The organism is Fuscovulum blasticum DSM 2131 (assembly GCF_003034965.1).
Taxonomy (GTDB): Bacteria; Pseudomonadota; Alphaproteobacteria; order Rhodobacterales; family Rhodobacteraceae; genus Pseudogemmobacter; species Pseudogemmobacter blasticus.
Genome location: NZ_PZKE01000008.1, coordinates 1 through 56,428, shown reverse-complemented (window position 1 = coordinate 56,428; position 56,428 = coordinate 1). Strand labels below are relative to the sequence as shown.

At 66.6% G+C, this 56,428-nt stretch carries 52 protein-coding genes (1 of these 52 cut by a window edge); 32 read left to right on the top strand and 20 right to left on the bottom strand.

What is annotated here, in order from left to right; translation table 11 throughout:
* From C5F44_RS09835 to rpoD, 16 genes are all read left to right on the top strand, one after another.
* On the top strand, positions 1-292 hold the 3' portion of the coding sequence (locus C5F44_RS09835; RefSeq protein ID WP_181318241.1) for a porin family protein. The gene continues 656 nt to the left of window position 1, outside the view; 292 of the gene's 948 nt are visible here — the last part of the coding sequence; its start codon lies off the left edge, out of view; its stop codon occupies positions 290-292.
* Positions 293-389: 97 nt separating this feature from the next.
* Entirely contained in the window at positions 390-1,169 is a 780-nt protein-coding gene (rlmJ, locus tag C5F44_RS09830; RefSeq protein WP_107673360.1) for a 23S rRNA (adenine(2030)-N(6))-methyltransferase RlmJ, read from the top strand.
* A complete protein-coding gene (locus tag C5F44_RS09825; protein WP_107673359.1) occupies positions 1,166-2,044 on the top strand; it encodes a PhzF family phenazine biosynthesis protein in 879 nt (292 codons plus the stop codon). The genes rlmJ and C5F44_RS09825 overlap by 4 nt, the downstream gene beginning before the upstream one ends.
* 52 nt (positions 2,045-2,096) lie before the next feature.
* Complete coding sequence (locus tag C5F44_RS09820; protein WP_107673358.1) at positions 2,097-2,537, top strand: tellurite resistance TerB family protein; 441 nt, start codon at positions 2,097-2,099, stop codon at positions 2,535-2,537.
* Between the two features lie 7 nt (positions 2,538-2,544).
* The gene (locus tag C5F44_RS09815) at positions 2,545-3,315 is read left to right on the top strand and encodes a phosphate/phosphite/phosphonate ABC transporter substrate-binding protein (protein WP_107673357.1); all 771 of its coding nucleotides are present in this window, start codon (positions 2,545-2,547) and stop codon (positions 3,313-3,315) included.
* 137 nt (positions 3,316-3,452) lie between these two features.
* Positions 3,453-4,223: an ABC transporter ATP-binding protein gene (locus C5F44_RS09810; RefSeq protein WP_107673356.1), complete on the top strand. Its 771-nt coding sequence runs from the start codon at positions 3,453-3,455 to the stop codon at positions 4,221-4,223.
* A gap of 13 nt (positions 4,224-4,236) precedes the next feature.
* Positions 4,237-4,950, top strand: coding sequence for a substrate-binding periplasmic protein (locus C5F44_RS09805; RefSeq protein WP_107673355.1), 714 nt, complete (start codon positions 4,237-4,239; stop codon positions 4,948-4,950).
* A 51-nt stretch (positions 4,951-5,001) separates the two neighbouring features.
* Positions 5,002-5,733 (top strand): transporter substrate-binding domain-containing protein, encoded by a 732-nt coding sequence (locus C5F44_RS09800; protein ID WP_107673354.1) that lies wholly within the window; start codon positions 5,002-5,004, stop codon positions 5,731-5,733.
* A 49-nt stretch (positions 5,734-5,782) separates the two neighbouring features.
* Positions 5,783-6,673 (top strand): ABC transporter permease, encoded by an 891-nt coding sequence (locus C5F44_RS09795; RefSeq protein ID WP_107673353.1) that lies wholly within the window; start codon positions 5,783-5,785, stop codon positions 6,671-6,673.
* Positions 6,670-7,497 carry an ABC transporter permease gene (locus tag C5F44_RS09790; protein ID WP_107673352.1) on the top strand — a complete coding sequence of 276 codons (828 nt, stop codon included), beginning with the start codon at positions 6,670-6,672 and terminating at the stop codon, positions 7,495-7,497. Before C5F44_RS09795 ends, C5F44_RS09790 begins: the two co-directional genes overlap by 4 nt.
* A gap of 202 nt (positions 7,498-7,699) precedes the next feature.
* A complete protein-coding gene (locus C5F44_RS09785; RefSeq protein ID WP_107673467.1) occupies positions 7,700-9,034 on the top strand; it encodes a glutamine synthetase family protein in 1,335 nt (444 codons plus the stop codon).
* Positions 9,035-9,165: 131 nt separating this feature from the next.
* Positions 9,166-9,879: a type 1 glutamine amidotransferase gene (locus C5F44_RS09780; RefSeq protein WP_107673466.1), complete on the top strand. Its 714-nt coding sequence runs from the start codon at positions 9,166-9,168 to the stop codon at positions 9,877-9,879.
* A 41-nt stretch (positions 9,880-9,920) separates the two neighbouring features.
* Positions 9,921-11,276, top strand: coding sequence for a glutamine synthetase family protein (locus C5F44_RS09775; protein ID WP_107673351.1), 1,356 nt, complete (start codon positions 9,921-9,923; stop codon positions 11,274-11,276).
* Positions 11,276-12,583 carry an NAD(P)/FAD-dependent oxidoreductase gene (locus C5F44_RS09770; RefSeq protein WP_107673350.1) on the top strand — a complete coding sequence of 436 codons (1,308 nt, stop codon included), beginning with the start codon at positions 11,276-11,278 and terminating at the stop codon, positions 12,581-12,583. Before C5F44_RS09775 ends, C5F44_RS09770 begins: the two co-directional genes overlap by 1 nt.
* A gap of 185 nt (positions 12,584-12,768) precedes the next feature.
* Positions 12,769-14,751 (top strand): DNA primase, encoded by a 1,983-nt coding sequence (gene dnaG / locus C5F44_RS09765; RefSeq protein ID WP_107673349.1) that lies wholly within the window; start codon positions 12,769-12,771, stop codon positions 14,749-14,751.
* A gap of 84 nt (positions 14,752-14,835) precedes the next feature.
* Entirely contained in the window at positions 14,836-16,848 is a 2,013-nt protein-coding gene (rpoD, locus tag C5F44_RS09760; protein ID WP_107673348.1) for an RNA polymerase sigma factor RpoD, read from the top strand.
* Between the two features lie 202 nt (positions 16,849-17,050).
* Here the strand turns inward: rpoD and scpA are convergent, their stop codons facing one another.
* Positions 17,051-19,177 (bottom strand): methylmalonyl-CoA mutase, encoded by a 2,127-nt coding sequence (scpA, locus tag C5F44_RS09755; RefSeq protein ID WP_107673347.1) that lies wholly within the window; start codon positions 19,175-19,177, stop codon positions 17,051-17,053.
* 80 nt (positions 19,178-19,257) lie between these two features.
* Here scpA and C5F44_RS09750 point away from each other — a divergent pair, with 80 nt between their 5' ends.
* A complete protein-coding gene (locus tag C5F44_RS09750) occupies positions 19,258-19,707 on the top strand; it encodes a DUF4174 domain-containing protein (protein WP_228156815.1) in 450 nt (149 codons plus the stop codon).
* Positions 19,708-19,712: 5 nt separating this feature from the next.
* Here C5F44_RS09750 and C5F44_RS09745 read toward each other — a convergent pair whose 3' ends face one another.
* From C5F44_RS09745 to C5F44_RS09715, 8 genes are all read right to left on the bottom strand, one after another.
* Positions 19,713-20,951: a Y-family DNA polymerase gene (locus tag C5F44_RS09745; RefSeq protein WP_107673346.1), complete on the bottom strand. Its 1,239-nt coding sequence runs from the start codon at positions 20,949-20,951 to the stop codon at positions 19,713-19,715.
* Between the two features lie 105 nt (positions 20,952-21,056).
* A complete protein-coding gene (locus C5F44_RS09740) occupies positions 21,057-23,060 on the bottom strand; it encodes an acetyl-CoA carboxylase biotin carboxylase subunit (RefSeq protein ID WP_107673345.1) in 2,004 nt (667 codons plus the stop codon).
* A gap of 125 nt (positions 23,061-23,185) precedes the next feature.
* A complete protein-coding gene (locus C5F44_RS09735; protein WP_123876540.1) occupies positions 23,186-23,425 on the bottom strand; it encodes a hypothetical protein in 240 nt (79 codons plus the stop codon).
* Between the two features lie 328 nt (positions 23,426-23,753).
* Entirely contained in the window at positions 23,754-24,149 is a 396-nt protein-coding gene (locus tag C5F44_RS09730; RefSeq protein ID WP_107673343.1) for a hypothetical protein, read from the bottom strand.
* A 42-nt stretch (positions 24,150-24,191) separates the two neighbouring features.
* Positions 24,192-24,524 (bottom strand): hypothetical protein, encoded by a 333-nt coding sequence (locus tag C5F44_RS09725; RefSeq protein ID WP_146161927.1) that lies wholly within the window; start codon positions 24,522-24,524, stop codon positions 24,192-24,194.
* 438 nt (positions 24,525-24,962) lie between these two features.
* Complete coding sequence (locus C5F44_RS17995) at positions 24,963-25,100, bottom strand: hypothetical protein (RefSeq protein ID WP_164681890.1); 138 nt, start codon at positions 25,098-25,100, stop codon at positions 24,963-24,965.
* A 211-nt stretch (positions 25,101-25,311) separates the two neighbouring features.
* Positions 25,312-25,737 (bottom strand): DUF6497 family protein, encoded by a 426-nt coding sequence (locus tag C5F44_RS09720; protein WP_219908676.1) that lies wholly within the window; start codon positions 25,735-25,737, stop codon positions 25,312-25,314.
* 9 nt (positions 25,738-25,746) lie between these two features.
* Positions 25,747-27,279, bottom strand: coding sequence for an acyl-CoA carboxylase subunit beta (locus tag C5F44_RS09715; protein ID WP_107673341.1), 1,533 nt, complete (start codon positions 27,277-27,279; stop codon positions 25,747-25,749).
* 177 nt (positions 27,280-27,456) lie between these two features.
* On the opposite strand from C5F44_RS09715, the gene C5F44_RS09710 reads away from it, so the two are divergent.
* From C5F44_RS09710 to C5F44_RS09700, 3 genes are read left to right on the top strand one after another with little or no spacing between them, the layout of a single operon-like run.
* Positions 27,457-27,810, top strand: coding sequence for a DMT family protein (locus C5F44_RS09710; RefSeq protein WP_107673340.1), 354 nt, complete (start codon positions 27,457-27,459; stop codon positions 27,808-27,810).
* A 59-nt stretch (positions 27,811-27,869) separates the two neighbouring features.
* The gene (locus C5F44_RS09705) at positions 27,870-29,090 is read left to right on the top strand and encodes a multidrug effflux MFS transporter (RefSeq protein ID WP_107673339.1); all 1,221 of its coding nucleotides are present in this window, start codon (positions 27,870-27,872) and stop codon (positions 29,088-29,090) included.
* Positions 29,091-29,145: 55 nt separating this feature from the next.
* Entirely contained in the window at positions 29,146-30,543 is a 1,398-nt protein-coding gene (locus tag C5F44_RS09700; RefSeq protein WP_107673338.1) for a helix-turn-helix domain-containing protein, read from the top strand.
* Here C5F44_RS09700 and C5F44_RS09695 read toward each other — a convergent pair whose 3' ends face one another.
* From C5F44_RS09695 to betI, 4 genes are all read right to left on the bottom strand, one after another.
* Positions 30,544-30,783, bottom strand: a complete 240-nt coding sequence (locus C5F44_RS09695; protein WP_107673337.1) for an HP1242/YdcH family protein — start codon at positions 30,781-30,783, stop codon at positions 30,544-30,546.
* 70 nt (positions 30,784-30,853) lie between these two features.
* Complete coding sequence (betA, locus tag C5F44_RS09690; RefSeq protein WP_107673336.1) at positions 30,854-32,503, bottom strand: choline dehydrogenase; 1,650 nt, start codon at positions 32,501-32,503, stop codon at positions 30,854-30,856.
* A 53-nt stretch (positions 32,504-32,556) separates the two neighbouring features.
* Complete coding sequence (gene betB / locus C5F44_RS09685) at positions 32,557-34,011, bottom strand: betaine-aldehyde dehydrogenase (RefSeq protein WP_107673335.1); 1,455 nt, start codon at positions 34,009-34,011, stop codon at positions 32,557-32,559.
* Entirely contained in the window at positions 34,008-34,589 is a 582-nt protein-coding gene (gene betI / locus C5F44_RS09680) for a transcriptional regulator BetI (protein WP_107673334.1), read from the bottom strand. Before betI ends, betB begins: the two co-directional genes overlap by 4 nt.
* 85 nt (positions 34,590-34,674) lie before the next feature.
* On the opposite strand from betI, the gene choX reads away from it, so the two are divergent.
* The 3 genes from choX to choV all read left to right on the top strand — a co-directional run bounded on the left by choX (position 34,675) and on the right by choV (position 37,674).
* Positions 34,675-35,604: a choline ABC transporter substrate-binding protein gene (gene choX, locus C5F44_RS09675; RefSeq protein WP_107673333.1), complete on the top strand. Its 930-nt coding sequence runs from the start codon at positions 34,675-34,677 to the stop codon at positions 35,602-35,604.
* A 64-nt stretch (positions 35,605-35,668) separates the two neighbouring features.
* Complete coding sequence (locus C5F44_RS09670; RefSeq protein ID WP_107673332.1) at positions 35,669-36,649, top strand: ABC transporter permease subunit; 981 nt, start codon at positions 35,669-35,671, stop codon at positions 36,647-36,649.
* Positions 36,646-37,674, top strand: a complete 1,029-nt coding sequence (choV, locus tag C5F44_RS09665) for a choline ABC transporter ATP-binding protein (protein ID WP_107673331.1) — start codon at positions 36,646-36,648, stop codon at positions 37,672-37,674. Before C5F44_RS09670 ends, choV begins: the two co-directional genes overlap by 4 nt.
* 36 nt (positions 37,675-37,710) lie before the next feature.
* Here the strand turns inward: choV and topA are convergent, their stop codons facing one another.
* Together topA and dprA are read right to left on the bottom strand one after the other, a co-directional pair.
* On the bottom strand, positions 37,711-40,308 hold the full coding sequence (topA, locus tag C5F44_RS09660) for a type I DNA topoisomerase (protein ID WP_107673330.1): 2,598 nt from the start codon (positions 40,306-40,308) through the stop codon (positions 37,711-37,713).
* Positions 40,309-40,394: 86 nt separating this feature from the next.
* Positions 40,395-41,555 carry a DNA-processing protein DprA gene (gene dprA / locus C5F44_RS09655; RefSeq protein ID WP_107673329.1) on the bottom strand — a complete coding sequence of 387 codons (1,161 nt, stop codon included), beginning with the start codon at positions 41,553-41,555 and terminating at the stop codon, positions 40,395-40,397.
* 213 nt (positions 41,556-41,768) lie between these two features.
* On the opposite strand from dprA, the gene C5F44_RS09650 reads away from it, so the two are divergent.
* The 5 genes from C5F44_RS09650 to C5F44_RS09630 all read left to right on the top strand — a co-directional run bounded on the left by C5F44_RS09650 (position 41,769) and on the right by C5F44_RS09630 (position 45,431).
* Positions 41,769-43,046, top strand: coding sequence for a 4-aminobutyrate--2-oxoglutarate transaminase (locus C5F44_RS09650; protein WP_107673328.1), 1,278 nt, complete (start codon positions 41,769-41,771; stop codon positions 43,044-43,046).
* A 95-nt stretch (positions 43,047-43,141) separates the two neighbouring features.
* A complete protein-coding gene (locus C5F44_RS09645; protein ID WP_107673327.1) occupies positions 43,142-43,405 on the top strand; it encodes a YMGG-like glycine zipper-containing protein in 264 nt (87 codons plus the stop codon).
* A 190-nt stretch (positions 43,406-43,595) separates the two neighbouring features.
* The gene (locus C5F44_RS09640) at positions 43,596-44,282 is read left to right on the top strand and encodes an energy-coupling factor ABC transporter ATP-binding protein (protein ID WP_107673326.1); all 687 of its coding nucleotides are present in this window, start codon (positions 43,596-43,598) and stop codon (positions 44,280-44,282) included.
* Positions 44,257-44,853, top strand: a complete 597-nt coding sequence (locus tag C5F44_RS09635) for a CbiQ family ECF transporter T component (protein WP_107673325.1) — start codon at positions 44,257-44,259, stop codon at positions 44,851-44,853. The genes C5F44_RS09640 and C5F44_RS09635 overlap by 26 nt, the downstream gene beginning before the upstream one ends.
* Before the next feature lie 35 nt (positions 44,854-44,888).
* Positions 44,889-45,431 carry a biotin transporter BioY gene (locus tag C5F44_RS09630; RefSeq protein ID WP_107673324.1) on the top strand — a complete coding sequence of 181 codons (543 nt, stop codon included), beginning with the start codon at positions 44,889-44,891 and terminating at the stop codon, positions 45,429-45,431.
* Positions 45,432-45,498: 67 nt separating this feature from the next.
* On the opposite strand, the gene C5F44_RS09625 is transcribed toward C5F44_RS09630, so the two are convergent.
* The 3 genes from C5F44_RS09625 to metF all read right to left on the bottom strand — a co-directional run bounded on the left by C5F44_RS09625 (position 45,499) and on the right by metF (position 47,713).
* Positions 45,499-46,269, bottom strand: coding sequence for an aldolase/citrate lyase family protein (locus C5F44_RS09625; protein WP_107673323.1), 771 nt, complete (start codon positions 46,267-46,269; stop codon positions 45,499-45,501).
* The gene (gene aroQ / locus C5F44_RS09620; protein ID WP_107673322.1) at positions 46,266-46,706 is read right to left on the bottom strand and encodes a type II 3-dehydroquinate dehydratase; all 441 of its coding nucleotides are present in this window, start codon (positions 46,704-46,706) and stop codon (positions 46,266-46,268) included. Before aroQ ends, C5F44_RS09625 begins: the two co-directional genes overlap by 4 nt.
* Positions 46,707-46,843: 137 nt before the next feature.
* On the bottom strand, positions 46,844-47,713 hold the full coding sequence (gene metF / locus C5F44_RS09615; RefSeq protein WP_107673321.1) for a methylenetetrahydrofolate reductase [NAD(P)H]: 870 nt from the start codon (positions 47,711-47,713) through the stop codon (positions 46,844-46,846).
* 86 nt (positions 47,714-47,799) lie between these two features.
* Between metF and C5F44_RS09610 the strand changes: the two genes are divergently transcribed.
* The 4 genes from C5F44_RS09610 (at position 47,800) to C5F44_RS09595 (ending at position 52,270) form a co-directional block, all read left to right on the top strand.
* Positions 47,800-48,708, top strand: coding sequence for a LysR family transcriptional regulator (locus C5F44_RS09610; protein WP_107673320.1), 909 nt, complete (start codon positions 47,800-47,802; stop codon positions 48,706-48,708).
* 350 nt (positions 48,709-49,058) lie between these two features.
* Positions 49,059-50,573 carry an ATP-binding cassette domain-containing protein gene (locus tag C5F44_RS09605; RefSeq protein WP_107673319.1) on the top strand — a complete coding sequence of 505 codons (1,515 nt, stop codon included), beginning with the start codon at positions 49,059-49,061 and terminating at the stop codon, positions 50,571-50,573.
* 398 nt (positions 50,574-50,971) lie between these two features.
* The gene (locus C5F44_RS09600; protein WP_107673318.1) at positions 50,972-51,397 is read left to right on the top strand and encodes a L,D-transpeptidase; all 426 of its coding nucleotides are present in this window, start codon (positions 50,972-50,974) and stop codon (positions 51,395-51,397) included.
* Between the two features lie 81 nt (positions 51,398-51,478).
* Entirely contained in the window at positions 51,479-52,270 is a 792-nt protein-coding gene (locus C5F44_RS09595) for an inositol monophosphatase family protein (RefSeq protein WP_107673317.1), read from the top strand.
* 3 nt (positions 52,271-52,273) lie between these two features.
* On the opposite strand, the gene C5F44_RS09590 is transcribed toward C5F44_RS09595, so the two are convergent.
* Both C5F44_RS09590 and putA read right to left on the bottom strand, forming a co-directional pair.
* A complete protein-coding gene (locus C5F44_RS09590) occupies positions 52,274-53,014 on the bottom strand; it encodes a rhomboid family intramembrane serine protease (protein WP_107673316.1) in 741 nt (246 codons plus the stop codon).
* A gap of 247 nt (positions 53,015-53,261) precedes the next feature.
* On the bottom strand, positions 53,262-56,428 hold a 3,167-nt coding region (putA, locus tag C5F44_RS09585), incomplete at its 5' end, for a bifunctional proline dehydrogenase/L-glutamate gamma-semialdehyde dehydrogenase PutA (RefSeq protein WP_107673315.1).

Here is a 56,428-nt window from a genome sequence, read left to right as displayed (position 1 = left end):
CGGGGGCCTGTCGCGCACCTCGCAGAACGATCTGGATCTGGATGTCACCACCATCGGCCTTGGCGTCGCCTATGACCTGACCGCCATGGCGGGGATGCCGATGTCGGTTTCGCTGGAACTGGCCCGGACCACGCCTGATCTGGGCGGCTCGGACATCGACGTTGACACTGTCCGCCTGGGCCTGTCGATCCCGCTGGGCACCAAGACCACGAAGGCACCGCTGAACAGCACCGCCGACGCGATCCTGAACCCCAGCCACAACGCGATCACCCAGACGGTTCTGAACTTCTGATCTGCATCGCTTCTGGCAATGAACGGAAAGGGCGGGGTTTCCCGCCCTTTTCCTTTGGCGCTTGCCGCCCGCCCCCCGCGCCTGCTAGGCGGCTGTCATGCTGTCTTATCAACACGCCTTCCACGCCGGGAACCTGGCCGATGTCCAGAAGCACGCGCTGCTGGCCTGGACGCTGGATTACCTGACCCGCAAGGACAAGCCGCTCAGTTACATCGAGACGCACGCCGGGCGCGGGCTGTATCGGCTGACCTCGGCCGAAGCGGCGAAGACGGGCGAGGCGGCGCAGGGCATCCTGGCCCATGCCGACTGGTTTCCCGACGGCCACCCCTATGCCGAACGCCTGCACGAAACGCAGACGATGTATGGCGGTGACGCCTATCCCGGTTCGCCCCTGATCGCGGCGCTGGGGCTGCGGGAAAACGACAGCCTGCATCTGGCCGAACTGCATCCGCAGGAACATGCCGCGCTGGCGGGCGGCATGGAGGAATGGGGGGCAAATGTCTACAAGCGTGACGGATTCGACCTGGCGCTGGCGCTGACGCCCCCGACCCCGCGCCGGGGGCTGCTGCTGTGCGATCCGTCCTATGAGGTGAAGGAGGATTACGACCGCATCCCCCGCATCTTTGCCCAGATCGCCCGAAAGTGGAACGTCGGCATCCTGATCCTGTGGTATCCCATCCTGACCGGCGGCCCGCACCGGCCCATGGTGAAGGCGCTGCAAGAGCAGCACCCCGACCATCTGACGCATGAGGTCCGCTTCCCCCCGGCCCGCGAAGGCCACCGGATGGAAGGATCGGGGATGTTCTTCGTGAACCCGCCCTTCGGTCTGGCGGATGAGGCCGCCCGACTGACCGCCCTGTTCAAGAGGCTGCGATGATCCCGTTTCACACGCTGGATGTCTTCACCGACCGCCCCTTCGCCGGCAACCCGCTGGCCGTGGTGCTGGAGGCGGGGGGCCTGAGCCCGGCGCAGATGCAGACCATCGCGCGCGAGTTCAACCTGAGCGAGACGATCTTCGTCCAGCCCCCTGCCAACCCGGCCCATACGGCGCGGGTCAGCATCTTCTTTCCCACGGCGGAAATTGCCTTCGCCGGGCATCCGACCATCGGCTGCGCCATCCTGCTGGCCGAACAGGCGCAGGAGGGGGATTTTTCCATCACCATCACGCTGGAGGAAGAGGCGGGGCTGGTGCCGGTGACCGTCACCCGGCAAGCGGGGCGCATCCTGGCGGAGTTCACCGCGCCCGTGCTGCCCTTTGCCGCCGGCGCGGTGCCGGACCGCGCGCTGATCGCCGCCGCGCTGGACCTGACGCCCGCCGACCTGGGCCCCCACGCGCCCGGCCTGTTCCAGGGTGGGCCGCGGTTCCTGTATGTGCCGGTCCGCGATCTGGACATGCTGGCAAAAGCCCGCCCGATGGAACCGCAGTGGAGCCGGCTGATGGCGGCGGCCGGTGTGGACAGCGCCTATCTTTACACGCCGGCAGGCGACTACCGCGCGCGCATGTTCAGCCCCACGGCGGGCATCCCCGAAGACCCGGCCACCGGATCGGCCACGGCGATTCTTGCGGCGCAGCTTCTGGCCAATGGCGCCCTGGCTGACGGGACCACGGTCCTGCATCTGCAACAGGGGGTCGAGATGGGCCGCCCGTCCGACCTGCGCCTTACGGCCGAGGTGGCGGACGGAGCGCTGGTCGCGGTGCGGATCGCCGGGACGGCGGTGCGAATCGGCGAGGGGCGGCTCCGCCTTCCGTGATCGGCTGCAACGGCCGCTGGCGCGGACGATCCGAAGCCCCTATCCTGCCCCCATGTTCGAAGCCTTGCTCCGCCGCCTTGCGGCCCCCGCCACCGCCCGCCTGCCAGAACCCGATGCCCGGCTTGCGCTGGCAGCATTGCTGGTGCGGGTTGCCCGCACCGATGGCCTTTACGCCGCCGAAGAGGTGGAGCGGATCGACCGCATCCTGATGGCACGTCACCACATGGGGCCGTTCGAGGCCGCCAAGCTGCGCACCGCCGCCGAAACGCTGGAGGCCGAGGCGCCCGACACCGTGCGGTTCACCCGCGCGCTGAAGGCGGCAACAGCCCTGGAGGACCGGACCGAACTGATCAGCGCGCTGTGGTCGGTGGCCATTGCCGATGGCCTGCGCGACGCCGACGAAGACCGGCTGATGCGGATGGTGTCGAATCTGCTGGGCCTGACCGATGTGCAGAATGCGCAGGCCCGGCAAAAGGCGGAACGTGCCGAATGATCGCCAAATGATCGCCAGTCTGGGCATGTATGATGCCGGCCCGGCCATGGCCGCGAATGACCGGCTTTGGGCATCCATCCGCGATGGCATTCGCGCGCGTGGCCTGCCCGCGCCCGAAGGGCTGACCCGTGGCGAAGGCGCCTATTGGCCGGCCTGGGAAAGCCCCGATCTGGTGCTGTCGCAGACCTGCGGCTACCCGTTCCGCGCCCGGCTGCACGACCGGGTCAGCCTGATCGGCACGCCCGACCCCGGCCTGCCCGGCTGCCCGCCCGGACATTACCGTTCGGTCTTTGTGGCCCGCGCGGATGACCTGCGGTCACTGGCCGACCTGGCCGAAGCCCGCTTTGCCTTCAACGAAGACCTGTCGCAATCAGGCTGGGCGGCGCCGGTGAACCATCTGCTGGGGATGGGACTTCAGCCGCGCCCCGCCCTGCGCAGCGGCGGACACCGGCTTTCGGCCCGCGCGGTGGCCGAGGGGCGGGCCGACCTTGCGGCGCTGGATGCCGTGACCTGGGCCATGATGCAGGCTGATGGCGATCCGGCAGCGGCCGCGCTGCGGGGGGTGGCGGAAACCGCCCCCACGCCGACGCTGCCCTATATCGCCGCGGCGGGGGCTGACCGGGACACCGTGTTCGCGGTGTTGCAGGCCGCCATTGCCGGACTGTCGCCCGCAGACCGGAACACGCTGCACCTGCAAGGTCTGGTGGCGATTCCCGCAGAGGCCTATCTTGCGGTGCCCAACCCACCCCCGCCTGCCCATTTTCAGCCCGGAATCTGATCAAATTCCGGGCAGGTGCCGCGCCAACCGGCGCAATCGTCGTTGCATTGGCCCGAAACATTTGCCCTATTGACCGAAATGAACGGACCGGCGTCGTCAGATGCGCCGGCCAGCATCAGGGAAGCCCAAGGGGACACATGGCCGACACCCCCGTTATCGAAATTCACGACCTTCACAAAAGCTATGGCAACCTTGAGGTGCTGAAAGGCGTCGACCTGACCGCCCCGCGCGGCCATGTCATCTCGCTGATCGGCTCGTCCGGGTCCGGCAAATCCACGCTGTTGCGCTGCTGCAACCTGCTGGAAGACAGCCAGCAGGGCGAGATCCGGTTCGAGGGCGAAGCCGTCCACTGGAAGGGGCACGGGCTGCACCGCCACCCGGCAGACCGGGCGCAGGTCACGCGCATCCGCACCAACCTGTCGATGGTGTTCCAGCAGTTCAACCTGTGGTCCCACATGACCATTTTGCAGAACGTGATGGAGGCGCCGGTGACGGTGCTGAAACGCGATCCGAAGGAGGTTGAGGAAAAGGCGCGGTATTACCTGGCCAAGGTGGGAATCGCCGACAAGGCCGAGGCCTGGCCGGCGCAGCTTTCGGGCGGCCAGCAGCAGCGCGCTGCGATTGCCCGCGCGCTGTGCATGGAACCCCGCGCCCTGCTGTTCGATGAACCGACCAGCGCGCTGGACCCCGAGCTGGAGCAGGAAGTCGTCAAGGTCATCAAGGCCCTGGCGGATGAAGGGCGCACGATGATCCTGGTGACCCATGACATGAGGCTGGCGGCGGACTGTTCCGATCACGTCATCTTCCTGCATATGGGCAGGATCGAGGAACAAGGCCCGCCCGACCGCCTGTTCGGCAACCCGCAGACGGAACGCCTGCGCGGCTTCCTGTCGGCCACGGCTGCCTGAGGGGCATCCGCGGATGGCCTGCATCGGCACGATCTCGGCTCTTGGCGCGGTTCTGACGCTGGCTTCAGCCGGCGATGACCGCAGCCTTGCCATCGGCGCCGAAGCCAGTTTCCCGCCCTATGTCGAGCTTGCGGCCGACGGGTCGCTGACCGGGCATGACTATGAGCTGATGCAGGAAATCTGCGCGCGGCTGGCGCGGCAGTGCGACTGGCAGACCGTCACCTTCGAAGAGCTGATTCCCGGCGTGATCGAGGGGCGGTTCGATGTGGTTCTGGGCGGCATGGCCATCACCCCGGAACGGCGCCGGCTGGTGGATTTCACCACATCCTATGCGCCCGGCGGCGGGCTGGACTGGTTTGTCGGCCCCCCCGAAGCGCCCCAGCCGGACAAGGCCCTCATCTCGGTCGAGGCGGGGACGATCCACGAATCCTATCTTCAGGCCGAAGGGCTGAGCTATCACGGCTATCCGACCGAGTTTGACGCGCTGAAGGCCGTGGCCGGGGGGCAGGCAGACATGGCGCTGGGGCCCTATCAGGGGCGACCCGAGCTGGACGAGCTGATCTATGGCAAGGGGCTGGAGTTCCTGCTGTCGGTCGAGATCCCCGATGAAGGGGTCGGCATGGCCGTCTGCCGCGGCAACACCGCCCTTTTGAACGACCTGAATGCCACCCTTGAGGCCATGCGCAAGGACGGCGCGCTTGATGCCCTTGAATCCCGCTGGTTCTGAACCCGAACCGGCGGCACAATGACCGACAGAAGCCAACCCAGGGAGACCCCAATGAAAAAACTGCTTCTCGCAACCGCCTTCGCCGCAATCGCCGGCGTGGCCTCGGCGCAGGACGCCATCAAGATCGGCACCGAGGGCGCCTATGAGCCCTACAACTACATCGACCAGGCCACCGGCAAGCTGGTGGGCTTTGAAATCGAACTGGGCGGCGAGCTGTGCAAGCGCGCCAACCTGACCTGCGAATTCGTGCAGAACGACTGGGATTCGATCATCCCGAACCTGCAGTCGGGCAACTACGACGCCATCATGGCCGGCATGTCGATCACCGATGAGCGCAAGAAGGTCATCACCTTCTCGGACAACTACACCCCGCCGTCGAAATCGTCCTACATGGCGGCTTCGGCCGATGCCAACACCGGCGAAGGCGCGGTGATCTCGGCGCAGACCGGCACGATCCAGGCGGGTTACATCGCCGAACAGGCCGGCAACACGCTGCTGGAATTCGCCACGCCGGATGAAACCGTGGCCGCCGTGAAGAACGGTGAAGCCGATGCCGTCTTTGCCGACAAGGACTATCTGGTTCCGATCGCCGGCGATTCGGGCGGCGCTCTGGTCATGCTGGACAAGGACGTGGCCCTGGGCGGCGGCATCGGCATTGGCCTGCGCCAGTCGGACACCGAGCTGAAGGCCAAGTTCGACGGCGCGATCCAGGCGATGAAGGCGGACGGCAGCCTGAACGCGCTGATCGAAAAGTACTTCGGCCCCGAATCCGAAAAGTTCTGAGGGAGCACGGGGGCGGCCTTCGGGCCGCCTCCACCCCCTTATTCCCAAGATGTTCGAGTATTGCTCAGACCCCCGATCGCTTGAAGGCCTGCAATGGCTGAGTTGCTATCTGACGACGGCAACGCATTTCAGCTTTTACTGGTCCTTCCTGACCGTCCTGACGCTGCTTGCGGTGACCGCACCGCTGGCGCTGGCCTTCGGCTTTGCCGGCGCCTCGGCCGCGCGGTCGCATGTGCTGCCGGTTTCCTGGCTGGGCCGCGCCTATATTGCCGCCGTGCGGGGCATACCCGACATCGTGTTCTTCCTGTTCTTCGTGATCGCCCTCGACCAGGGGATCGAATGGTTCCGGCATCTGTTCGTCTGTGAAGACCTGTCGCAACCCGTCTGGAACAACGGCGAATTCCGCGTCTGTCCGGCCGCCAAGGTGCCGGCGAATGACGCTTCTCCCTTCATGGTCAGCGCCTATTCCTTCACGCTGGCCGTCACCACCTTCGCCATCGTCTTCGGCGCCTTTGCCGCCAATGTGCTGTATGGCGCGATGACCGCCGTGCCGCGGGCACAGCTTGAAACCGCCGAGGCCTATGGCATGTCGCACCGCCAGGTGTTCCGCCGTGTGCTGGTGCCGCAGATGTGGATCTATGCGCTGCCCGGCCTGTCGAACCTGTGGCTGATCCTGATCAAGGCGACGCCACTTCTGTTCCTGCTGGGCATCAAGGATGCGGTCTACTGGGCGCGGGAACTGGGCAGCGCCAAGACCAGCGGCAACAACCCCTATCCGCATGGCGACTGGCGGCTGTTCTACTTCCTTGCCCTTCTGGTGTTTTACCTGGTCTCGACCCGGGTGTCCGAAATCCTGCTGGCGCGGCTGACCCGGCGCCTGTCACGCGGCCAGGCCACCCGCGCCGGCGAGGATATGCGCAAGGGAGGGGCTGCCACATGACCTGCTGGGAAACCTTCCAGGCCTATTCCCTGCGTTCGCTGGGCTATGGCGAACGGCTGTTGCCGCGCGAAGGCTATGACCTGTGCCAGCATTTCACCCTGATCGGATCGGGGCTGATCTGGAATATCTACTTCGGCACCCTGGCGCTGGCCTTCGGCTTTTTCCTGGCCAATGCGCTGGCGCTGGCCAAGGCCAGCCGCAGCCGGTGGGTCCGCAAGCCCGCCGAATGGTTCATCTTCGTCTTCCGCGGCTCGCCGCTCTTCATCCAGTTCTTCCTGGCTTATGAAACGCTGGTTCTGCTGCCCAAGGCCGGGATCGACATCTTCGGCATCACCATCCAGACCGCCTGGACGACCAAGGCTTGGGCGGGGGCGCTGTTCGTGCTGTTCCTGAACACCGCCGCCTATTCGGCCGAAATCTTCCATGGCGCGCTGCAATCCATTCCGAAGGGCGACCTTGAAGCCGCCGAGGCCTATGGCATCAGCGGGTGGAAGAAGTTCAGCCGGATCGAATGGCCCACCATGCTGCGGCTGGGCTGGCCCGCCTATACGAACGAGGCGATCTTCCTGTTCCATGCCACGACGCTGGTGTTCTTCAGCGGCTTTCCGGCGTTCCAGCAGCGCGGCGATGCGCTGTATTACGCCAACTACTTCGCCGACAAGACGTTCAACCCGTTCATCCCCTACCCCATCGTCGGGTTCTACTTCATCCTGATCACCCTGGCGCTGATCTGGGGGTTCGGCCGGGTCAACCGCTATCTGAACCGGCATCTTCCCTCCAACATGAAAGCCAGAATCCGCTTGCGTCCTTCCCTGATCCGGTAGTAGCCTTTATTTGATCAAATTTTCCGGGCACCCGCCCGGACCCCCGGCCAAAGCCGAAAAGAAGGCGCCGGCGGGAAAGGCGATCGAACAAGGGAAGGACCAAGGGCATGGTCCAGATCCTTGCGCATCAGGTGGGTCAGTTGCGTGTTTTGCACCGGCAGACCCCGAGCGCGGGGGGCCGTGCTCTCTTGTGTTGAACATGATGAAGGACTGGCTGAGAAAGAACCCGCATGTGCGGACCATCCGCGTGGCTGCTGCCGACCTGAACGGTCAGGCCCGCGGCAAACGCATCCCGGCACGATTTGCCGACAAGGTCGTCAAGGACGGAACCCGTTTCCCCTTCTCGATCCTCAACCTCGACATCTGGGGCGAAGACATCGACGACAGCCCGCTGGTTTTCGACCAGGGCGATCAGGACGGTGTGCTGAAACCCACCGAACGCGGCTTCATGCCGATGCCCTGGCTTGAGGCGCCCAGCGCCCTGCTGCCGATCTGGATGTTCCGCGAAAACGGGCAACCCTATGACGGCGACCCGCGCCACGCGCTGAACGCGGTGGTGCAGCGCTACAAGGCGCGCGGCCTGACGCCGGTGGTGGCGATGGAGCTGGAGTTCTTCCTGATCGACGATTCCGGCAAGACGATGCAGGTGCCCGCCAGCCCGCGGTCCGGCAAGCGGCGCAAGGCGGCTGAAACGCTGTCGATCCGGGCGCTGGACGCCTTCGACACCTTCTTTACCGACCTGTACGACGCCTGCGAGGCGATGGACATTCCCGCCGACACCACCACCTCGGAAACCGGCCTTGGCCAGTTCGAGGTGAACCTGATGCATTGTGACGATCCGCTGCGGGCCGCCGACGATGCCTGGCTGTTCAAGATGCTGGTCAAGGGTCTGGCCCGCCGGCACGGCTTTGCCGCCAGCTTCATGGCCAAGCCCTATGCCGAATATTCCGGGTCGGGGCTGCACACGCATTTCTCGGTGGTGGACGAGAAGGGCGAGAACATCTTTGACAGCGGCGGCCCCAAGGGCACGGCGCAACTGCGCCACGCGGTCGCCGGCTGTCTTGAGGCGATGCACGATTCGACGCTGCTCTTCGCGCCGCATATGAACAGCTATGACCGGCTGGTGCCCGACAAGCACGCGCCGACCGCCATAAGCTGGGGCTATGAGAACCGCACCGCCGCGATCCGCATCCCCGCCGGCAACCCGGCCGCGCGCCGGATCGAACATCGCGTGGCGGGGGGCGACGTGAACCCCTATCTGATGCTGACCGCCATTCTGGGCGCCGCCCTTTCGGGCCTGGAAGACGGCAAGGAGCCGCCGCCCGCCGTGGCCGGCAACGCCTATGCCATGGACCTGCCGCAGATTCCGGCAACCTGGGATGCCGCGATTGACGCCTTCGAACATTCGGACACCGTCTATCGCTTCCTGCCCAAGGAGCTGATCCACAACTTCGTGCAGACCAAGCGGCAGGAACTGCATTACATCAACGAACTGTCGCCCGAGGAACGGATCGAGCTTTACCTCGACACCGTCTGATCCCCGGCCCGGACGGCACGGCGCCCCTGCCCCGGCAGGAAACGCCACGTCCGTCCGGGCTGCCGGTGCAAGCCACTTGACCACACGCGCCTGCCGCGACAACCCTGTTGGAAACCGCCAAGGACACCGCCATGCAGATCGGCATCCTCCAGACCGGAGCTTCCCCCGACGCCCTTCGGGCCGATATGGGGGATTATCCCGATTTCTTCGAACGGCTGCTGGCAGACCGCGGCCTGACCTTCCGCCGCTTCCATGTCGAGGCGATGGAATTTCCCAAGGACGTGCATGACTGCGAGGGCTGGCTGATCACCGGCTCGCGCCATGGCGCCTATGAGGACCACCCCTTCATCAAGCCGCTGGAAGCGTTCATCCGCCAGGCCTATGCCGCGCAGGTTCCGGTGGTGGGCATCTGCTTTGGCCACCAGATCATCGCCCAGGCCATGGGCGGCAAGGTGGAACGCTACGCCGGTGGCTGGTCGGTCGGCCCGACCGACTATGATTTCAACGGCGAAAAGATCACCCTGAACGCCTGGCACCGCGATCAGGTCACCGAAAAGCCTGCCGTGGCCGAGGTGGTGGCCACCAACGAATTCTGCACCAACGCGGCCCTTCTGTACGACGACCGCATGTTCACGGTGCAGGCCCACCCCGAATTCCGGCCGGAATTCGTGGATGGCCTGATGCGCACGCGCGGCCCCGGTCTGGTGCCGGATGAGCTGATGGCGCAGGCGCGGGCGCGGCTTGCCGATCCGCTGGACGATCAGACCATGGCCGGCCGCATCGCCGCCTTTTTCCTGAACCACCAGAATACCCGTTCCTCTGGGGCCGAGAAGCTCCGCGCCTGATCACCGGGCGCGGGGGCCACCCCCCAATCACAGTGTGACCCATGTCCAAATGGACCGACCAACTGCCCGAGGCAGCGCGCGACTACATCGGCAACCGCCGGGTGGATGAAGTGGAGTGCGTCATCGGCGACATCGCCGGCGTGGCGCGCGGCAAGGCGATGCCCGCCGCGAAATTCGCCAAGCAGACCAACTACTTCCTGCCGAACTCGATCTTCCTGCAAACGATCACCGGCGAATGGGCCGACAGCCCCTTCGACGCCTTCACCGAACCCGACATGATCCTGGAACCCGACTGGTCCACCGCCACCGCCGCGCCCTGGACGGCGGATGTGACGCTGCAGGTGATCCATGACGCCAAGGACCAGCAGGGAAATCTGGTGGCCTACAGCCCGCGCAACGTGCTGCGCCGGATCGTCAGCCTTTACGCCGCGCAAGGCTGGAAGCCGGTGGTCGCGCCCGAGATGGAATTCTTCCTGACCGCCCGCAACATTGACCCGAACCAGCCGGTCATTCCCCCGATGGGCCGATCGGGCCGCCGCGCGGCGGGCAAGCAGGCCTATTCGCTGTCGGCTGTCGATGAATACGGCAAGGTGATCGACGACATCTATGATTTCGCCGAAGCGCAGGGGCTGGAAATCGACGGCATCCTTCAGGAAGGCGGCGCGGGCCAGATCGAGCTGAACCTTGCCCATGGCGACCCGGTGCGCCTGGCGGACGACGTGTTCTTCTTCAAGCGCATGATCCGCGAAGCCGCCCTGCGGCATGACTGTTTCGCCACCTTCATGGCCAAGCCGATTGCGGGCGAGCCGGGTTCGGCCATGCACATCCACACGTCGGTGGTGGATACCAAGACCGGCAAGAACATCTTTGCCGGCCCCAAGGGGGTGGAGACGGAAGCCTTCAACCATTTCATCGCCGGGATGCAGCATCACATGTCGGCCGCCATCGCGCTGATGGCCCCCTATGTGAACAGCTACCGCCGCTACGTTCCCGATTTCGCCGCGCCGATCAATCTGGAATGGGGCCGTGACAACCGCACCACGGGCCTGCGGGTGCCGATCTCCAGCGCCTCGGCGCGGCGGATCGAAAACCGGCTGCCGGGCATGGACTGCAACCCCTATCTGGGCATCGCGGCCACGCTGGCCTGCGGCTATCTGGGCCTGATGGAAAAGAAGCCCGCGCGCCCCGAATTCACCGGATCGGCCTATATCGACAATGAGGACATCCCGGTGAACCTGGGCGACGCGCTGGACCTTCTGGATGAGGACGAAGCGCTGAAAGAGGTGATGGGGCCTGACTTCATCAAGGTTTATGACAGCGTGAAGCGGAACGAATACAAGGAGTTCCTGCAAGTCATCAGCCCGTGGGAGCGCGAGCATCTGCTCCTGAACGTGTGATGGCGGCAAATCTTCTGCACGCCAATGACCGGCCGGGCGAATACCCGGCCAGCTACTATGCCGCGACCGCAACGCCGCTGGCGCCCTTCCCGGCGCTGGCGGGCGACACCACGGCCGATGTCTGCATTGTCGGCGGCGGCTATACCGGCCTGTCCGCCGCGCTGCATCTGGCCGAACGCGGCCTGTCGGTCGTGCTGCTGGAGGCGCATCGCGTGGGCTTCGGTGCCTCGGGGCGCAATGGCGGCCAGGTGGGCAGCGGCCAGCGGCAGGATCAGGTCTGGCTGGAAAAGGTGGCGGGGCGCGAAAACGCCCGCCGCTTCTGGCACCTGGCCGAGGACGCCAAGCAGATCGTCCGCGACCTGATCGCCCGCCACGCCATGCCGGTGACCTTTTACCCCGGCATCGTTCACGCCTGCTGGACCGATACCGAGGTGCGCGAGCTGCACCTTTACGGGGAAAAGCTGCACCGCGACTATGGCTATGACCAGTTGGAACCGCTGGACCGCGAGGGCATCCACGCCATCGTCGGCTCGCCCGTCTACAAGGGCGGCGAGGTGGACCGAGGCGCGGGCCATCTGCATCCGCTGAACTTTGCGCTGGGGCTGGCGGCGGCGGCGGCCAAGGCCGGCGCGCGGCTGCATGAGCGCAGCGAAGTGGTGAAGATCGACCATGGCGCGAAGCCCGTGGTGACCACCGCCAGCGGCCGCGTCACCTGCGACCATGTGATCCTGGCCGCCAACGGCTATCTGGGCGGGCTGGAACCCAGGGTTGCCGCCCGCGTCATGCCGATCAACAACTTCATGGTGGCGACCGAACCCCTGGGCGCGCGGGCGAAAGACATCCTGTCGGAACCCGTCGCCGCCTGCGACACCAAATTCGTGGTGAACTACTGGCGCCTGTCGGAAGACAACCGCCTGCTGTTCGGCGGCGGCGAAAGCTATGGCTACCGTTTCCCCGATCTGGTGAAGACAGTGACCAGGCCGATGCTTGAGGTCTATCCGCAGCTCAAGGGCGTGAAGATCGACCACGCCTGGGGCGGCACGCTGGCCATTACCCTGAACCGGATGCCCTGCTTCACCCGTGTGCGGCCGAACGTGCTGTCGGCCTCGGGCTATTCGGGGCATGGCGTGGCGCTGGCCACGCTGGCGGGCAAGCTGCTGGCCGAGGCGGTGTCCAGCCAGTCGGCCGGGTTCGACCTGATGGCCAGCCTGCCGCAACCCCGCTTCCCCGGCGGCGCGGCGCTGCGCTGGCCGCTTCTGGTGCTGGCGATGAGCTGGTATTCGGCGCGCGACCGGATCGGCTTCTGACGTTGCACGCGGGGGTTTCACACCCCCGCACCCCCGTGGATATTTCTGGACAGAAAATGATCTGGGCCAGGCCATTTTCTGTCCTCAAATATCCTCGGGGGGTCCGGGGGGCGAAGCGCCCCCGGCCTGACCGCCGGCTCGACCGTCGGCTCGACTCTGGCCCCCCAAGGCCCCATATCTGTGTCATGTTCCTGCCACCCGGATTCCTGGATGAACTGCGCACCCGCGTCTCGCTTTCCGCCGTTGTCGGGCGGAAGGTCACCTGGGACATGCGCAAGTCGAACATGGCAAAGGGCGACTGGTGGGCGCCCTGCCCGTTCCATCAGGAAAAGTCGGCCAGTTTCCACGTCGATGACCGCAAGGGGTTTTACTATTGCTTCGGCTGCCACGCGAAGGGCGATGCGCTGACCTTCGTGAAGGAAACCGAAAACCTGCCTTTCATCGAAGCGGTTGCCGTTCTGGCCGCCGAAGCCGGGATGCCGATGCCCGAGCGCGATCCGCGCGCGGCCGAGAAGGCCGACCGGCGCAGCGATCTGGCGCGGGTGATGGAAGAGGCGGTCAAATGGTTCCGCCTGCAACTGAAAACCGCCGCCGCGGCCGAGGCGCGGGCCTATCTGACCCGCCGCCGCCTGTCGGACGCCGCGCAGGACCGCTGGGAAATCGGCTGGGCCCCCGACAGCCGCCACGCGCTGAAGGACATGCTGGCCGCCAAGGGCATTGCGCCCGACCTGATGGTGGACAGCGGGCTGGTGGCGCGGGCCGATGACGGTGCGCTTTATGACCGCTTCCGCGGCCGGATCATCTTTCCCATCCGCGATGCGCGCGGCCGTGCCATCAGCCTGGGCGGGCGGTCGCTTGATCCGAACGCACGGGCGAAATACCTGAACGGCCCCGAGACCGAGCTGTTCGACAAGGGCCGCAACCTGTTCAACATCGGCCCGGCGCGCGAAGCGGCCGGCAAGGGCAAGCCGCTGGTGGTGGCCGAAGGCTATATGGACGTGATCGCGCTGGTCGAGGCCGGGTTCACCGCCGCCGTGGCGCCGCTTGGCACCGCCGTCACCGAAGACCAGTTGCGCCTGATGTGGCGCGTCTCTGACGAACCTGTCATCGCGCTGGACGGCGACGCTGCCGGTCTGCGCGCCGGCCTGCGGGTGGTGGATCTGGCGCTGCCGCTGCTGGAGGCGGGCAAGGGCCTGCGCTTTGCCCTGCTGCCCGGCGGCATGGACCCCGACGACCTGATCAAGGCCGAGGGCGCACCGGCCATGCAGAAGGTGCTGGACGAGGCGCAGCCGATGGTCCGCCTGTTGTGGCAGCGCGAGACAGAAGGCCGCGTCTTCGACAGCCCAGAACGCAAGGCCGCGCTGGACAAGACCCTGCGCGCCGCGCTGAAGCGCATCGCCGACCCGTCGATCCGCGCCCATTACGGCGAAGAGATCAAGCAGCTTCGCTGGGATCTGTTCGGCACCAACCGCCGCCCCGCCACACAGCCGCGCGCCCCGTTCGGCGGCCAATCCGGCGGACCGGGCTTCCGCAAGGGCCGCTTCGTGCCGCCACCCGCCCCGCCGCTGGCCACCACCCGCGCCTCGCTGCTGGCGGCCGGGCACATGCCGGAAGACACCCTGCGCGAGGCGGTGATCCTGGCCGCGCTGATCCGCTTCCCCGCGCTGGTGCCGCGGTTCGAGACCTCGCTGGAACGGCTGGACCTCAGTTCCGAGGACCACACCCGGTTGCGCAACCTGCTGCTGACCCATGCGCAGGACAGCGAATGTCGCGCCCGGATCGAGACCGACAGCCCGCAAGCCCTTGACCGGCTGCTGGCGCATCCCCATGTGCGCATTGCCCCGCCCATGCTGCCGCGTGCCGATGAGGAATTTGCCGCCGCCTGTGTCGAGGTGGACCTGGCCGCGCTGGAAGCCAACCGCGCCCATCGCGCCGAGCTGATCGAGGCCGAGGAAGATATGGACGGCCTGGCCGACGAAGGCACCACCTTCCGCCTGTCGCGGGCCACCGCCGCCCGGCAAAGCGCCGCCCGTGGCGCCCCGAAAGAACAGAAGGGAGAGGCCGTGATTGCGCCGAATGGCGTGGAACTGGACCGAGAGGAATTGGACCGGGCACGCCGCCTGCATGACCAAATCGACTTCACCCGCGGCGGTCGCAGCCGCAGTTAAACCGAATCGGCCTTCACCCTGCCGTGATTCGCGGTATTGATTCGAAAAGGCCCTTACCCGATTCGCCGCCTTCAAGGAGCACGCATGGCCCTCAAGGACACCGACGACGCGAAGCCCGAAACCGACGACGCCGATGCCTCGCTCGACATGAGCCAGGCTGCCGTCAAGAAGATGATCGCGGATGCGCGTGAACGAGGCTACATCACCTACGACCAGTTGAATCAGGTGATGCCGCCTGACACGGTTTCGTCCGAGCAGATCGAAGACCTGATGTCGATGCTGTCCGAGATGGGCATCAACGTCATCGAGGAAGAGGAATCCGACGATCCGGTCGAACCGGCGGCGGGTGGCGATCTGGTCGAAACCTCGACCTCGCGCGAAGTGGCGCTGGCCGGGGCCGCGTCGGAAACGCTGGACCGCACCGATGACCCGGTGCGCATGTATCTGCGCGAGATGGGCTCGGTCGAACTGCTGAGCCGCGAAGGCGAAATCGCCATCGCCAAGCGGATCGAGGCCGGCCGCAACACCATGATCGCGGGGCTTTGCGAAAGCCCGCTGACCTTCCACGCCATCACCATCTGGCGGGACGAGCTGCTGAACGAAGACATCCTTCTGCGCGACGTGATCGACCTTGAGGCGACCTTCGGGCGCAGCCTTGACGGCGATGACGATCTGGAAGGCGCGCCGCTGGACGAGATCGAGGTTGGCGATGCCGCCGCCGGCGTCGCCGCGCCCCGCCGTGCGGCCAGCACCGAGCCGGAGCTGGATGCCGACGGCAACCCGATCATGCGCGAAGACCCGGAAGACGATGACGACGAGGGGTCAAGCCTGTCGCTGGCGGCGATGGAAGCCGCACTGAAGCCCAAGGTTCTGGAAACACTCGACCTGATCGCCCGCGATTACGCCAAGCTGTCGGAAATGCAGGACAGCCGGATGAACGCCGCACTGTCGCAAACCTCGCGGTTCTCGACCGCCGAGGAAGCCGCCTACCAGAAGCTGCGGTCCGAACTGGTTGTCTTCGTGAACGAGCTGCATCTGAACAACAGCCGGATCGAGGCGCTGATCGACCAGCTTTACGGCATCAACAAGCGCATCATGTCGATCAACTCGAACATGGTGAAGCTGGCCGATGCGGCCCGGATCAACCGGCAGGAGTTCATTGCCGAATATCAGGGCTATGAGCTGGACCCGAGCTGGTGCGACCGCATGGCCGCCAAGGCGGGCCGGGGCTGGCAGACGCTGATGGAGAAAAGCCGCGACAAGGTGGAAGACCTGCGCGCCGAGATGGCGCAGGTGGGCCAGTATGTCGGCGTGGACATCAGCGAATTCCGCCGGATCGTGAACCAGGTCCAGAAGGGCGAGAAGGAAGCCCGTCAGGCCAAGAAGGAAATGGTCGAGGCGAACCTGCGTCTGGTGATCAGCATCGCCAAGAAATACACCAACCGCGGGCTGCAATTCCTTGACCTGATCCAGGAAGGCAACATCGGCCTGATGAAGGCGGTGGACAAGTTCGAATACCGCCGGGGCTACAAGTTCAGCACCTATGCGACCTGGTGGATCCGCCAGGCGATCACCCGGTCCATCGCGGACCAGGCCCGCACGATCCGTATCCCGGTCCACATGATCGAGACGATCAACAAGCTGGTCCGCACCGGCCGGCAGATGCTGCACGAAATCGGCCGTGAACCGACGCCGGAAGAGCTGGCCGAAAAGCTGCAGATGCCGCTGGAGAAGGTTCGCAAGGTGATGAAGATCGCCAAGGAACCGATCAGCCTTGAAACGCCCATCGGGGACGAGGAAGACAGCCAGCTTGGCGACTTCATCGAGGACAAGAACGCGATCCTGCCGCTGGATTCCGCCATTCAGGAAAACCTGAAGGAAACCACGACCCGCGTTCTGGCCAGCCTGACCCCGCGCGAGGAGCGGGTTCTGCGGATGCGCTTCGGCATCGGCATGAACACCGACCACACGCTGGAAGAGGTGGGCCAGCAGTTCAGCGTGACCCGCGAACGTATCCGCCAGATCGAGGCCAAGGCGCTGCGCAAGCTGAAGCACCCGAGCCGGAGCCGCAAACTGCGCAGCTTCCTGGACCAGTAAACCGCCCCAAGGGGCTGGAAACGAAAAATGGCGCCCGCAGACGGGCGCCATTTGTTTTTCCGCCGTTCCCGCGCGACAATCGCCCGCTTTCGCTGATCGCTATCGGCTGGGCCATGCCCCGTGGGCAGGCCCGGCCCGGCACCGGACCCCCAGGGTGATCCGGTGCCGGTTGCCGGTCAGGATCTTCGGCCGCGCGAAGGGATCAGCTCCGGGCGGCGCGGATCAGGTCGAGGATGTCCTTGGCGGCGGCCGGGATGTTGGTGCCCGGGCCGAAGATCGCCTTCACCCCGGCCTTCTTGAGGAAATCATAGTCCTGCTGCGGGATCACCCCGCCGCAGATCACCAGAATGTCCCCTGCCCCCTTGGCCTTCAGCGCCTCGATCAGCTTGGGCGCCAGCGTCTTGTGCCCCGCGGCCAGCGACGAGATGCCGACGACATGAACGTCGTTGTCCACCGCGTCCTGCGCGGCCTCTTCCGGGGTCTGGAACAGGGTGCCCACGTCCACGTCAAAGCCGATGTCGGCAAAGGCGGTGGCGATCACCTTGGCGCCGCGGTCGTGGCCGTCCTGGCCCATCTTGACCACCAGCATCCGCGGCCGCCGGCCCTCTTCCTCGGCGAAGGCTTCCACATCCTGCTGAATCCGGGCGAAACCCTGGTCGCCCTCATAGGCGGCGCCATAGACCCCGGCCAGCGTCTTCACCTCGGCCCGATGCCGCCCGAACACCTTTTCCATCGCGTCGCTGATCTCCCCGACCGTTGCCCGTGCCCGGGCGGCCTGAACCGCCGCCTCCAGCAGATTGCCGCCCTCGGCCGCGCGGCGGGTCAGTTCCGCCAGTGCCGCCGTGCAGGCCGCGTCGTCCCGTGCGGCGCGGGTCGCCTTCAGCCGGGCGATCTGCGCGTCGCGGACCATCACATTGTCGATGTCGAGAATGTCGATCGGGTCTTCCTTGGCCTTGCGGTACTTGTTGACGCCAACGATCACCTCTTCGCCGCGGTCGATCAGCGCCTGCCGGCGGGCGGCGGTTTCCTCGATCCGCAGCTTGGGCATCCCGCTGGCCACGGCCTTGGTCATGCCGCCCATGGCCTCGACCTCTTCGATCAGCTTCCACGCCTCTTCGGCAAGCTGATGGGTCAGGCTTTCCACATAGTAGCTGCCCGCCAGAGGATCGACGACATGGGTGATCCCGGTTTCTTCCTGCAGGATAAGCTGGGTGTTCCGCGCGATCCGGGCGCTGAATTCGGTCGGCAGGGCAATCGCCTCGTCCAGCGCGTTGGTGTGCAGGCTTTGCGTGCCCCCCAGCGCCGCCGCCATCGCCTCATAGGCGGTGCGGATGACGTTGTTGTAGGGGTCCGCCTCTTGCAGCGACACGCCGCTGGTCTGGCAATGGGTGCGCAGCATCAGGCTGCCGGTCTTCTTCGGTTCGAACTCCGACATGATGCGGTGCCACAGCAGACGCGCCGCCCGCAGCTTGGCCGCCTCCATGAAGAAGTTCATGCCGATGGCGAAGAAGAACGACAGGCGCCCGGCGAAATCATCGACATTCATGCCGCGCGCAATGGCCGCGCGCACATATTCGCGCCCGTCGGCCAGGGTATAGGCCAGTTCCTGCACCAGGTTCGCCCCGGCTTCCTGCATGTGATAGCCCGAGATCGAGATCGAGTTGAACTTCGGCATCTCGGCGCTGGTGTATTCGATGATGTCCGCGATGATCCGCATCGAAGGTTCGGGCGGATAGACATAGGTGTTGCGGACCATGAACTCCTTGAGAATGTCGTTCTGGATGGTGCCGGACAGCAGGCTGCGGTCCACGCCCTGCTCTTCGCCGGTCACGATGAAATTGGCGAGGATCGGGATCACCGCGCCATTCATCGTCATCGAGACGCTGACCTTTTCCAGCGGGATGCCGTCGAACAGGATCTTCATGTCCTCGACACTGTCGATGGCGACGCCGGCCTTGCCCACATCGCCCACCACGCGGGGGTGGTCGCTGTCATAGCCGCGGTGGGTGGCCAGGTCGAAGGCGACCGACACGCCCTGCTGCCCGGCGGCCAGCGCCTTGCGGTAGAAGGCGTTTGATTCCTCGGCGGTCGAGAAGCCGGCGTATTGACGAATGGTCCAGGGCCGGCCGGCATACATGGTGGCGCGCACGCCACGGGTGAAGGGCGCGATGCCCGGCAGTTCGCCCATCTGCGGCAGACCCTGCACATCGGCCGCGGTATAAAGCGGCTTGACGGTGATGCCCTCCAGCGTCTGCCAGTTCAAGGTGGCCGGATCGGCACCCTTGAGTTCCTTCGAGGCCAGCGCCTCCCAAACCTTCACATCCGCCATTGGTCTCTCCGCTCCTGCTCTGCACCCGGGCTCCGCCTCGGCGCTTGGGGTTTTCGGCGAGCTGCCCTATATCCAAGGGCATGATGCGCCTTAACCGCCGTTCCGTCCTGTTTCTTGCGGCCCTTGCGCCGCTTTCCGTTCACGCCGAGGCTGCGGCCCCGGAAATTGCCCCCGTCCCCGCCGATCAGGTGGTGGAGGCCGATCTCTTGTATGTCCGCCGCCCGGTCATCATCTTCGCCGACAGTCCGGCCGACCCGACCTTCGTTCGCCAGATGGAGATGCTGGCCCGCTACGGCGCCGATTTTCAGGCGCGCGATGTCATCCTGATCATCGACACCGATCCGGCCAATCCCTCGGATCTGCGCCGCAAGCTGCGGCCGCGGGGCTTTTCGCTGGTGCTGATGGACAAGGACTGGAAGCCCTCGATCCGCAAGCCCCTGCCCTGGGACGGGCGCGAGATCATCAACTCGATCGACAAGATGCCCATCGCCCGATCCGAGGCGCTGGAGAAGAACCCCGCCGGACGCTGACGGCGCTATTCCAGAAAATCCTCGGCCACGGGGATGCGCCCGAAGGCAATCTTGGCGCCCGTATAGGGCACCCGATGCGGGGGCAGCGAACCGAAATGCACCGTGTCCTGACCGAACCGCTGGTTCAGCGCGTCGATTGCCCGGCATAGCCCGGCCCGGCCCGCTTCGGCCGCCGGTCCGGGGCTTTCGAACAGATCGTCCGTCACCTGCCCCTCGGCAATCAGCCCGCCCAGCATGACATTCACCGCCCGCAGCCGACGCAGCCGCAGCCCGGACCAGTAGCGATCCAGCGTCTGCAACAGGAAGAATGTGTCCTGCGTGGCGCGGATCTGCCCCTCTTGCGCCGAGGACGCCCCGTCTTCCGACCGGACCGAGACATGCAGGCTGCGGGCCAGGAACCCTTCGCGCCGCAGCCGGGCGGCCGCCTTGACCAGCAGGCGCCGCGCCACCAGCCGCGCGCCCTCGGGCGTCTTGTTGCCCGCGGTCAGCACCTGCCCGTGCCCGATCATGCCGCGCCGCGTTTCCGGCCAGATCACGGTTTCGCCGCGCAATTCGCGCAGGAAGCGTTCGCCGGTCACACTGTGCCAGATCGCCCGCGCGCGCTTGGGGTCCAGCGCGAAAAGCGCCCGCACATCCGGGATACCCGCCGCTTCCAGCCGCAGCTTCATGCGCCGGGAAATCCCCGGCAGATCGTCCAGCGCCAGATGGGCGATGCGGTCGGGCAGCACATGCGGCAACAGCCAGTGCAGCCCCCCCGGCTTTTCCAGCCCGGCCGCCACCTTGGCCAGAAGCCGCGTCGGGCCAAGCCCCACCGAACAGCGCAACGCCGGATGCACCCGGTCCAGCACTGCCTGCTGCAAGGCGCGGCCAATCGCCAAGGCGCGGTCGAGCCGCTGTTCCGAGCCGGTCAGCAGGCAGGAACATTCGTCGATCGACCAGATCCGGTGCACCGGCACCACGGTTTCCACCGCCGCGAGGATCGCATGGTGGTAACGCACGCAGACATCGTGCCGGACCGGACGGAACACGATGCCGGGGCACAGGCGCCGCGCCTCGTCCTGCCGGGTGCCCATGCCGACACCAAGCCGTTTGGCGTCGATGCTGGCGGCGATGCAGCCCGCGTTCGGGGCATCGGTCGTCAGCACGCCCACCGGACGGCCCATCAGCGCCGGCTCCTCGGCCTGGGCGACCGAGGCGTAGAAGCTGTTCATGTCGAAGAACAGGGTTGAGACATGCAGATCCATGGCGGGCCGACTCGGGACAGGGCGGACAGGCGGGGATATTGGAACAAATGATGAACATTCGTCCAGCCCCCCTTTGCGCCGTGTCTGCCCCGTGCCGGATCATGCCTATTCGAATTCCATGATCACATCATCGACCTTGAGGCTGGCGCCGGCGGTGGCCTTGATCGCCTTGACCACGCCCTTGCGTTCGGCCTTGAGGATGTTTTCCATCTTCATGGCTTCCACGGTGGCCAGCGCCTGGCCTTCCTGAACCTCCTGCCCCGCTTCGACGCTGATCTTCACGACCAGCCCCGGCATCGGGCACAGCAGGTATTTCGAGGTATCCGGCGGCGCCTTTTCCAGCATCAGGGCCGACAGGTCTTTCTGCCGGGGGCTTTGCACCAGAACCTTGAGGTCCGCCCCGCGCAGACGCATACGGAAGCCCATCGGGATCTTGCCGACCTTGATCGCCATCGGCGTGCCCCCGACGGTCACGCGCGCCAGCGGCTGGCCGGGCGTCCAGTCGGATTCGACGCGCAGCACGCTGCCATCGTCGAACTGCACGGAAGACCCGTCATGGTCGGCCTTGATGGTGACAGGGAAGGCCTGCCCGTCCAGGCTGACCACCCAGTCATCGCCCACGCGGCGGGTGTGGTTGTCCATGGTGCCGGAAATCCGCGTGCGGCGGATTTCGGCAACGCGGTTCATCGCCGCCGCCGCCGCCGCAACCCGGCGCAGCGTGGCCTCGTCCAGCGTCGCGCCCTGGAAGCCGTCGGGGTATTCCTCGGCGATGAAGGCGGTGGTGATATTGCCGCTGACAAAGCGCGGATGGTCCATCACGGCGCCGACGAAGGGCAGGTTGTGGCCGATGCCTTCCACCTCGAACGTGTCCAGCGCAAGGCGCATCTCTTCGATGGCATGGGCGCGATCCTTGCCCCAGGTGCAGAGCTTGGCGATCATCGGGTCGTAGAACATGCTGATCTCGCCGCCCTCGAACACGCCGGTATCGTTGCGCACGATGCCGCCGCGGTCGGTCGGGCCTTCCACCGGCGGGCGGTAGCGGGTGAGCCGGCCGATCGAAGGCAGGAAGTTGCGATAGGGGTCTTCGGCGTAAAGCCGGCTTTCCATCGCCCAGCCGGTGATCTTGAGATCCTTCTGCGCGAAGGGCAGCTTTTCGCCCGCTGCGACGCGGATCATCTGTTCCACCAGATCGACGCCGGTGATCAGCTCGGTCACAGGATGTTCAACCTGCAGCCGCGTGTTCATTTCCAGGAAATAGAAGTTGCGGTTGCCGTCCACGATGAATTCCACCGTGCCGGCGCTGGTGTAGCCCACCGCGCGGGCCAGCGCGCAGGCCTGTTCGCCCATCGCCTTGCGGGTGGCTTCATCCAGGAAGGGCGACGGGGCCTCTTCGATGACCTTCTGGTTCCGGCGCTGGATCGAGCATTCGCGTTCGTGCAGGTAGACGCAGTTGCCGTGCTTGTCCGCCAGCACCTGAATTTCGATGTGGCGCGGCTGTGTCACGAATTTCTCGATGAAGATCCGGTCGTCGCCAAAGCTGGAAGCCGCCTCGTTCTTTGACGACTGGAAGCCTTCGGCCACCTCGCTTTCGTTCCAGGCGATCCGCATCCCCTTGCCGCCGCCGCCGGCCGAGGCCTTGATCATCACCGGATAGCCGATCTCGCCGCTGATCTTCACGGCTTCCTCGGCATCGGCGATCAGGCCCATGTAGCCCGGCACCGTGCTGACACCGGCCTCTTTCGCCAGCTTCTTCGAGGTGATCTTGTCGCCCATGGCCTCAATCGCCGGGGACGGCGGGCCGATGAAAACCACGCCCTCCTTTTCCAGCGCGGCGGCGAAATCGCGGCGTTCCGACAGGAAGCCATAGCCGGGATGCACCGCCTCGGCGCCGGTCTGGCGGATGGCGTCCATGATCTTGTCGATCACGATATAGGACTGGGCGGCCGGGGGCGGACCGATATGAACCGCCTCATCCGCCATCTTGACGTGCAGCGCGTTGCGGTCGGCATCGGAATAGACCGCGACGGTCTTGATGCCCATCTTGCGCGCGGTCTTGATGACGCGGCACGCGATTTCGCCCCGGTTGGCGATCAGGATCTTCTTGAACATGTCACTCCCTCGGCTCTGCCCGGATGGCCGGGTCAGAAAAGAAAAGGGCCCCTCCGGGGAGACACCCCGGAAGAGCCCTGTGGATCGGTAAGGCCGGACGGTCCGCGCGACGCGCGGACGTCAGCTCAGTAGCAGTTGTTGGTGCCCGGAACGGCGCAGGACGCACCGCCGACCACGGCGCCGATGAGCGCGCCCTTGGTTTTCGAGCCGCCGGTGACATCGGCAATGACGGCACCCGCCGCAGCACCGCCCACGGTGCGGACGGCCGCGTTGTTGAGCGGCTGTTGGTTGCCGTAGCCATTGTTGCTGACGCAGCCAGCAACCGAGAAGGTCGCCAGTGCCAGAAGCACGATTGTCTTACGCATGATGTACTGCCTCGATACGTTGTTGTTATTGGCGAGGAGTCTACCGCAAAGCACGGAGAGTTAAAGAGGTCTTGCGCGAAGCCGTCCTTCACGATGGCGACAGTTTGCCGATTGCCGGCACAGGCACGCGGAAAGACCGGCCCGACCCCTGAAGGGCCGGACCGCAGGGGAAAGGAAGGGAAGCGGGCCTGCTCCGACATGCGCCGGCGGAAAGCACCGGCCCGCAGGGACAAGGATCGCCCATGCCCGGCCCGGGACGCAAACGCCATCTGCGCGGCCACGGCGGGCTGCGCGCAAAGCTGCCGGTTCGCGGGGCCGCTGCGCAGGATCATGCCGGGTCGTCCTCGTCATCGCCCCAGTCGAAGGCGGGGGCGTCGGGGGCAAACACCTGCGGGAAGGCTGCCTGAGCGCGGGCCACGTCGATGCGCAGCAGGGCTTCATAAGACGCCGGATCGAACGGATCTTCGGCCGGCACAACCTCGCGCCCGATCAGCCAGGACAGGCGACCGGCATCCAGATTGCCGCGCTCGAACACGTCCTCGCCGAAACAGGACCAGAGCGCGGCCATGAAGGCCTGATCCGCCATGCGGTCCGCGTATTTGCGATCCTTGAACCGCTCACGCCGGATGATCTTGGTCGGGCCTTCCTTGACGTTGGCCCGGCGAATGGTGAACTGGAAATCGGTTCCCGGCATCCGGCCAGGAAAGCCACGGTGCTTCAGCATGGCCGGGTCTCCTTTCGAGGGGCGACCCGGCGCTTGGGCAGATCAGCCGCGGGTCGGGCTTCCTTGCGGGTCACGCCCGGTCTGTTGATCGCCACCGCCATCGCGCGTGACGGGCACACATTGCTGGCGGTTGGCCGTGGCAGCGTAGCCGGCACCGCAAGACCCTGCACAGATCGGCAGGCTGGCGCGGGCATCGTTCGCGCCATAGCTCTGGCGGCCATCGCGGCAGGCTCCGCCGTCGCCGCCGCTGAGAACCTCATTGCCGTATTTGTCATAGACGGGTTCGGGCATGATCGGGGGCGGCGCCTTTGGGGCACAGGCCACAAGGACGGCGACCGAGACAAGACCACAGGAAACCAGAGCGCGAATACGCATCGAATGCTCCAATCTGAAACAGGTGAAGTGATGAAATCTTCTCGCCGCGCAGGGCGAAAAGCAAGAAAATCTGTCAGCGACGCCAAAATGCGAAGTGCCGGAATCCCCCGGCAAGGGGCGGGTCCGGCCGGAGACCGGCCGGACCGCTTGGTCTTACTTGTACTTGCCGGTGTAGGTCGGCTCGACGCTGATCGGAGCGGGCTCCGGAGCCGGAGCCGGCTTCGAGCAAGCAGCGATAGCAGTGAGCGCCAGCATGGCAATGATAGCAGTGGTCCGCATGTCAACCTCCAGTGTGATTCAACGCATGCGCCGACACCATATGAGGGCAGGAGTCCAGACGCAAACAGGTATGGCACAAACGGGGCGGATTCCCGCACCCTTCTGCGCAGAAAAAAGGCGGGCCGGGGCGCAAAGGCCGCAACAGCCCGCGCTTCGGTCTTACTTGTACTTGCCGGTGTAGGTCGGTTCGACCGAAACGGCGTCGCCGACGTAGACGACTTCTTCGGCCTTCTTGGCGCAGGCGGCGATGAAGCCGACCATGGCAAGGGCAATAACGATACGCGTGGTGCTCGACATCCTCTAGTTCCTTCTTTGTTGGGGGTCGTCAGGGGCAACATGCCCGCAGCGCCCCGCTTCGAGGTCCAGGCCGCAAGGGTCCGGCCTGTGGCGATTCTATCTGAAATGACAAACGATTGACACGCCGGACCGGCCTTTGTGCCAAGCTGTGACTCAGTTACATCAGAGCCGCGGCAAAACCCCGCAGAGTCAACAAGATATGGTGCCATCTTCAGAAAACCTCCCAGATGCAGGAGCCGTCCTTGAAGGAATAGCTTTCGAAAAGCTGCACCACATCGGGGGCCGCCTCGCCAAAGGGCACCGGGCTTGCCGAGAGGGAGATGATGATCTGCTGCGGGGCGGGCACCATGCCTTCGGTGCGCGGGACGGCATAACCGTCGCAAAGCGCCTGCATGTCGTCCACCCAGTCGTCCCCGGATTTGAGACCGGGCACCACGAAGCGGAAGCGGGCCGCCGCCCCTTCGGTGCCGCGCGCGTTGGTGATCACGTCCAGCGCCCGCACCTCGCGCCCCGAGGGAACGGCGACAACCTCACCGCCGGCGTCCTTCTTGTCCTCTTCGCAGCCACCGGCGGCCAGCAGCAGGCTGGCGGCCAGGGCCGTGACAAGGGCAGCGAAGGAGCGGCGTGCGGGGCGCATCGTCGGGCCTCAGAGCGGAATGTTGTCGTGCTTTTTCCAGGGGTTCTCAAGCCGCTTGCCCCGCAGCGACGCAAAGGCCCGGGCGACCCGGCGGCGAGTGGATTGCGGACGGATCACCTCGTCGATGAAGCCCTTTTCAGCCGCAACGAAGGGATTGGCGAAACGGTCTTCATAGTCCGCCGTCCGGGCGGCGATCTTGTCCTTGTCACCCAGTTCGCTGCGATAAAGGATCTCGGTCGCGCCCTTGGCGCCCATCACCGCGATTTCCGCCGTCGGCCAGGCATAGTTGAAATCGCCGCGCAGGTGCTTGGACGCCATCACGTCATAGGCCCCGCCATAGGCCTTGCGGGTGATGACCGTGACCTTGGGAACCGTCGCCTCGCCATAGGCGAACAGCAGTTTCGCGCCATGCTTGATGACGCCGCCGTATTCCTGCGACGTGCCCGGCAGGAAGCCCGGCACATCGACCAGGGTCAGGATCGGAATTTCGAAGGCATCGCAGAAGCGGACGAACCGCGCGGCCTTGCGCGAGCTGTCGATGTCAAGGCAGCCCGCCAGAACCATCGGCTGGTTGGCAACCACACCGACGGTCTGGCCCTCGATGCGGACAAAGCCGGTGATGATGTTGCCGGCGTAATCCTTCTGGATCTCGTAGAAGTCGCCCTCATCCGCGATCTTGAGGATCAGTTCCTTCATGTCGTAGGGCTGGTTGGGGTTGTCCGGGATCAGCGTGTCCAGGCTGGCCTCGACCCGCGCCGGATCATCGAAGAACGGGCGGACCGGCGCCTTTTCGCGGTTGTTCAGCGGCAGGAAGTCGAACAGGCGGCGGATCTCGGCAAGCGCCTCGACATCGTTTTCAAAGGCGCCGTCGGCCACGCTGGACTTGCGGGTATGGGTGCTGGCGCCGCCCAGTTCCTCGGCGGTGACCACTTCGTTCGTCACCGTCTTCACCACATCGGGGCCGGTCACGAACATGTAGGAGCTGTCCTTCACCATGAAGATGAAGTCGGTCATCGCGGGCGAATAGACCGCGCCGCCGGCGCAGGGGCCCATGATCACGCTGATCTGGGGCACCACGCCGCTGGCCATGATGTTGCGCTGGAACACCTCGGCATAGCCGGCAAGGCTGGCCACGCCTTCCTGGATGCGGGCGCCGCCGCTGTCGTTCAGGCCAATCACGGGGGCGCCGTTCTGCATGGCCATGTCCATGATCTTGCAGATCTTCTGCGCATGGGTTTCGGACAGCGATCCGCCGAACACCGTGAAATCCTGGCTGAACACATAGACCATGCGGCCGTTGATCGTGCCCCAGCCGGTGACCACGCCATCCCCGGCGGGGCGATCCTTCTCCATGCCGAAATCGGTGCAGCGATGCGCGACGAACATGTCGAACTCTTCGAACGAGCCTTCGTCGAGCAGAAGGTCGATCCGTTCGCGCGCCGTCAGCTTGCCCTTGGCGTGCTGCGCGGCAACGCGGCGCTCACCGCCCCCCGCCCGCGCGGTTTCGCGCCGCGACTCGAGTTCGGCCAGGATGTCCTTCATGGGTCACTCTCCCCCCGGAAAATTTGCGCGACCATAGCGGCTGTACGGGTTGCGTAAAGAGGAAGATCGTAAATTTGCATAGAGCGCGCAGCAAGCATCGCGCGAATTGCAAATTTGCGAAACCTCGCGCCCGGCGCGGCGATTGGGTATCACAGCCCAAATCGCAAGAGGCGCGTCATGACTACACTGCCTGTTCCCGTCATCACCATCGGCCTTCTTGTGGCCTCGAACGTGTTCATGACATTCGCCTGGTATGGCCACCTGAAAGACAAGTCGGTGCCGCTGATCACCGCGATCTTCGTCAGTTGGGGCATCGCCTTCTTCGAATACTGCCTGATGGTTCCGGCCAACCGCATCGGCTACGGCACCTTCAACGCGGCCCAGCTCAAGACCATTCAGGAGGTCATCACCCTGTTGGTCTTTGCGGTCTTTTCGGTGCTTTACCTAAAGGAACCGCTGATGTGGAACCATGCCCTCGGCTTTGCCTTCATCGCCCTGGGGGCATTTTTCATCTTTCACAAATGGGTTTGAGGCAGGTTCGCACCCGCGCGCCCGTGGACAAGCCAGGGCGCCCGGCGTAGCGCTTGGGGATGACTGATCGCCCCAAAGCCCGCTTTCTTGACCGGACGACCCCGCCGCATCTGCTGACGCTGGTGCTGGTGGCAGGTCTTTCCGCGCTGACCATGAACATCTTCCTGCCGTCCCTGCCCGGCATGGCGGAATGGTTTGGCGTGCCCTATGGCCTGATGCAGCAATCGGTGGCGCTGTATCTGGCGCTGTCCGCCGCATTGCAGATCGCCATCGGGCCGCTGAGCGACCGCTTCGGTCGCCGCAAGGTGCTGATCTGGTCCTTTGCGCTGTTCCTGCTGGCAACGGTAGGCACGCTGCTGGCGCCGAATGCCACGGTGTTCCTGATCTGCCGCATGGCGCAGGCGGTGGTGGCCGCCGGCATGGTGCTCAGCCGCGCCATCGTGCGCGACATGGTCAGCGATGCCGAAGCGGCCTCGATGATCGGCTATGTCACCATGGGGATGAGCGTGGTGCCGATGATCGGCCCGGTGATCGGCGGGGTTCTGGACGAGGCTTTCGGCTGGCAGGCGAACTTTGCCCTGCTGCTGGGGCTGGGGGCGGTTGTCATGGCGCTGATCTGGTTCGATCTGGGTGAAACCGCCACGCTGCGCCGGGTGTCGCTGCGCGATCAGGCGCGCCAGTATCCGGTGCTGCTGGGATCACGCCGGTTCTGGGGCTATTGCCTGTCGGCCGCCCTCGCCTCGGGGTGCTTCTTCGCCTACCTTGGCGGGGCGCCCTATGTCGGGACCGAGGTGTTCGGCCTCTCTTCGGCCCATGTCGGGGCGCTGTTTGCCCTGACGGCCGTGGGCTACATGGGCGGGAATTTCATCGCCGGGCGCTGGTCGGTGCGGGTGGGGATGAACCGGATGGTGCTGATCGGAACCGTCATCACCACGGCGGGGCTGGTGGTGCTGCTGGCGCTGACTCTGGCGGGGTTGTCGGGGCCGGTGGTGTTCTTCGGGCTGACCATGGCCATGGGCATCGGCAACGGGGTCTGCCTGCCCAATGCCAATGCGGGCATCCTGTCCGTCCGGCCCGAAGTGGCGGGCACGGCCTCGGGGCTTGGCGGGGCCTTCATCATTGGCGGCGGGGCCGGGCTGGCCTCGCTTGCGGGGGTGCTGCTGCCCCCCGGATCGACCGAGACGCCGCTGATCCTGCTGATGCTGGCATCCTCGGTCGGGTCGGTGGTGGCGATCCTTGCGGTCATCCGCCGCGCCCGGGATCTGGGTCTTTCCCCTTGACCCACGGCCTTTGCAAAGCGATGCCTGTCTTTGCAAATCCCAGCCGAGGTGGCCCATGCCCAGCCAGAAGCTTTATGCCGGTGTCAAGCTGCGAGAAATCCGTGGCAGGCTGAGCCTGACGCAGAAGGCCTTTGCCGACAAGCTGGGCGTGTCGCTGCCCTATCTGAACCAGATGGAGAACAACCACCGCCCGGTGTCTGCCGGCGTGGTGCTGGCGCTGGCGCAGGAATTCGGGCTGGACGTGACCGAACTGACGGTGGGCGAAAGCGAACGCCTTGTCAGCGACATGCGCGAGGCGCTGGCCGACCCGGTGTTCACCAGCGGCCAGCCGCCGCTGGCCGATCTGCGGCTGGCCGCGTCCAACGCCCCGGCGCTGGCGCGCGCCTTCCTTGACCTGCACCGCGCCTACCGCCAGACCCACGAACGCCTGGCCTCGCTGGACGAAGCCCTGGGGCGGGAAGGTGCCAGCCTGAAGCCGAGCCCCTGGGAAGAGGTTCGGGATTTCTTTCACTATTGCGACAATTACCTGGATGCGGTGGACCGGGCAGCGGAACATTTCGCAATGCCCGGAGGTAACAGAAAAGACGTTACTATTCTTGCAGAAGACCTGTTCCACCGCCTTGGCATCAGCTTGCATTTTTCCGACAATTCCGGCCTGCGCCGCTATGATCCCGCCACGCGGCGGCTGGAAGTCTCGGCCCGGGCCTCGGGGCCGACAAAACGGTTCCAGTTGCTGCATCAGGTGGCGCTGATCGCCCATAACGACTTGCTGGAAGCGACGCTGGATCTGGCCCGCTTTTCAACCCCCGAGGCGCGCGAGATCGCCAAGATCGGGCTGGCCAACTATTTCGCCGGGGCAGCCCTTCTGCCCTATCGGGCGTTCCTGCAGGCGGCCAAGGACACCCGCCACGATCTGGAGCGTCTGGCCGATCTGTTCGGCGCCTCCATCGAACAGGTGGCACACCGGCTGTCCACCTTGCAGCGGCCGGGCGCCAAGGGGATTCCGTTCTTCTTTGTCCGGGTTGATCAGGCCGGCACCATCACCAAGCGCCACTCCGCCACGCGGCTGCAATTCGCCCGCTTCGGCGGCGCCTGCCCGCTGTGGAACATGCACAGGGCGTTTGAAACGCCCGGCCAGTTCCTGCGCCAGCTTGCAGAAACGCCGGATGGCGTGCGCTACCTGTGCCTTGCGCGCGACGTGTCAAAGCCGGCCGGGGCCTTTCTGGCCCCGGTCCGCCGCTATGCCATCGGTCTGGGATGCGAGGTCCAGCACGCCGCCGAAATGGTCTATGCCGACGGGCTGGATCTGAAAGGCCGGTTCGAGCCGATCGGCATTTCCTGCCGGATCTGCGAACGCCCAACCTGCCATCAAAGATCGGTCCCGCCGCTGGAGCGACGCCTGCGCGTCAACCCCGACCGGCGGGACGTGCTGCCTTATGAGATTGCCGGCTGATCAGGCCTTGCGGATGATGGCCCAGAGGCTGTCTTTCAGGCGGGCGCGCTGACGGCGCAAGGCTTCCTCATGCTCTTCGGAAACCGTGTCGATGCGGTTTTCCGCCCGATACACCGCCTGGTTCACCTGATTGTATTCCTCAACCAGCTTCGAGAAATGCGCGTCGCTTTCCTTCAGTTCCGCAATCCGGGCCGCTTCTGCCGGGAATTCCTCGGCCAGGTCGTGGGGCGTATGCGACATCGTCTTCTCCTTTTGTCTGCCTTATCAATCATAAGGCGGGGCAAGGCATGTCACTATGACCTTGGTCAAATCACCGCTGAGAGGTGCGCCAGGCCGGGTTGATCCAGGGCTCCAGGTTCGAGGCCGGCAGCGGCGCACGGTCCAGCACATGGTCCGCCGCCTTTTCGCCCACCATGATCGACGGCGCGTTGAGGTTGCCGTTCGTCACCTGCGGGAAGATCGAACTGTCGGCCACGCGCAGCCCTTCGACGCCGATCACCCGACATTGCGGATCAACCACCGCCATCGCATCATCGGCGCGCCCCATCCGGGCGGTGCCGCAGGGGTGATAGGCGCTTTCGACATGCTCGCGCAGGAAGGCGTCAATCTCGGCATCGCTTTGCACGGCGGGGCCGGGCTGGATTTCGCCCTTGACGAAGCCATCCATCGCCGGCTGGCCAAAGATCTCGCGCGTCAGACGAACGCAGGCGCGGAAATCCTCCCAGTCCTCGGGGGTGGACATGTAGTTGAAACGGATCACCGGGGCCTCGGCCGGATCGGCCGAACGCAGCGTGACCGAACCGCGTGACTTTGACCGCATCGGCCCGACATGCGCCTGGAACCCATGCCCGCCCGCCGCAGACCGCCCGTCATACCGCACGGCCAGCGGCAGGAAGTGATACTGGATGTCGGGATATTCGACCCCTGCCTTGGACCGGATGAAGCCGCAGGCCTCGAACTGGTTCGAGGTGCCGACCCCGCGGCGCAGGAACAGCCATTGCGCCCCTACCCACATCTTGCCCCAGATATTCCAGTACTTGAACAGCGTCACCGGCTTGGACGAGGCGAACTGCATGTAGATTTCAAGGTGGTCCTGCAGGTTCGCGCCCACACCCGGCCGGTCGGCCAGCACCTCGATCCCGTGTTCGCGCAGATGGTCGGCCGCCCCGATGCCCGACAGCATCAGCAGCTTGGGCGTGTTGATCGAGGACGCGGCCAGGATCACCTCGCGGTTGGCGCGCACCACCTGACGGCCGTTCTGCGCATCCACCTCAACCCCCACGGCGCGGGTGCCTTCAAACACCACGCGGCGGGCCAGCCCCCGGATCAGGTGGACATTGCCCCCCGCCATGGCCGGCCGAAGATAGGCATTGGCGGCCGACCAACGCCGCCCGCGCCAGATCGTCGCCTCCATCGGGCCGAAACCTTCCTGCTGGCGACCGTTGTAATCTTCCGTCACCGGATAGCCGGCCTGCTTGCCCGCTTCGATGAAGGCGTCAAACAGCGGAATGTGGCGCGGACCACGGGTGATGTGCAGCGGCCCGCGGGTGCCGCGGTATTCGGGGCCGGACCCGCCGTGCGAATGTTCCATCCGCTTGAAATAGGGCAGCACATCGGCATAGGACCAGCCATCCGCCCCCATCTCGGCCCAGGTGTCATAGTCGCGCGCGTGGCCGCGCACATAGACCATGCCGTTCACCGAGGACGATCCGCCGATCACCTTGCCGCGCGGCGTGGCCAGACGGCGGCCGCCCAGATGCGGCTCGGGCTCGGACTGGAAGCCCCAGTCATAGCGCGGCATGTTCATCGGATAGCTGAGTGCGCCCGGCATCTGGATGAACGGGCCGGCATCGCTGCCGCCGAATTCGATCACCACCACGCGCCGCCCGGCCTCGGCCAGACGATAGGCCATGGCACAACCGGCCGATCCTGCCCCGACGATCACATAGTCCGCATACATCCCGTGTTCGGCCCTTGTCCTGTTGGTTGCCGTGCCCCTTTGGCGGGGCTTTCTCAGTAAGGCGCGTCCACCGGGCCAAGCCCGACATAGACGCTTTTCACCTGGGTATAATGTTCCACGGCGGCATGGCCGTTCTCGCGCCCGACACCCGATTGCTTGGAGCCGCCGAAGGGCGATTCCACCGGGGTCAGGTTATAGGCGTTGATCCAGCAGGTGCCGGCCTGCAACTGGCCGATCACCCGATGCGCGCGGGTCAGGTCGGCGGTGAAAACCCCGGCGGCCAGACCGAATTCGGTGGCATTGGCGCGGGCGATCACCTCATCCTCGGTGTCGAAGTCAAGAACGGCCATGACGGGGCCGAACACTTCCTCGCGGGCGATTTCCATCGTGTCGGTGACATCGGCAAAGACGGTGGGCTGCACGAACCAGCCGGTGTTGCCGGCCCCCCTGCCCCCGCCCGTCACCAGCCGGGCGCCTTCGGCGCGGGCGCGGTCGATATAGCCCATCACCTTGTCCAGTTGGACGGCGCTGACCAGCGGGCCCATCTGGGTGGCGTCGTCCTGCGGGTCGCCCAGAAGGATGGTTTCGGCGCGGTCCTTCAGGCGGGCCAGGAACCGGTCCTTCAGGCCCTTCTGCACGAAAACCCGCGTGCCGTTGCTGCACACCTGACCGGCGGAATAGAAATTCGCCAGCATCGCCGCGCCGACGGCATCTTCCAGACTGGCATCGTCAAACACGATCAGCGGCGACTTGCCGCCCAGTTCCATGGTGACATGGCGCACCCCTGCCGCCGCGGCGGCATAGACCTTTTGCCCGGTCGGCACCGATCCGGTCAGCGACACCTTGGCGACCCGGGCATCGGTGACCAGCGCCCCGCCCACGGCACCCCGGCCCTGCACCACGTTGAACAGGCCCGGCGGCAGACCGGCGTCGATGAATATCTCGGCCAGTTTCAGCGCGCCAAGGGGCGTCACCTCGCTGGGTTTGAACACCATGGCATTGCCAAGCGCCAGCGCCGGTGCCGATTTCCAGCAGGCGATCTGGCTGGGGTAGTTCCAGGCCCCGATGCCGACACAGACGCCTAGCGGTTCACGCAGCGTGTAGACGAAATCGCGCCCCAGCGGGATGGTTTCGCCGGTAACAGTGGGGGCCAGACCCGCGAAATACTCCAGCGCATCGGCCCCGCTTGGCCAGTCAGCCACCCGCGTTTCCTGAATGGGCTTGCCGGTGTCCAGCGTTTCCAGACGGGCCAGCTCCTCGCCCCTTTCGCGGATCAGGTCGGCGGCGCGGCGCAGGATGCGGGCACGTTCGACCGGCCGGGTCGCGGCCCAGGCAGCCTGCGCCCGCGCGGCACTGGCCAGCGCGGCCTCGATCACGGCGGGCGTCGCCTCATGCAGGCGCGCGATCACCGCGCCAGTGGCGGGATACAGCACGTCAATCGCCGCGCCGGCGGTATCCTCGACATAGGCGCCGTCCACGAAATGGCTGGCCTTGGGTTGTGCGATCATTCGGGTTTCCTCAGTTCTGCCTCAAGAAAGGCCAGCGCCGTGGCCACCGCCGCCGCCCCGTCGGGGGCGCCGGATTTCAAGACTTCGCGCAGGTACAGCCCGTCGATCAGCGCCCCCAGCCCCTGCGCGATACCGGGCGCCCGTGCCCCGGCCAGCGGGCGCAAGGCCGTGATCAGGTTCGACTGCAACCGCCCCTGATAGATGGCCAGCAGGCGGCGCGCCTGCGGCACGGTCTGGGCCAGCACCCAGAAGTTCAGCCAGGCCCCCACCGCCTCGCGCCGGAAGTTGCCGGGGCTGAACGAGGCGCGCAGAATCGCCCGCAGCCGCCCTTCGGGCGTTTCCGCCGCGGCCAGGGCGCCGCGCACCTCGGCCCCGTAAAGGGTAAGGATATGGCGCATGGCGGCCAGGAACATGTCTTCCTTGGAACCGAAGTAATGGTGCGCCAGGGCCGGGGACATGCCCGCCCGCTTGGCGATCTGGCTGACCGTCACATCCAGCGACCCCGTCCGGCCGATTTCGACAATCGTCGCTTTTACCAGCGCGGCCTTGCGGATAGGCTCCATTCCAAGCTTCGGCATATCGTCCGCTCAAGATTTTTGTTGTCAGGCGGACGAAGCATGAAGTTTATTGACTCGTCAATCAACAATAACCCAGGGAGCCCACATGACCATCCGTTCTGCCCTTCTGACCAGCGCAGTGACCTTTGCATTGGCAGGCTCTGCCTTTGCGGAAGGCTGCGACAAGATCGTGTTCTCGGATGTCGGCTGGACCGACATCACCGCCACCACGGCCGCCACCACCCTGGTGCTGGACGCGCTTGGCTATGAAACCGAAATCAAGGTTCTGGCTGTTCCGGTCACCTATACCGGGCTGGCCGAAGGCGATGTCGATGTGTTCCTGGGCAACTGGATGCCCACGATGGAGGCCGACATTGCCCCCTACCGCGACGCGGGCACCGTGGACACCGTGCGCACCAACCTGGAAGGCGCCAAGTACACGCTGGCAACCAACGAGGCCGGCGCGACGCTTGGCATCAAGGATTTCAAGGACATCGCAGCGCACAAGGATGCGCTGGAAGGCAAGATCTACGGCATCGAGCCGGGCAATGACGGCAACCGCCTGATCAGCGACATGATCGCGAAAGGCCCCTTCGGACTGGACGGGTTCGAGGTGGTGGAAAGCAGCGAACAGGGGATGCTGGCCGAAGTGGCGAACAAGGATGGCGAGAGCAAGCCCATCGTCTTCCTCGGCTGGGAACCCCACCCGATGAACGCCAACTTCAAGATGACCTACCTGACCGGCGGGGATGATTACTTCGGCCCCAACTTCGGCGGCGCCATCGTGGCCACGAACACCCGCGCCGGCTATGTGAAGGAATGCCCGAACACCGGCAAACTCCTGCAAAACCTTGTCTTCTCGCTGCCCATGGAGAACGAGATCATGGGCGCGATCCTGAATGATGGGAAAGACCCGCGCGATGCGGCGAAGGCCTGGCTGGCGGCGAACCCCGCCGTCTGGGAACCGTGGCTGGACGGCGTGACCACCAAGGATGGTGGAGACGCCAAGGCCGCCGTCGCGGCGGCGCTGCAGTAATCGCCCTGGTATCCGGCCCCGATGCACACCGCATCGGGGCCTCTTTCCCTTGCGTGAGGACCGGATGGACTTTACCGCCTGGCAGATCCCCATCGGGCCATGGGCCAAAGCCCTGTTCGACTGGCTGAAACTGAATTTCAAGCCCACCTTCAAGGCCTTCGGCGATGCCACCAAGGGCGCCGTGGAAGGGCTGACCAACATTCTGCAAGCGCCGCCGCTTGACCTGCTGGCGGTGGTGGTGGCGGTGCTGGCCCTGTCGATCCTGCGCCGGTTCAAGCTGGCGGGATATGTCGGCGCGCTTGGGCTGGTGGCCGTGCTGGCGCTGCGCCAGGCGGGAATCGTGGTGCCCACGCTGCCCGCAAGCATAAGCCCGCTGGTGGTGGTGGCGCTGTTCATGGCGCTGACCTTCGTGATCCAGCGCCGCTGGCAACCCTGCGTGATCGTGGCACTTGGCTTCCTGTTCATCCTGAACCAGGGCTACTGGAAGGAAACCACGGAAACGCTGTCGCTGGCGGCCTTCGTCTGCGCGATCTGCATGGCCATCGGCGTGCCGGTCGGGGTGGCCGCTGCGCACCGCCCCCGGCTGTTTCAGGCCATGCAGCCGGTGCTGGACCTGATGCAGACCCTGCCCGCCCCGGTCTATCTGATTCCCTTCGTCATCCTGTTTTCCATCGGTGTGGTGCCGGCGCTGTTCGCCTCGATCATCTTCGTCGTCCCGGCCTCGATCCGGCTGACGCATCTGGGCGTTGCCTCGACCCCGATCGCGCTGAAAGAGGCGGCCACCGCCTTTGGCGCCACCCCGCGGCAACTGTTGTGGAAGGTCGAACTTCCCTGGGCGTTCCCGCAGATCATGGCGGGCTTGAACCAGACCATCATGCTGTCGCTGTCGATGGTCGTCATCTCGGCCTGGGTCGGGGCGGCGGGTCTTGGGGTGCCCGTGGTCAAGGCGCTGAACCAGGTGCGGCCCGATCTGGGCTTTGAGGCGGGCGCCGTGATCGTGGCGCTGGCCATCCTGCTGGACCGAATGTTGAGGGTCGAAAGATGACGCGCACCGCTGTTGAATTCGACAATGTTTCCATCGTTTTCGGCGATGCGCCCCATCTGGCGCTGCCGCTGATGGATCAGGGTCAGAGCCGGGGCGAGATCCAGACCGGCACCGGGCAGGTTCTGGGCGTGCACAACTGTTCGCTGACCGTGGCCGAGGGCGAGATCCTGGTGCTGATGGGGCTGTCCGGTTCGGGCAAGTCCACCCTTCTGCGCGGGGTGAACGCGCTGAACCCGGTGGTGCGGGGCGAGGTGCGGGTGAATGACGGCGACCGGATGGTTTCGGTCACCAAGGCCGATCCGGCAACGCTGCGGCGGCTGCGCGCGACGCGCATCGCCATGGTGTTCCAGCAATTCGGCCTGCTGCCCTGGCGCAGCGTGCGCGAAAACGTTGGTCTGGGGCTGGAACTGGCGGGCATCCCGCCGGCCGAACGCTTGCCCCGGGTGGACGCCCAGCTTGCGCTGGTGAACCTGACGCAATGGGCCGAACGCAAGGTGGGCGAGCTGTCGGGCGGGATGCAGCAGCGCGTGGGTCTGGCCCGCGCCTTCGTGACCGAAGCGCCGATCCTGCTGATGGATGAACCCTTCTCGGCGCTGGACCCGCTGATCCGTGCAAAGTTGCAGGACGAACTGCTGGACCTGCAGGCCAAACTGAAACGCACCATCATCTTCGTCAGCCACGATCTGGACGAAGCCTTCAAGATCGGCAACCGGATCGCGCTGCTGGAAGGGGGCCGTATCGTGCAATGCGGCACCGCACGCGAGATCATCGCCAACCCGGTCAGCGACTATGTGGCCGATTTCGTGGCCCATATGAACCCGCTGGGGGTGCTGACCGCCCGCGATGTGATGTCCGCCCCCGATGGCGAGGCTGGCCCCGAGGTTACGGCCGAAAGCCCGGTGAAGGTGGTGATGGAGGCGCTGCGGCAGGGCAGCGGAACGCTGGCCGTGGTCGAAAACGGTCAGCGCATCGGCAGCATCCGCGCGGCCGATGTGCTGGGCAAGCTGCTGAACCCGCAAGGTTAGAGTAAGGGCGGGGGCCGTGGCCCCTGCCCCTTGGCGTCAAGCCCCGGCCGCCTTCTTAGGGGCGGCCTTCTTCGCAGCCGGCTTCTTGACCGCCGTCTTCTTGGCGGCGGGCTTTTTCGCCGCCTTCGGGGCCGCCTTGGCGGCGGTCTTGCGGGCCGGCTTGCCGCCCCCTTTGGCCGCCTTTTCCGCGATCAGCGCCAGCGCCTCCTCCAGCGTCACCGCCTCGGGCGCCAGATCCTTGGGCAGGGTCGCGTTCACCTTGTCCCATTTGACGTAAGGCCCATATCGGCCCGGCATGACCTGCACTTCGCCGCCCGACGGGTGGTCGCCCAGCACCTTGAGCGGACCGGCCGCCGCCGCCCCGGCGCGGGGGCCACGGCTGCGCTTCTGGGCCAGCACTTCCACCGCCCGGTTCATGCCCAGGGTGAACACCTCTTCCACATCGGGCAGGTTGGCGTAGGTGGCACCATGTTTGACGAAGGGACCGAACCGGCCAATGGCCGTTTCCACCGGCTGGCCATCCTCGGGGTGGGCGCCCACCAGTCGCGGCAACGACAGCAGGGCCAGCGCGCGCTCCAGCGTCAGGCTGTCGGGCGACCAGCCCTTGGGCAGGCTTGAGCGATCCGGCTTCGGCTGCTCTGCCGTGGCCTCGCCCCGCTGGACATAGGGCCCGAAGCGGCCCGCGCGCAGGCTGATTTCATTGCCGTTTTCATCCTGCCCCAGAATCCGGCCGTCTGATGCCACGCTTTCGGAATCGCCCGCCAGGGGACGGGTGTAACGGCACTCCGGATAATTGCCGCAGCCGATGAAGGCGCCGCCGGACCGCGCGGTCTTCAGATGCAGTCGCCCGGTGCCGCAGGTGGGGCAGGCGCGCGGATCGCCGCCATCAGCCCGCGGCGGATAGAGATGCGGGCTGAGGAAATCGTCGATCTTGCCCAGAACCTCGCTGATGCGCAGATCGGCGGTTTCGGCCACGGCAGCCGAAAAGTCGCGCCAGAACCGGGCCAGCACATCCTTGTAGTCGCGCTCACCGGCGGACACGTCGTCCAGTTGCGTCTCAAGATCGGCGGTGAAGTCGTATTCCACATAGCGGTGGAAGAAGTTGGCCAGAAACGCCGTGACCAGCCGGCCCTTGTCTTCCGGGATCAGGCGGTTCTTGTCCTTGCGGACATATTCCCGGTCAACGATCGTGGTCAGGATCGAGGCATAGGTCGAGGGGCGGCCGATCCCCAGCTCTTCCATCCGCTTGACCAGCGTCGCCTCGGTATAGCGGGGCGGCGGCTGGGTGAAATGCTGCTCCGGCGCGACCGCACCCTTTTCGGCGGGCTCGCCCTGCATGATCTGCGGCAGACGGCCTTCGTCCTCGCCCTCATCATCGCGGCCCTGGTCATAGACCTTGAGATAACCGTCAAACAGCACGACCTGGCCGTTGGCCCGCAGGCCGACCTGACCGTCGGGACTGGTCACGTCAACCGCGGTGCGTTCCAGACGTGCGGCGGCCATCTGGCTGGCGATTGTGCGCTTCCAGATCAGATCATAAAGCCGGCGCTGGTCATCCTCGACCCGGATCTTTTCCGGCCCGAGGCCCATGTCGGTGGGCCGGATACATTCATGCGCTTCCTGCGCATTCTTGGCCTTGTTCTTGTACATGCGCGGGCTGTCGGGAACATAGGGCTTGCCGAAGCGTTTCTCGATCTCGCCCCGGGTGGCCATCACCGCCTCGGGCGCCATGTCGATGCCGTCAGTCCGCATGTAGGTGATATAGCCCGCCTCATACAGGCGCTGTGCCGCGTTCATGCACTGCTTGGCGCCCATGCCGTATTTGCGGCTGGCCTCTTGCTGCAGGGTCGAGGTCATGAAGGGCGGCCAGGGGTTGCGGGTGGCCGGCTTGGATTCCACCGCCGAAATCGCAAAGGTTCGGGAACTGATGGCCTGAACCGCCAGCTCCGCCGCAGTTGCGGTCGGAATGTCGAATTTCTGCAATTTCTTGCCGCCCAGGGTGACAAGGCCCGCCTCGAATTCCTGCCCGCGCGGGGTGCGGAACACGGCTTTCACCGTCCAGTATTCCTGCGACTTGAAGGCCTCGATCTCCATCTCGCGATCGACGATGAGGCGAAGGCAGACCGATTGCACCCGGCCCGCGCTGCGGGCGCCGGGCAGTTTGCGCCACAGCACCGGCGACAGGGTGAAGCCGACCAGATAGTCCAGCGCGCGGCGGGCCAGGTAGGCATCGACCAGCGCCTCATCCACCTCGCGCGGTTCCTTCATCGCCTTGGTCACCGCATCCTTGGTGATGGCGTTGAAGGTGACGCGAGAGACGGTCTTGCCCTTCTTGAGGCTGGATTTCAGCGCCTCTTTCAGGTGCCAGGAAATCGCCTCGCCCTCACGGTCAGGGTCGGTGGCCAGGATCAGCGTGTCGTCCGTCTTCAGCGCCTCGGCGATGGCCTTCACATGCTTGCGGCTTTCGGGCGCAACCTCCCAGGTCATGGCGAAACCGTCGTCCGGCGCGACCGATCCGTCCTTGGCCGGCAGGTCGCGGACATGTCCGTAAGAGGCGAGGACCGTGAAGTCGGGCCCAAGATATTTGTTGATCGTCTTGGCCTTGGCCGGAGATTCGACAACGACGACTGGCATGGAGCCCCTTTCGGATCGCCCTCAGAATGGCGCGGCAAATGTGGGCCTAGGGGACGGAATGTCAACCGGGGCAGACCTGACCCGCGTCAGAGCCGCGCCAGCAGCCCGCCGGGATGGCGCTGGATGCGCCCCTCCAGCTCCAGCGTCAGGATCTCGGGGGCCAGCCGCGCCGGGGGCAACGCCAGATCGCGGATCAACTGGTCTTCCGCCGTCGGGCTGGGGCCAAGCCGGGCCAGGATGCGGCTGTGCAACTCGGCCGCCTCGGCCAGCGGGCGCGACGGCGGCACCGGACCGGGCAGCGGCGGGGCGGACATGTCGGCCGGCACCTCGCCGGTTTCGTCGAATTGCGCGCCGATCTGGCCAAGCGCCTCAAGAATATCGGCCGGGCCGCGGACAAGGGTGGCGCCGTCGCGGATCAGCATGTTGCAGCCCGAGGCGCGGGCGTCGAACGGGTGGCCCGGCACCGCCATCACCTCGCGCCCCTGATCCAGCGCCATGCGGGCGGTGATCAGGCTGCCCGACCGGGCGGCCGCCTCGACCACCACAACGGCCTGCGCCAGCCCCGCGATGATGCGGTTGCGCTGCGGGAAATGCCGCGTCTGTGGCTGGGTGCCCATCGGCTGTTCGGACAGGCGGGCGCCTTTCAGGCGGATCTCTTCGGCCAGGGCGGTGTTTTCTTCGGGATAGATCACCTCAACCCCGCCGGCCTGAACCGCCAGCGTGCCGGTGGCCATGGCCGCCATATGCGCCTCGGAATCGATGCCGCGCGCCAGACCCGAAACCACGACATAGCCCGCCTGCCCCAGCCCTTCGGCCAGCCGCCGCGCCATGCGGATGCCCAGGGACGAGGCATTGCGGGCCCCCACCAACGCCACCATGGGCCGCGCCAGCAGACCCGCATCGCCCTGCAGCCACAGCACGGGCGGCGCGTCGGAGAGCGCCAGCAGCGACGCCGGGTAATCCGGCGCACCGTGGAACAGCGGCACCGCGCCGGCAAGCCGCCCTTCGGCCATTTCGGCGCGCGCCACTTCGATGGGACAGGTCCGGTAATCCGGCACCCCGGCGGCGCGGGCCACTTCGGGCAGCGCCGCAAGTGCGGCGCGGGCCGAGCCGTGTTCGGCCATCAGCCGGTGATAGGTGGCCGGGCCAACCCTGCGGGAACGAATGAGGCGAAGGCGATCCAGACGATCATCCTCCGTTCGGGGTGGGGTGGGGTGTGTGGGGTTCGAAATCCGACCGTCCGTCATGACCGCCTCGCCTCATTCGCGAGTCGGAGATTGGCCCGGGGATGGTTAATAGTGTGTGAACATGCCCGAGGAATATCTCCGGACTCTCGCCCCGCCGATCTGGCCCGACCGAAAGCGGGGATTTGGCCTTACCCCTGCGGATTGATGCGGGGGCGGAACTTTGATCAAATGGCCCCAAAGGGGTGGATGCCCCGCACAGCAGGAGTTGCACCGATGAAGAATGCAGATGTCGCCAAGCGCCGGGACGAGGCGGTCTCGCGCGGGGTGGGGATGACCACCCAGATCTATGCCGACCGCGCGCTGAACGCCGAGGTCTGGGATATCGAGGGCAACCGCTACATCGACTTTGCCGCCGGCATTGCCGTGGTTAACACCGGCCATTGCCACCCCAAGGTCATGGCCGCCGTGGCCGAACAGATGGGCCGCTTCACCCACACCTGCCACCAGGTGCTGCCCTATGAAAACTACATCCGCCTGGCCGAACGGCTGAACGAGAAGGTTCCGGGGAACTGGAAGAAGAAGACGATCTTCGCCACGACCGGCGCCGAGGCCGTTGAAAACGCGGTCAAGATTGCCCGCATCGCCACCGGCCGCAATGCCGTGATCGCCTTCGGCGGCGCCTTCCACGGCCGCACCTTCATGGGCATGACGCTGACCGGCAAGGTCGAACCCTACAAGAAGGGTTTTGGCCAGATGATGCCCGATGTCTATCATGTGCCTTTCCCGCAGGAGGTACATGGCGTCCCGACCGCCGTGGCGCTGGAGGGCATCCAGAAGCTGTTCAAGGCCGATGTCGACCCGGCCCGCGTGGCCGCGATCATCATGGAGCCGGTGCAGGGCGAAGGCGGCTTCTACCCCGCGCCGACCGATCTGGTGAAGGCCGTCCGCAAGCTGTGCGATGACCATGGCATCGTGATGATCGCCGACGAGGTGCAGACCGGCTTTGCCCGCACCGGCACCATGTTCGCGATGCAGGCCCATGGCGTGGCCGCCGACATCACCTGCATGGCCAAGGGTCTGGGCGGCGGCCTGCCCATCTCGGCCGTGACCGGGCGGGCCGACCTGATGGATGCCAGCCAGCCGGGCGGGCTTGGCGGCACCTATGCCGGCAACCCGCTGGGTGTGGCCGCAGCCAATGCCGTGCTGGACGTGATCGAGGAAGAAGACCTTTGCGCGCGGGCCAACGAACTGGGCAGCCGGCTGAAGCAGAAGCTGGAGGCCATCCGCGCCACCACGCCCGAGATCATGGACATCCGCGGCCCCGGCTTCATGGTTGCCGTGGAATTCGGCAAGCCGGGCAGCAAGGAGCCCGACGCCGGCTTCACCACCCGCGTCCGGCTTGAGGCGCTGAAGCGCGGGCTGATCCTGCTGACCTGCGGCGTTTACGGAAACGTGATCCGCTTCCTGGCCCCGATCACCATTCCCGAGGCGCATTTTGCCGAGGCAATGACTATCCTTGAGCAATCCGTCGCGGCTGCCCGCAACGGATGATTGACGGAGGCGGGCAAAGTGGCGGAACGTCAAAGGTACTTTGGCACCGAATCTTTGCCCGAAACCCGCCAAGCCAGTAATCCATAGAGGTAACCATGAAAGCGCTTCTTCTTGCTCTTCCCGTCGCCGCGCTGGCTCTCAGCGCCTGCACCACGACGCCGGAACAGAATACCATGCTGGGCGCCGTCGGCGGCGCCGCGGCTGGCTATGCCGTGTCGTCGGATTCCGACAAGACCAAGGGGGCGCTGGTTGGCGCGGCCGTCGGCGCTGTGGCCGGCACCTTCCTTGGCAAGACCAGCACGCCGGGCCAGTGCTACTATCGCAACTCGGCCGGCCAGACCTACATCGCGGCCTGCTGATCAGCCCCTTGCCCGGCCGGTTGCCAAGGCGCCCGGCCGGGCTTTCGTATTGACAGCGCGGGATGCGCGCCGTAGAAGGCAGGGCCATGCCTGATGGACCAGCCCCGTGACAGGAACGCCCCCTTCCCCCTTTGCACCGCACCCTGCGGCCCCGCCTGACGGCGGCATCCGGCTGGAGACCGGCCCGGTGATGCTGGGCGGCAAGACCATCCTGCACCCGCTGCGGCTGGATCTGACCGAACGGCGGATCGGGATCGTCGGCCGCAATGGCAGCGGCAAGACCACGCTTCTGCGGCTGATCGCCGGGCTGATCGCCCCGGCGTCCGGGCAGGTGCTGATCGACGGGATCGCCCCCTATACCGACCGCAAGGCCGCGCTGACCCGGATCGGCATCCTGTTCCAGAACCCCGATCACCAGATCCTGTTCCCAACGGTCGAGGAGGAGCTGGCCTTTGGCCTGCGCCAGCAGGGGCTTGCGCAAGCGCAAGCAATAGCGGCAGCACAAACCGCGCTGGCAGCCGAGGGCCGGGCGCATTGGGCCAAGGCCCCGGTCAGCACGCTGTCGGGCGGGCAGCGGCATTACCTTTGCCTTCTGGCTGTGCTGCTGATGCAGCCCGGCACCATTCTGCTGGATGAACCCTTTGCCGGGCTGGACCTGCCCACCATCGCGCGCCTGTCGCGGCGGCTGGCCGCCCTGCCCCAGCGGCTGATCACCATCAGCCATGATCCCGCCGCCGTTGGCACCTCCGACCGGGTGATCTGGCTTGAGGCGGGCCGGGTGCGGCAGGATGGCCCGCCCGCAACGGTGCTGCCGGCCTTCATCGCCGAAATGGCCCGGATCGGAGAGGCCGATGCTGACACTGACCTCGCCGGTTGAAACGCCGCTGCACCGCCTGCCCGCCGGGGCAAAGCTGGCCGCGCTGGCCGCGTTCACCGTGGTGCTGTTCTGGCTGAAATCGCCTGTGGCGCTGGCGCTGGCCCTTGGGGGCGTTGTGGCCCTGCATGTGCCATGGGGGGCCGCCTTCACCACCCATGCGGCGCGGATGTTGCGGCCACTTTGGCCCTTTGTCGCGGTGGTGGCGGCCTGGCACCTGTGGATCGGCGAGGCGGCCGCGGGCGCGGCGGTGATCCTGCGGATGGTCACGGCAGTGGCGGCGGCGAACCTGGTGACCATGACCACCCGGCTTTCCGACATGATCACCGTGCTGGAACGGCTGGCCGCGCCGCTGGCGCCCCTTCTGCCGCCCCGGCGGCTGGCGCTGGCCTTCGCGCTGGTGATCCGCTTCATTCCCACGCTGGCCGCGCGCATGGTCCAGATCACCGAGGCCTGGCGCGCCCGCAGCCCGCGGCGCCCCGGCTGGCGGGTGCTGGTCCCGGCCACGCTGGCCGCGCTGGACGATGCGGATCAGGCGGCAGAAGCCTTGCGTGCACGGGGCGGGGCAGAGTAACCCTGCTGCAGCGCAGAACAGGAGACCCCCTTCGCATGGAACGCAGCCTGACGCATATCGCCCTTTTCGCGGCCCTTGTGGCGATCCTTGGCCTTGTGCCGCAGATCACGCTGGCGACCGGCGTGCCGATCACCGCCCAGTCGCTGGGCATCATGCTCTGCGGCACCGTTCTGGGGGCCAGGCGCGGCGCGCTGGCGGTGCTGCTGTTCCTGGCGCTTGTCGCAACCGGCCTGCCGCTTCTGTCGGGCGGACGGGGCGGGCTTGGCGTCTTTGTCGGGCCGACCGTGGGCTTCCTGATCGGCTTCCCCATCGCGGCCTTCGTCATTGGCTGGCTGATGGAACGCACAACCCTGCCCGTCGGCCTGGCGGCCGGCGCGGCTTCGGCCATTGGCGGGATCGCGGTGCTGTATCTGTTCGGCATCGCCGGCATGTCGGTGATGCTGGACAAGACGCCCGCCGAAGCCGCGATGCTGACCGGCGCCTTCCTGCCGGGTGACGCGCTGAAGGTGGTTCTGGCCGGCTTCGTCACCCAGGCCATTGCCCGGATGCGCCCCGGCGCCCTGCTGTCGCGCGCCTGAGCCCGCAACTTGCCCTGTGCGTCTTGCCTCGGGGGCCGGACGCACAGGCGAACACAGCTTTTCCGGGCTACGCGCCCCGTCCGAACGCCTTGGCCAGATCGGACGCGGCCGCCCGCAGCAGGGCCATATCCACCCCGACGGCGGTGAAACTGGTGCCCAGTTCCAGACAGTGCCGGGCATAGGCCGGGTCCAGCGTCAGGATGCCGGCCGCCTTGCCGGTGGCGACGATCCGGCGGATCGCGTCGTCGATCGCGGCCACCACCTCGGGGTGGCGCGCATTGCCCGGATGGCCCATCGAAGCGGCAAGATCGGACGGCCCGATGAACAACCCGTCCACCCCGTCAACCGCGGCAATCGCCTCGATCTGCGCCAGGGCCTCGGCGGTTTCGACCTGCACCAGAAGGCACAACTCTTCCTCGGCGCGCTGGACGTAATCGGGGATCGCGCCATAGCGGCTGGCGCGGGTCATTCCCGACACGCCGCGCACCCCGCGCGGGGCATAGCGCATGGCGCGCACCGCCGCCTCGGCCTCGGCCGCCGACTGGACGTAAGGCAACAGCAGCGTCTGCGCGCCATGGTCCAGCAACCGCTTGATCAGCACGGTGTCATTGGTCTGCGGCCGCACCACCGCCGACACCGGATAGGCCGCCACCGCCTGCAACATGGCAAAGATGTCGGGGATGTCGGTCAGCGCATGTTCGGTGTCCAGCAGCACCCAGTCGAACCCGGCGCCGGCCAGCAGTTCGGCCACCACCGGGCCGGGGATGGTGTTCCAGATGCCGATCTGCGACCGCCCGTCCCGCAAGGCGCGCTTGAAGGCGTTGACCGGCAGGGTCATTTCAGCACCAGCGTTGCCATCCGGCGCAGGGCCAGCAGATAGCCCTCGGTGCCGAACCCGGCGATCACCCCGTCGGCGCGGGTTGACACATGGGAATGGTGGCGGAACGGTTCGCGCTTGTGGATATTCGAGATATGCACCTCAAGCACCGGGCCTTCAAAGGCGTTCAGCGCATCCAGGATCGCCACCGAGGTGTGCGAATAGGCGCCGGGATTGATGATGATCCCGGCCGAGGTTCCGCGCGCGGCCTGAATCCAGTCAACCAACTGGCCTTCGTGGTTGGATTGCAGGGCGCGGATGTTCAGGCCCAGATCCTCGGCCAGTTCGGCGGTGGCCGACACCACATCCTCCAGCGTCTCGCGGCCATAGATTTCGGGCTGGCGCTGACCCAGCAGGTTCAGGTTCGGCCCGTTCAACAGGGTGATCAGCTTCGGCATCGCGGCGTCCTTCCGACAGGTCGCCCGACCTTAGCCGATCGCGTCCGCAGGGCAAGCCCGGCAAAAAAGCGGCCCCCCGCCACAGGGGCAAAGGGGGCCGGACAGGGAGACGGGGACAAGCCTTCAACAGGCTGAAATCAGGCAACCTTTTCCAGAACGACCGGGGTCTGAATGCCAAGGGCGCGCACGACTTCGCGCGTCAGATGCGGGCGGTTCAGGGTGTAGAAATGGAGGTCTTCGACGCCGCCTTCGATCAGCCGGTCGCAGAGCGCGGTGCAATGGGCCAGCGCATACAACTCCTCGCGGCCGTCCTTGATGGCGCGGGTGAAGGCTTCGTCCAGCTTCTTCGGCACGCTGCCGCCGCAGCGGGTGGCGAATTTCTTCGCCCCGTCCCAACTGGTGATCGGCAGGATGCCGGGGATGATGGGGGCGGTGATGCCGACCTTGGCGCATTGATCGCGGAAGCGGAAGAAGGTGTCGGCTTCAAAGAAGAACTGGGTTATGGCGCTGGTCGCGCCAGCGTCGATCTTGCGCTTGAGGAAGTCCACGTCGGCGGCGGTGCCGGTGCTGTCGGGGTGCGGTTCGGGGTAGGCGCCGACACGGACCTTGAACTTTCCGGTGCGGGCCAGCGCCTCGACCAGTTCCACACTGGAGGCGAACCCTTCGGGATGCGGGGTGAACCGATCCGCGCCCTTGGGGGCATCGCCCCGCAGGGCGACGATCTCGGTCACGCCGGCATCGGCATAAGAGGCCGCGATTTCAAGGGTTTCGGCGCGGGTTGCCTGCACGCAGGTCAGATGCGCGGCGACGTTCAGGCCATAGTTGCGGTGGATGGTGGCCACCGCGTCATGTGTCAGCTTGCGGGTGGTGCCGCCGGCGCCATAGGTCACCGACACGAATTCCGGCCCCATCGGCGCCAGCGCCTGCACGGTTTCCCACAGCCGGAACGACGCATCCAGCGTCTGCGGCGGGAAGAACTCGAACGAGATGCGCGGGGCCTTGGGCATGGGTCTTCTCCTTGATTGCCCCCTTGTCGCAGATTCCCCGATGTGAGACCAATTCATAATCCGCAGCATGATTATGAGAGCCCTTCATGTACGTCGAGCTGAAGCACCTGCGAACCATCCGGGCCATCCATCAGGCGGGGGGGTTGGCGCGGGCGGCGGAGATGTTGAACACCACGCAATCGGCGTTGAGCCATCAGGTGGCGGGGCTGGAGGATCAGGCTGGGATGGAGCTGTTCGTGCGGCGGTCCAAGCCCTTGCGCCTGTCCGCCGCCGGGCACCGGATGTTGCGGGCGGCCGAGCGGGTTCTGCCCGAGATCGACGCGATGGAAGAGGAATTCCGCGCGCTGCGGTCGGGCAAGACGGGGCGGCTGCACATTGCCATCGAATGCCACGCCTGTTTCGACTGGCTGTTCCCGGTGCTGGAACTGTTCCGCCACGCCTGGCCCGAGGTGGATGTGGACATCCGCGCCGGGCTGGCCTTCGAGGCGCTGCCGGCCCTGCACCGTGAGGAGGTGGATCTGGTGATCAGCTCTGACCGGGTGCCGCCGCCGGGCATCGTGTTCAATCCGCTGTTCGACTATCACCCGACCTTTGTCGCCTCATCGCTTAACCCGCTGGCTGAAAAGGGTTTCATCGCGGCCGAGGATTTTCGCGACCAGGTGCTGATCACCTATCCGGTCAGCCGCGACAAGCTGGATGTGTTCACCGAACTGCTGACCCCGGCCAAGGTGGAACCCCGCGCCCAGCGCACCGCCGAACTGACGGCGGTGATCCTGATGCTGGTCGGTTCGAACCGGGGGGTGGCGGTGCTGCCCGACTGGGTGATGCGCGAGGTGAAGACCAGCGCCGACTATGTGACCCGCCCGCTGGGACCGGAGCCGGTGACGAAGCGGATGTATGCCGCGACCCGCGAGGAAGATGCGACGAAGCCGTTTGTGGCGCATTTCCTGCGGCTGGCGCGGAGTGAGCCGGTGAAGCTGCAACGGGGGTTCTAACCCCTTGGGAACGCAGCCTTAACGCGGCCGTTTCCCCAAACGGCCGCGTCTGCGGCACGTCTGCCTTGCGTATGATCCGCGTCGTGCAGGGGTGTTACCCTGCCACAGCGGGCGCGGCGTTAACCAGTTTGGGCGGCTCAGCCCCTTGACCGCGCCCGGCGGGCTGCCCAGACTGGGGGCATGGAACGGTTGATCAAGGTTGAACGCTGCCCCGGCCCTGTTTCCGCCCTGCGTGATGCGCAGGGCTGACCCGGACGGCATCGCAACCCTTTTGTGTGGCCCCTTCCGGTCTGCCTTGCAGTGAGCCTGCGCCCGATGGCGCCCCCCTGCCGCAGACCCGGAGCCGATCCATGAGCCTTCTTGCCGTCAAAGACCTGTCGCTGACCCTTGGCCAGCCGCTGTTCACCGATCTTTCGCTGACCCTTGCCCCCGGAGACCGGCTGGGGCTGGTGGCCGCCAACGGGCGGGGCAAGTCCTCGCTTCTGGCCTGCCTTGCCGGGCAGGCCGAGCCGACCACGGGCGAGATCACCCGGTCGCGCGGGCTGGTCATCCGGCTGGTGCCGCAGGAGGTGCCGGCGGAGCTGCTGGCGCTGACGCTGCGCGCGGCGGTGGCGGGCGGGCTGGCCGACCGCGACGAGGACTGGCGCGTCGATATCGCGCTGGACGATCTGGCGGTGCCGGGCGATCTGCGCGACCGGCCGCTGGCGGCGCTGTCGGGCGGCTGGCAGCGCAGCGCGCTGCTGGCGCGGGCGGCGGTGGCCGAGCCCGACCTTTACCTGATGGACGAGCCGACCAACCATCTGGACCTGTCGCGCATCGGGCTGTTGCAGGACTGGCTGGCCGCCCTGCCCCGCGAGACCGGCGTGATCCTGACCAGCCACGACCGCGCCTTTCTGGATGCGGTCACGACGCGGACGCTGTTCCTGCGCGAAAGCGCGTCGCGCGGCTTTGCCCTGCCCTATACCCGTGCGCGCGCCGCGCTGGACGAGGCCGATGCCGCCGATGCGCGGCGGTTCGAGAACGATCTGGCGCGGGCCGGGCAGTTGCGGCGGCAGGCGGCCAAGCTGAAGAACATCGGCATCAATTCGGGGTCGGATCTGCTGGTGGTAAAGACAAAGCAACTGACCGAGCGGGCCGAGAAGATCGAGGCGGCGGCGCGTCCGGCGGCGCGCGACCGCAGCGCCGGGGCGATCCGGCTGTCGGCCTCGGACGCCCATGCGCGGGCGCTGCTGACGCTGGACGAGGCCGAGGTGCGGGCGCCCGACGGGCGGCGTCTGTTCCGCAGCGGCAAGCTGTGGATCGGGCCGGGTGAGCGGGTGGTGCTGCTGGGGCCGAATGGCGCGGGCAAGACGCAACTGGTGCGGGCGGTTCTGGCGGCCCATGCGGCGCGCGAGACCGGCGGCGGGGCGATCCGGGCGGCGGCGGCGATGCGGCTGGGCCATTCCGACCAGATGCTGGCGCAATTGCCGCCGAAAGCCACGCCCTTTGCGCTGGTCAGCGCCCGGACCAGCGCCGATGCGGCGGCGCGCAGCCTGCTGGCGGGCGCGGGCATCCGGCCCGACTGGCAGGGGCGGCCGGTCTTGGCCCTGTCGGGCGGGCAGAAGGCGCGGCTGGCGCTGTTGCTGCTGCGGCTGGAGCGGCCGAACTTCTATCTGCTGGACGAGCCGACCAACCATCTGGACATCGAGGGCCAGGAGGCGCTGGAGGAAGAACTGCGGGCGCAGGGCGCGGCCTGCCTGCTGGTCAGCCACGACCGCGCCTTCATCCGCGCCACCGGCAGCCGGTTCTGGCAGATCACCGGCGGGCGGCTGGTCGAGGTGGAGGGACCGGAGGCGTTCTTCCGGGCGGAGGAGGCGCGGCGGTAGGGGGCTGCGGCGGCCAGTGCGTTTTCCCTGCCTACGGCTGACGGGGCGGAAAAGGGCGAGGCATTGCCTCGCCCCGCCCCCGCGCGAGGGGTCCGCCCGGAGACGGTGAACACGCCCCTGTCAGAGGCCAGCGCCCGACCTGGCGGGCGAGAAGCGCCCGCCGGGGGCGGGGCGGGCGCTGGCCGGGTGCATTGGCACCCGGCCCCGACCTTGGCAAAGGGCGGGACGTGGCGAAGGCGATGGCCTTCGCCAGATGGCCCTGCCAGCGCCCCACCCAGCCCCGCCCCCGGCACGGCGGGGATTCCCCACCCCGGCCCGGTGAGTTTTCCGTTGACCGGACGGGGTTGCGGGGAAATCCTGTCGGCATTGCAACAGGCATTTTTCGACCGGAGGCTGAGATGCGCAAAGTCGGCGCGGCGCTGATCCTGGGGCTGGCGCTTGCCATGGCCGGGCCTGCGCGGGCCGAACGGCTTGAGGTGCGGGTGTCGATCTCGCAGCAGAAGATGCTGGTCTATCACGAGGGGCGGCTGCTCTATGACTGGCCGGTCTCGACCGCGGGGCGCGGCAGCGTGACGCCCGCGGGCATCTACAAGCCCGAGTTCCTGTCGAAGAACCACCGCTCGCGCCGCTACAACAATGCGCCGATGCCCTTTGCCATCTTCTATGACGGCAATTATGCCATTCACGGCACCACCCATCTGAAGAAGCTGGGCCGCCCGGCCAGCCATGGCTGCGTGCGGCTGCACCCGGACAATGCGAAGATCCTGTTCCAGATGGTCAAATGGGAAGGGATGGACAACATGCGCATCTCGATCGTGCAGTAAGGCGGCCCGGACCGCGCCACGAGGCTTTCCTTTCCGCCCGATTGGGGCTAGGACGCCCGGCTGAAACGTCGGAGATGTGCCATGCAGGGCAGTGCCAACCTCAACCTCATGATCAAGGCCGCGCGCAAGGCGGGGCGTTCGCTGGTCAAGGACTTTCGCGAGGTGGAAAACCTGCAGGTCTCGGCCAAGGGACCGGGTGATTTCGTCACCAAGGCCGACCGCGAGGCGGAGCGGCTGATCAAGGAAGACCTGATGGGCGCCCGCCCCAGCTATGGCTGGCTGGGCGAGGAGACCGGCGAACAGGCGGGCGAAGACCCGACCCGGCGCTGGATCGTCGATCCGCTGGACGGGACCACCAACTTCCTGCACGGGATGCCGCATTGGGCGGTGTCGATCGCGCTGGAACACAAGGGCGAAATCGTCTCGGCGGTGGTGCATGACCCGGCCAAGGACGAAACCTTCTGGGCCGAAAAGGGCGCCGGCGCCTGGCTGAACGACAACCGCCGGCTGCGGGTGTCGGGTCGGCGGCAGATGTCGGAGGCGATCTTCGCCACCGGCGTGCCCTTCGGCGCGAAGAAGACGCTGCCGGCCACGCTGCAGGATCTGGCGCGGCTGATGCCGGCCTGCGCGGGCGTGCGGCGCTGGGGCGCGGCCGCGCTGGACCTGGCCTATGTTGCGGCGGGCCGCTACGAAGGCTACTGGGAGCGCGAGATCAACGCCTGGGACATGGCGGCGGGCCTGCTGCTGGTCAAGGAAGCCGGTGGCATGGTCTCGGGCCTGCGCGAGGGGCAGGAGCCGCTGGAGGCGGGCGCCGTGATCGCCGGGAACGAGGCGCTGTTCGAGAGCTTCCGCAAGACGCTCCGCGGCGAGTAAGCCTTACCGCCGCGGCACCCGCGGGATCGAGGATTTCGACAGACGGTAATCGGCGTCGGGATGCGGCGGGTGGCCGGCGGTCTGCTGCCAGAAGCCCGGCCCGCCCCGGCGCAGCCAGACCGGCAGGGTCAGCACGATGCCGGCGATGAAGCCGCCGACATGCGCCCAATAGGCGACGCCTCCACCATCCATCGGCGTGGCGAAGCCCGAGAAAAGCTGGATCGCCAGCCAGACGCCCAGGATCACCCAGGCCGGCAGGGCGATGATGCGGATGAAGACGACGATGATGAACAGCACATCGACCTTGGCGCGCGGGAACAGCAGCAGATAGCCCCCCATCACCCCGGCGATGGCGCCCGAGGCCCCCACCATGGGCACGCCCGATCCGGGATCGGGCGCGATCTGCAAGGCGGCGGCGGCCAGACCCGAGGCAAGGTAGAAGAGCAGGAAGCCGACGGGGCCCATCTCCTCTTCCAGATTGTCGCCGTAGATCCAGAGAAACAGCATGTTGCCGCCCAGGTGCATCCAGCCGCCATGCAGGAACATGTGGGTGACCAGCGTCACCATGCCGTCGCCCGACAGCACCCGCCCCGGCACCAGACCCCAGGTCATGTAGAAGCGTTGCAGATCCCATTCGCTGGCAGCGGGGTAATAGGCCAGGAACACCAGGATGTTCACCGCCATCAGCGCGATGGTGACATAGGGCGTGCGGCCGGACGGGTTGTGATCGCGGATCGGAAACATTGGGCGCGAGCCTTCCCGATCCGGGGCCGGCGGTCAATCCCCGCCGGCAAGGGCGGGGGCGCTGCCCCCGCACCCCCGGGGTATTTGGACCAAGTTGAAGGGGCAAGGGCCCGCCCTGATGTCATCTGTCCTGAAATATCCCCGCCGGAGGCAAGCCCCGCGCCGGTTGGGCCGCACCCTGCGCGGACCAGAGGCGAGAGAAACGGCGTGCGGCCGCGCTTGCGCGGCCGCTCCGGTGGGTAGGGCGTCAGTCGGCGGAGACTTCGGCCAGCAGGCGGGCGTTGCCGCCGGCGGCGGTGGTGTCGATGCAGACATGGCGTTCGATCAGCACATGCGCGCGGTCGGGGGTGCCGGTGACCAGCGGCAGGATCGGGCCGGGGCGGCTGGCCAGCGCCTGCGCGCGCGCCCGCGCGCCGGGTTCATCGCCCCACCAGAGCGCGCCCGAAAAGCCTTGCAGCCGGGCCAGCGCCTGCGGCGGCAGGCCGGGAGCTTCCACCGCCAGACCGCCCAGCGCGGTGACGGCGGCGGCCTGGGCACGGGCGGCCTCGGCCCCCGGGCCAAGGCAGAGGAAGGGCGCACGCGGGCTGTGGCGCAGGCGGTTCGATTCGCCGGTCGGCCCCGGCAGGTCTTCGGCCTGCAGTTCGGCCACGGGGGCCGGAACGGCGGCCAGACGGCGGGCGACCTCGGCCTCGGCCAGCGGGGCGCTGTCAGCGGCGGGGGCGGCCGCCGGGGCCGGGGCGGCGGTGAAGCGGGTCAGGTAGTCGGGGCCGCCGGCCTTGGGGCCGGTGCCCGAAAGACCTTCACCGCCGAAGGGCTGGCTGCCCACCACGGCGCCGATCTGGTTGCGGTTCACATAGGCGTTGCCGACGCGCAGCCGGTCCACCACCTGCTGCACCCGGTCGTCGATGCGGCTGTGCAGGCCGAAGGTCAGGCCGTAGCCGGTGGCGTTGATCTCGTCGATCACGCGGTCGATCTCGCCGGCGCGGAAGGTGGCGATATGCAGGACGGGGCCGAAGATTTCCCGCTCCATCGCCTTGATCGAGGGCACCGACAGGACGGCGGGCGCGACGAAGGTTCCGGTGGCGGGCACGGCGGTTTCCTTCAGCACCCGGCCCTGGCTGCGGGCGGCGGCGACATAGGCGGAAATGGCCGCCTGCGCCTCGGCATCAATGACGGGGCCGATGTCGGTGGACAGGTGCCAGGGATCGCCGGCGGCCAGATCGTCCATCGCGCCGAACAGCATCCGCTTGACGGTTTCGGCCACGTCTTCCTGCACATACAGGCAACGCAGCGCCGAGCAGCGCTGGCCGGCCGACTGGAAGCTGGAGGCGAGGATGTCGCGCACCGCCTGTTCCGGCAGGGCGGTGCTGTCCACCAGCATGGCGTTCAGCCCGCCGGTTTCGGCGATCAGCGGCGCGGCGGGATCAAGGTTGTCGGCCATGGCGCGGCGGATCAGTTGCGCGGTTTCGGTCGAGCCGGTGAAGGCCACCCCTTGCACCCGCGGATCGCGGGTCAACGCGGCGCCGACGCGGCCGTCGCCGGGCAGGAGTTGCAGCGCCGCGGCGGGCACCCCGGCCTGATGCAGCAGCCCCACCGCCAGCGCGGCGATCAGCGGCGTCTGTTCGGCGGGCTTGGCCAGCACGGCATTGCCGGCGGCCAGCGCGGCGGCGATCTGGCCGGTGAAGATGGCCAGCGGGAAGTTCCACGGGCTGATGCAGGCGAAGGTGCCGCGCGCGGGGGCGCGCAGCGCGGGCGCCCCGGCGGCGTAGTAGCGCAGGAAATCCACCGCCTCGCGCAGTTCGGACACGGCATCGGCCAGGGTCTTGCCGGCTTCGCGGGCAAGAAGGGCGAAGATCGGGCCGAAGTTTTCCTCATACAGATCGGCGGCGCGGGTCAGGATTTCGGCGCGGGTGGCGGCGGGGGCATCCCAGCGCCGGGCGGCGGCAAGGGCGGCGTCCACGTCTTCCGGCGCGGCGGTGGTGACATGGCCCACGGGCGCGCCGGTGGCCGGGTTGGCGACGGCCAGCCGGTCAGCCCCGCGTGCAGGCGCGGCGATGAGGGGGGTGGCCTCGAACAGCCGGTCCTGATGGGGGGCGCGGGCGGCGTCGATCGCGGCCAGATCGGCGGCATCGGTCAGATCCCAGCCCTTCGCGTTGCGGCGACCGGGGAAAAGCTGCGGCGCGGGCCGGACGGCGGGGTTTTCCAGCGGCGTGACCCGTTCCATATGGGTCAGCGGGCAGGCGGCGACTTCGGTCGCGGGCACCTCTTCGTTGACGATCTGGTTCACGAAGCTGGAGTTGGCGCCGTTTTCCAGCAGGCGGCGTACCAGATAGGCCAGCAGGTCGCGGTGTGCGCCGACGGGGGCATAGATGCGGCAGCGGGTGCCCCGGTCTGTCAGCACCAGATCATGCAGGCGTTCGCCCATGCCATGCAGGCGCTGGAATTCGAAATCGCGCAAGGGCGTGCCGGTTTCTTCGGCCATGTGCAGGATGGCGGCCACGGTATGGGCGTTGTGGCCGGCGAATTGCGGATAGATCCGATCGGTCATGCCCAGCAATTTGCGCGCATTGGCGATGTAGCTGACATCGGTCGCCTGCTTGCGGGTGAAGACGGGGAAGCTGGTCAGGCCCAGCACCTGCGCGCGCTTGATTTCGCTGTCCCAATAGGCGCCCTTGACCAGACGCACCATGATGCGGCGGTCAAGCCGCTGCGACAGGGCGTAAAGCCAGTCAAGCACGGCGCCGGCGCGGCGGCCATAGGCCTGCACCACGACACCGAAGCCGTCCCAGCCCTTGAGCGCCGGGTCGGCCAGGACGGCCTCGATCACCTCGAGCGAGAGCGACAGGCGGTCGGCCTCTTCGGCGTCGATGTTGAAGCCAAGGCCGGCGGTGCGGGCCAGCGTGGCCAGCGAACGCAGGCGGGGCACCAGTTCCTGCATGACCCGTTCGCGCTTGGCGATTTCATAGCGGGGGTGCAGGGCCGAGAGCTTGACCGAGATGCCGGGATTGTCGCGCAGGTCGGCGCTGTGGGCGGCGGCGGCGATGGCGGTGATCGCCTTGGAATAGGCCAGGTGGTAGCGGCGGGCGTCGGCCTCGGTGCGGGCGGCTTCGCCGAGCATGTCATAGCTGTAGGTATAGCCCTTGGATTCCAGATCGCGGGCGCGGTCCATGGCGCCTTCGATGGTTTCGCCCAGCACGAACTGGCGGCCCATTTCCTTCATCGCGCGGCCGACGGCGGTGCGGATGACGGGTTCGCCCAGGCGGCGGACGGCGGCGCGCAGGTGGCCGACGACGCCGGGTTCGCGGTCTTCCAGCACCTTGCCGGTCAGCATCAAGGCCCAGGTCGAGGCGTTGACCAGCGAAGAGGCCGAGCGGCCCAGATGGCGGCCCCAGTCGGAGGGGGCGAGTCTTGTCC

Excerpts from the sequence above, each read along its gene's own strand:
- choX (WP_107673333.1), top strand. The coding sequence starts at position 34,675 with ATGACCATCCGTTCTGCCCTTCTGACCAGCGCAGTGACCTTTGCATTG.
- C5F44_RS09700 (WP_107673338.1), top strand. The coding sequence starts at position 29,146 with ATGCCCAGCCAGAAGCTTTATGCCGGTGTCAAGCTGCGAGAAATCCGT.
- C5F44_RS09650 (WP_107673328.1), top strand. The coding sequence starts at position 41,769 with ATGAAGAATGCAGATGTCGCCAAGCGCCGGGACGAGGCGGTCTCGCGC.
- C5F44_RS09600 (WP_107673318.1), top strand. The coding sequence starts at position 50,972 with ATGCGCAAAGTCGGCGCGGCGCTGATCCTGGGGCTGGCGCTTGCCATG.
- C5F44_RS09795 (WP_107673353.1), top strand. The coding sequence starts at position 5,783 with ATGTTCGAGTATTGCTCAGACCCCCGATCGCTTGAAGGCCTGCAATGG.
- aroQ (WP_107673322.1), bottom strand. The coding sequence starts at position 46,706 with ATGCCGAAGCTGATCACCCTGTTGAACGGGCCGAACCTGAACCTGCTG.
- C5F44_RS09630 (WP_107673324.1), top strand. The coding sequence starts at position 44,889 with ATGGAACGCAGCCTGACGCATATCGCCCTTTTCGCGGCCCTTGTGGCG.
- C5F44_RS09670 (WP_107673332.1), top strand. The coding sequence starts at position 35,669 with ATGGACTTTACCGCCTGGCAGATCCCCATCGGGCCATGGGCCAAAGCC.
- dnaG (WP_107673349.1), top strand. The coding sequence starts at position 12,769 with ATGTTCCTGCCACCCGGATTCCTGGATGAACTGCGCACCCGCGTCTCG.
- metF (WP_107673321.1), bottom strand. The coding sequence starts at position 47,713 with ATGCCCAAGGCCCCGCGCATCTCGTTCGAGTTCTTCCCGCCGCAGACG.
- C5F44_RS09825 (WP_107673359.1), top strand. The coding sequence starts at position 1,166 with ATGATCCCGTTTCACACGCTGGATGTCTTCACCGACCGCCCCTTCGCC.
- betI (WP_107673334.1), bottom strand. The coding sequence starts at position 34,589 with ATGCCGAAGCTTGGAATGGAGCCTATCCGCAAGGCCGCGCTGGTAAAA.
- C5F44_RS09730 (WP_107673343.1), bottom strand. The coding sequence starts at position 24,149 with ATGCTGAAGCACCGTGGCTTTCCTGGCCGGATGCCGGGAACCGATTTC.
- C5F44_RS09805 (WP_107673355.1), top strand. The coding sequence starts at position 4,237 with ATGGCCTGCATCGGCACGATCTCGGCTCTTGGCGCGGTTCTGACGCTG.
- C5F44_RS09695 (WP_107673337.1), bottom strand. The coding sequence starts at position 30,783 with ATGTCGCATACGCCCCACGACCTGGCCGAGGAATTCCCGGCAGAAGCG.
- rpoD (WP_107673348.1), top strand. The coding sequence starts at position 14,836 with ATGGCCCTCAAGGACACCGACGACGCGAAGCCCGAAACCGACGACGCC.
- C5F44_RS09815 (WP_107673357.1), top strand. The coding sequence starts at position 2,545 with ATGATCGCCAGTCTGGGCATGTATGATGCCGGCCCGGCCATGGCCGCG.
- C5F44_RS09820 (WP_107673358.1), top strand. The coding sequence starts at position 2,097 with ATGTTCGAAGCCTTGCTCCGCCGCCTTGCGGCCCCCGCCACCGCCCGC.
- C5F44_RS09745 (WP_107673346.1), bottom strand. The coding sequence starts at position 20,951 with ATGGATCTGCATGTCTCAACCCTGTTCTTCGACATGAACAGCTTCTAC.
- C5F44_RS09770 (WP_107673350.1), top strand. The coding sequence starts at position 11,276 with ATGGCGGCAAATCTTCTGCACGCCAATGACCGGCCGGGCGAATACCCG.
- choV (WP_107673331.1), top strand. The coding sequence starts at position 36,646 with ATGACGCGCACCGCTGTTGAATTCGACAATGTTTCCATCGTTTTCGGC.
- C5F44_RS09705 (WP_107673339.1), top strand. The coding sequence starts at position 27,870 with ATGACTGATCGCCCCAAAGCCCGCTTTCTTGACCGGACGACCCCGCCG.
- C5F44_RS09625 (WP_107673323.1), bottom strand. The coding sequence starts at position 46,269 with ATGACCCTGCCGGTCAACGCCTTCAAGCGCGCCTTGCGGGACGGGCGG.
- C5F44_RS09800 (WP_107673354.1), top strand. The coding sequence starts at position 5,002 with ATGAAAAAACTGCTTCTCGCAACCGCCTTCGCCGCAATCGCCGGCGTG.
- C5F44_RS09740 (WP_107673345.1), bottom strand. The coding sequence starts at position 23,060 with ATGTTCAAGAAGATCCTGATCGCCAACCGGGGCGAAATCGCGTGCCGC.
- C5F44_RS09810 (WP_107673356.1), top strand. The coding sequence starts at position 3,453 with ATGGCCGACACCCCCGTTATCGAAATTCACGACCTTCACAAAAGCTAT.
- C5F44_RS09725 (WP_146161927.1), bottom strand. The coding sequence starts at position 24,524 with ATGCGTATTCGCGCTCTGGTTTCCTGTGGTCTTGTCTCGGTCGCCGTC.
- C5F44_RS09750 (WP_228156815.1), top strand. The coding sequence starts at position 19,258 with ATGATGCGCCTTAACCGCCGTTCCGTCCTGTTTCTTGCGGCCCTTGCG.
- C5F44_RS09645 (WP_107673327.1), top strand. The coding sequence starts at position 43,142 with ATGAAAGCGCTTCTTCTTGCTCTTCCCGTCGCCGCGCTGGCTCTCAGC.
- C5F44_RS09780 (WP_107673466.1), top strand. The coding sequence starts at position 9,166 with ATGCAGATCGGCATCCTCCAGACCGGAGCTTCCCCCGACGCCCTTCGG.
- rlmJ (WP_107673360.1), top strand. The coding sequence starts at position 390 with ATGCTGTCTTATCAACACGCCTTCCACGCCGGGAACCTGGCCGATGTC.
- dprA (WP_107673329.1), bottom strand. The coding sequence starts at position 41,555 with ATGACGGACGGTCGGATTTCGAACCCCACACACCCCACCCCACCCCGA.
- C5F44_RS09710 (WP_107673340.1), top strand. The coding sequence starts at position 27,457 with ATGACTACACTGCCTGTTCCCGTCATCACCATCGGCCTTCTTGTGGCC.
- betB (WP_107673335.1), bottom strand. The coding sequence starts at position 34,011 with ATGATCGCACAACCCAAGGCCAGCCATTTCGTGGACGGCGCCTATGTC.
- C5F44_RS09735 (WP_123876540.1), bottom strand. The coding sequence starts at position 23,425 with ATGCGTAAGACAATCGTGCTTCTGGCACTGGCGACCTTCTCGGTTGCT.
- C5F44_RS09785 (WP_107673467.1), top strand. The coding sequence starts at position 7,700 with ATGAAGGACTGGCTGAGAAAGAACCCGCATGTGCGGACCATCCGCGTG.
- C5F44_RS09720 (WP_219908676.1), bottom strand. The coding sequence starts at position 25,737 with ATGCGCCCCGCACGCCGCTCCTTCGCTGCCCTTGTCACGGCCCTGGCC.
- C5F44_RS09605 (WP_107673319.1), top strand. The coding sequence starts at position 49,059 with ATGAGCCTTCTTGCCGTCAAAGACCTGTCGCTGACCCTTGGCCAGCCG.
- C5F44_RS09640 (WP_107673326.1), top strand. The coding sequence starts at position 43,596 with ATGCTGGGCGGCAAGACCATCCTGCACCCGCTGCGGCTGGATCTGACC.
- betA (WP_107673336.1), bottom strand. The coding sequence starts at position 32,503 with ATGTATGCGGACTATGTGATCGTCGGGGCAGGATCGGCCGGTTGTGCC.
- C5F44_RS09595 (WP_107673317.1), top strand. The coding sequence starts at position 51,479 with ATGCAGGGCAGTGCCAACCTCAACCTCATGATCAAGGCCGCGCGCAAG.
- scpA (WP_107673347.1), bottom strand. The coding sequence starts at position 19,177 with ATGGCGGATGTGAAGGTTTGGGAGGCGCTGGCCTCGAAGGAACTCAAG.
- C5F44_RS09610 (WP_107673320.1), top strand. The coding sequence starts at position 47,800 with ATGTACGTCGAGCTGAAGCACCTGCGAACCATCCGGGCCATCCATCAG.
- C5F44_RS09775 (WP_107673351.1), top strand. The coding sequence starts at position 9,921 with ATGTCCAAATGGACCGACCAACTGCCCGAGGCAGCGCGCGACTACATC.
- C5F44_RS09790 (WP_107673352.1), top strand. The coding sequence starts at position 6,670 with ATGACCTGCTGGGAAACCTTCCAGGCCTATTCCCTGCGTTCGCTGGGC.
- topA (WP_107673330.1), bottom strand. The coding sequence starts at position 40,308 with ATGCCAGTCGTCGTTGTCGAATCTCCGGCCAAGGCCAAGACGATCAAC.
- C5F44_RS09635 (WP_107673325.1), top strand. The coding sequence starts at position 44,257 with ATGCTGACACTGACCTCGCCGGTTGAAACGCCGCTGCACCGCCTGCCC.
- C5F44_RS09715 (WP_107673341.1), bottom strand. The coding sequence starts at position 27,279 with ATGAAGGACATCCTGGCCGAACTCGAGTCGCGGCGCGAAACCGCGCGG.
- C5F44_RS09590 (WP_107673316.1), bottom strand. The coding sequence starts at position 53,014 with ATGTTTCCGATCCGCGATCACAACCCGTCCGGCCGCACGCCCTATGTC.
- C5F44_RS17995 (WP_164681890.1), bottom strand. The coding sequence starts at position 25,100 with ATGTCGAGCACCACGCGTATCGTTATTGCCCTTGCCATGGTCGGCTTC.